34 protein-coding genes are annotated in these 43793 nt (G+C 59.4%); 23 read left to right on the top strand and 11 right to left on the bottom strand.

Features of this window, described 5'->3' with window-relative positions; all coding sequences use genetic code 11:
• Window positions 1-890 precede the first annotated feature (890 nt).
• Both G3N59_RS34870 and citF read left to right on the top strand, forming a co-directional pair.
• A complete protein-coding gene (locus G3N59_RS34870) occupies window positions 891-1073 on the top strand; it encodes a hypothetical protein (protein WP_205987461.1) in 183 nt (60 codons plus the stop codon).
• A gap of 225 nt (window positions 1074-1298) precedes the next feature.
• The gene (gene citF, locus G3N59_RS34875) at window positions 1299-2687 is read left to right on the top strand and encodes a citrate lyase subunit alpha (protein WP_346777980.1); all 1389 of its coding nucleotides are present in this window, start codon (window positions 1299-1301) and stop codon (window positions 2685-2687) included.
• A gap of 96 nt (window positions 2688-2783) precedes the next feature.
• Here citF and panB read toward each other — a convergent pair whose 3' ends face one another.
• The 4 genes from panB to G3N59_RS34895 all read right to left on the bottom strand — a co-directional run bounded on the left by panB (window position 2784) and on the right by G3N59_RS34895 (window position 7215).
• Window positions 2784-3602 (bottom strand): 3-methyl-2-oxobutanoate hydroxymethyltransferase, encoded by an 819-nt coding sequence (gene panB, locus G3N59_RS34880; RefSeq protein WP_205987465.1) that lies wholly within the window; start codon window positions 3600-3602, stop codon window positions 2784-2786.
• 203 nt (window positions 3603-3805) lie between these two features.
• Window positions 3806-4939, bottom strand: a complete 1134-nt coding sequence (locus G3N59_RS34885; protein WP_205987466.1) for a porin — start codon at window positions 4937-4939, stop codon at window positions 3806-3808.
• 98 nt (window positions 4940-5037) lie between these two features.
• On the bottom strand, window positions 5038-6378 hold the full coding sequence (locus G3N59_RS34890) for an APC family permease (protein ID WP_205987467.1): 1341 nt from the start codon (window positions 6376-6378) through the stop codon (window positions 5038-5040).
• Window positions 6379-6435: 57 nt separating this feature from the next.
• On the bottom strand, window positions 6436-7215 hold the full coding sequence (locus G3N59_RS34895) for a cyclase family protein (RefSeq protein ID WP_205987468.1): 780 nt from the start codon (window positions 7213-7215) through the stop codon (window positions 6436-6438).
• Between the two features lie 139 nt (window positions 7216-7354).
• Between G3N59_RS34895 and G3N59_RS34900 the strand changes: the two genes are divergently transcribed.
• Both G3N59_RS34900 and G3N59_RS34905 read left to right on the top strand, forming a co-directional pair.
• Window positions 7355-7549 (top strand): hypothetical protein, encoded by a 195-nt coding sequence (locus G3N59_RS34900; protein ID WP_205987469.1) that lies wholly within the window; start codon window positions 7355-7357, stop codon window positions 7547-7549.
• 242 nt (window positions 7550-7791) lie between these two features.
• Window positions 7792-8700, top strand: coding sequence for an AraC family transcriptional regulator (locus tag G3N59_RS34905; RefSeq protein WP_205987471.1), 909 nt, complete (start codon window positions 7792-7794; stop codon window positions 8698-8700).
• An 11-nt stretch (window positions 8701-8711) separates the two neighbouring features.
• Here the strand turns inward: G3N59_RS34905 and G3N59_RS34910 are convergent, their stop codons facing one another.
• Window positions 8712-9599 (bottom strand): LysR family transcriptional regulator, encoded by an 888-nt coding sequence (locus tag G3N59_RS34910; protein ID WP_205987473.1) that lies wholly within the window; start codon window positions 9597-9599, stop codon window positions 8712-8714.
• A gap of 345 nt (window positions 9600-9944) precedes the next feature.
• Here G3N59_RS34910 and G3N59_RS34915 point away from each other — a divergent pair, with 345 nt between their 5' ends.
• From G3N59_RS34915 to G3N59_RS34960, 10 genes are all read left to right on the top strand, one after another.
• A complete protein-coding gene (locus G3N59_RS34915) occupies window positions 9945-11576 on the top strand; it encodes a GMC family oxidoreductase N-terminal domain-containing protein (protein ID WP_205987474.1) in 1632 nt (543 codons plus the stop codon).
• Window positions 11577-11611: 35 nt separating this feature from the next.
• Window positions 11612-13051 carry an aldehyde dehydrogenase family protein gene (locus tag G3N59_RS34920; protein ID WP_205987475.1) on the top strand — a complete coding sequence of 480 codons (1440 nt, stop codon included), beginning with the start codon at window positions 11612-11614 and terminating at the stop codon, window positions 13049-13051.
• 45 nt (window positions 13052-13096) lie between these two features.
• Window positions 13097-14347, top strand: coding sequence for a methylaspartate ammonia-lyase (locus G3N59_RS34925; RefSeq protein WP_205987477.1), 1251 nt, complete (start codon window positions 13097-13099; stop codon window positions 14345-14347).
• A gap of 307 nt (window positions 14348-14654) precedes the next feature.
• Window positions 14655-15833 carry a CaiB/BaiF CoA-transferase family protein gene (locus G3N59_RS34930; protein ID WP_205987478.1) on the top strand — a complete coding sequence of 393 codons (1179 nt, stop codon included), beginning with the start codon at window positions 14655-14657 and terminating at the stop codon, window positions 15831-15833.
• Between the two features lie 14 nt (window positions 15834-15847).
• Entirely contained in the window at window positions 15848-16705 is an 858-nt protein-coding gene (locus G3N59_RS34935) for a CoA ester lyase (RefSeq protein ID WP_205987479.1), read from the top strand.
• Window positions 16706-16840: 135 nt separating this feature from the next.
• Window positions 16841-18256, top strand: coding sequence for an amino acid permease (locus tag G3N59_RS34940; protein WP_205987480.1), 1416 nt, complete (start codon window positions 16841-16843; stop codon window positions 18254-18256).
• Between the two features lie 210 nt (window positions 18257-18466).
• Window positions 18467-18805 (top strand): EthD family reductase, encoded by a 339-nt coding sequence (locus G3N59_RS34945; protein ID WP_205987481.1) that lies wholly within the window; start codon window positions 18467-18469, stop codon window positions 18803-18805.
• Between the two features lie 247 nt (window positions 18806-19052).
• Window positions 19053-20369 carry an MFS transporter gene (locus G3N59_RS34950; RefSeq protein ID WP_205987482.1) on the top strand — a complete coding sequence of 439 codons (1317 nt, stop codon included), beginning with the start codon at window positions 19053-19055 and terminating at the stop codon, window positions 20367-20369.
• 1 nt (window position 20370) lies between these two features.
• Entirely contained in the window at window positions 20371-21789 is a 1419-nt protein-coding gene (locus tag G3N59_RS34955) for an aldehyde dehydrogenase family protein (protein ID WP_346777981.1), read from the top strand.
• Window positions 21790-21900: 111 nt separating this feature from the next.
• On the top strand, window positions 21901-22782 hold the full coding sequence (locus G3N59_RS34960) for an NAD(P)-dependent oxidoreductase (protein ID WP_205987483.1): 882 nt from the start codon (window positions 21901-21903) through the stop codon (window positions 22780-22782).
• A 148-nt stretch (window positions 22783-22930) separates the two neighbouring features.
• Here the strand turns inward: G3N59_RS34960 and G3N59_RS34965 are convergent, their stop codons facing one another.
• The 3 genes from G3N59_RS34965 to G3N59_RS34975 form a co-directional block, all read right to left on the bottom strand.
• Window positions 22931-23650: an HAD-IA family hydrolase gene (locus G3N59_RS34965; RefSeq protein WP_205987484.1), complete on the bottom strand. Its 720-nt coding sequence runs from the start codon at window positions 23648-23650 to the stop codon at window positions 22931-22933.
• Between the two features lie 286 nt (window positions 23651-23936).
• Window positions 23937-24566, bottom strand: coding sequence for an ureidoglycolate lyase (locus tag G3N59_RS34970; protein ID WP_205987489.1), 630 nt, complete (start codon window positions 24564-24566; stop codon window positions 23937-23939).
• Between the two features lie 99 nt (window positions 24567-24665).
• Window positions 24666-25805 (bottom strand): branched-chain amino acid ABC transporter substrate-binding protein, encoded by a 1140-nt coding sequence (locus G3N59_RS34975; protein ID WP_205987490.1) that lies wholly within the window; start codon window positions 25803-25805, stop codon window positions 24666-24668.
• 895 nt (window positions 25806-26700) lie between these two features.
• Here G3N59_RS34975 and G3N59_RS34980 point away from each other — a divergent pair.
• The 3 genes from G3N59_RS34980 to G3N59_RS34990 all read left to right on the top strand — a co-directional run bounded on the left by G3N59_RS34980 (window position 26701) and on the right by G3N59_RS34990 (window position 32253).
• Entirely contained in the window at window positions 26701-30213 is a 3513-nt protein-coding gene (locus G3N59_RS34980) for a pyruvate carboxylase (protein ID WP_205987492.1), read from the top strand.
• A gap of 113 nt (window positions 30214-30326) precedes the next feature.
• Window positions 30327-31868 (top strand): fumarate hydratase, encoded by a 1542-nt coding sequence (locus tag G3N59_RS34985; protein ID WP_205987495.1) that lies wholly within the window; start codon window positions 30327-30329, stop codon window positions 31866-31868.
• 94 nt (window positions 31869-31962) lie between these two features.
• A complete protein-coding gene (locus G3N59_RS34990) occupies window positions 31963-32253 on the top strand; it encodes a DUF1330 domain-containing protein (RefSeq protein ID WP_205987497.1) in 291 nt (96 codons plus the stop codon).
• 652 nt (window positions 32254-32905) lie between these two features.
• Here the strand turns inward: G3N59_RS34990 and G3N59_RS34995 are convergent.
• Complete coding sequence (locus tag G3N59_RS34995; protein WP_205987498.1) at window positions 32906-34084, bottom strand: pyridoxal phosphate-dependent aminotransferase; 1179 nt, start codon at window positions 34082-34084, stop codon at window positions 32906-32908.
• 296 nt (window positions 34085-34380) lie between these two features.
• Here G3N59_RS34995 and G3N59_RS35000 point away from each other — a divergent pair, with 296 nt between their 5' ends.
• The 3 genes from G3N59_RS35000 to G3N59_RS35010 all read left to right on the top strand — a co-directional run bounded on the left by G3N59_RS35000 (window position 34381) and on the right by G3N59_RS35010 (window position 38102).
• Complete coding sequence (locus G3N59_RS35000; RefSeq protein ID WP_205987499.1) at window positions 34381-35190, top strand: AraC family transcriptional regulator; 810 nt, start codon at window positions 34381-34383, stop codon at window positions 35188-35190.
• A 614-nt stretch (window positions 35191-35804) separates the two neighbouring features.
• Window positions 35805-36398 carry an alanyl-tRNA editing protein gene (locus G3N59_RS35005; RefSeq protein ID WP_241024796.1) on the top strand — a complete coding sequence of 198 codons (594 nt, stop codon included), beginning with the start codon at window positions 35805-35807 and terminating at the stop codon, window positions 36396-36398.
• A gap of 264 nt (window positions 36399-36662) precedes the next feature.
• Complete coding sequence (locus G3N59_RS35010; RefSeq protein ID WP_205987502.1) at window positions 36663-38102, top strand: amino acid permease; 1440 nt, start codon at window positions 36663-36665, stop codon at window positions 38100-38102.
• Window positions 38103-38235: 133 nt separating this feature from the next.
• Here the strand turns inward: G3N59_RS35010 and G3N59_RS35015 are convergent, their stop codons facing one another.
• Window positions 38236-39186 (bottom strand): LysR family transcriptional regulator, encoded by a 951-nt coding sequence (locus tag G3N59_RS35015; protein ID WP_205987503.1) that lies wholly within the window; start codon window positions 39184-39186, stop codon window positions 38236-38238.
• Window positions 39187-39270: 84 nt separating this feature from the next.
• On the opposite strand from G3N59_RS35015, the gene G3N59_RS35020 reads away from it, so the two are divergent.
• From G3N59_RS35020 to G3N59_RS35030, 3 genes are all read left to right on the top strand, one after another.
• Complete coding sequence (locus G3N59_RS35020) at window positions 39271-40236, top strand: DMT family transporter (RefSeq protein ID WP_205987504.1); 966 nt, start codon at window positions 39271-39273, stop codon at window positions 40234-40236.
• Window positions 40237-40298: 62 nt separating this feature from the next.
• Window positions 40299-41246, top strand: a complete 948-nt coding sequence (locus tag G3N59_RS35025; protein WP_205987505.1) for a pyridoxal-phosphate dependent enzyme — start codon at window positions 40299-40301, stop codon at window positions 41244-41246.
• A gap of 298 nt (window positions 41247-41544) precedes the next feature.
• Window positions 41545-42018, top strand: a complete 474-nt coding sequence (locus tag G3N59_RS35030; RefSeq protein ID WP_205987507.1) for a transposase — start codon at window positions 41545-41547, stop codon at window positions 42016-42018.
• Here the strand turns inward: G3N59_RS35030 and G3N59_RS35035 are convergent.
• Entirely contained in the window at window positions 41966-43534 is a 1569-nt protein-coding gene (locus tag G3N59_RS35035) for an IS66 family transposase (RefSeq protein WP_205987510.1), read from the bottom strand. The two genes, G3N59_RS35030 and G3N59_RS35035, sit on opposite strands and share 53 nt — an antisense overlap.
• Window positions 43535-43793 lie beyond the last annotated feature (259 nt).

Genomic DNA, 43793 nt, shown 5'->3' on the forward strand with positions numbered 1-43793 from the left:
TTCGAGCAATACAATGAGCGCCACCCGCACAAAGCACTGAAATACCGCTCGCCTCGCGAGTTCAGGCGCGCTGCGGTCTCATCAACCTAGCAGTGTCCGAATGTCCTGGGTTGCAGGGGCAACTACACGGGCCGTGACAACTAGCCCATTGAACCAATGAGATTGACCCGCGCGGAATCCCAGCCGCGCTGATGTGGAACCACGATGCAGCGCGCGGCTAGCCAGGGTGCACCGCCCACGGCTATGACTGGATACTCTCCTGAATTCAACCTGCCTGAAAAATGATGAATCGTCCGATGCCTACGGCGACAACGATCAGTGTCTTCGATATGTTCAAGATCGGCATTGGCCAAGCCAAACAGGTGAGATCCTGCTGCTCCTATCACGTTGACGGAGGTGGTAGTTTGCAACGATCCGTGCCTGAATAAAGTGTTTCGTCTGTCGTAGTCGTCAGACTACGGACATTGTCCGATCGCAACGGCATGCGGCCTTTTTACCAGCGATCGCTGAGCATCATTCGCTCGGAACAGTTTGCCGGCGCGGCCAATTCGGCCATTGCGATATTGGGACGGCATGTGGTTTGGTGATGGCGCCCGCAGAGATCCTTCGCGAAGCGCGAAGGCGACTTGCCCAAATGTCGCTACCTACGCTACTCGCACGCACATAAAATTGATCGCAATACCTTGAGGCGCGGGCCTCCCTTTCAGGCGTCTGTCGCCTGACGCCCCGAGTGTCTTGCTATCTAACAGCGTGCGCAGCGCGATGGCGTGAAGCGGCGCAGACGATAGGTACGTCCCTCTCTCTTCGAAAGTGAGCAGGAACCCTGTTGTGCACTCAAGAGGCAAGTGCCCAAACTCCTTTGTACGTCCATTTTCGGTGGAGTTGGTCCTATGACAAGCCAGACGTCCATATCCGGCGTGGTGCCCGCGCGCATCGGCCTGCAACCTGAAGTTGCAGAGCATCCTTCCCGATCGTCAAACGGCAGTACCTTTGAGGCGCTGAACGCACAGGTGCATGCGAATACATACGATTGGATGTCGTACCACGCACCATTCGAGTATGTCGACTGGTGAGTGTGCGGCTCTATGTTCGTCACCTCGCCAGCGCCGAAGCGATAGCTCTAATTCTGCCCCGTCCTTATTCCCAGCATTTGCATGGCTACTTCGAGTCAACGTCAAATCCCGGCCTATATACCTGGTTACGGGGAGGTGAGTCCATACTCAGGCCCGTCACTAACGCCTGCCTGGGTTGAGCGACGACCGTGTCCGATCCGTCCAGTGAGAGACGGCGGGTCGAAAGTGCTACCAGATGTCGAGTCTTCACTCGATGCCTGCGACCTGAAAAGCGGTGACACGATTTCGTTTCATCATCATCTCCGGAACGGTGACGGGGTCCTGAATCAGGTCCTTGCTGCGGCAGCGAGAAAAGGCATCCGCAATTTGACCGTTGCGGCCAGCTCGTTGTTTCCTGTTCATGCGCCGCTCGTCGACCATATGCGCAGCGGCGTTGTGTCGCGAATCTATACATCCTACATGTCGGGGCCGGTGGCAGAGTTTGTCTCGTCTGGCGAGTTCCCAACGCCTGTGGTGTTTCAGACCCACGGTGGCCGGGCACGTGCGATCGAGTCCGGTGATCTGCCAATCGACGTGGCGTTCGTGGCGGCGCCGACTGCCGATGAGTACGGGAATCTCAACGGTGTCGACGGCCCCGCCGCGTGTGGGACCCTTGGCTACGCGGTGGTGGACGCGCAGCATGCACACCGTGTTGTCGCAGTAACGGACCACCTGCAGCCCTATCCTCTATGTCCTATCGACATCCATCAAGACCACGTCGATTTTGTTGTCGCTGTGGACTCAATTGGGGATCCCACAGGGATTCTCTCGGGCACGACCAAGCCTACATGTGATCCCGTCGGATTGAGGATCGCCGAGACCGCCTCGAGGTTGATTGAAGCCTCTGGTCTGCTCAAGGATGGCTTTTCGTTTCAGACCGGTGCAGGTGGAGTGTCGATTGCGGTCGCGCAGTACGTGAAGGTCTTGATGGAGCGAGACAGGATACAAGGTGGTTTCGCGGCCGGTGGCGTGACAGGTGAACTGGTCGACATGCTTGAGAGAGGACTATTTCGAACGCTATTCGACGTCCAGTGCTTCGATCTGCGTGCCGTGGAATCGTATCGGTCGAACCGTCGGCACCAGGCGATGTCTGCGTCGCTGTACGCGAATCCGCACTGCCGGGGAGCCATGGTCAATCGATTGGACGTCATGGTCCTTGGTGCCTCCGAGGTCGACCTTGATTTCAACGTCAACGTGACGACAGGCGCCGACGGCTCCATACTTGGAGGTTCAGGAGGTCATTCTGATACGGCAGCGGGCTCGAAGCTGGCGATCGTGACGACTCGGCTCGCCTCGAGGGTCGGTCCGAAGATCGTTGGCCGGGTCGGTTGTCTCACCACTCCGGGAGAGACGGTGGACGCGGTTGTGACGGAGATCGGCGCCGCAGTGAATTCGCAACGCTCTGATTTACTGCAACTCTTCCAGCGCGCAGGGGTCAAGGTTATGAGCATCAACGAACTGTGCGATGCAGCGCGTGCGCTCACCGACACCGCACCGCCACCACGTCGCGACGGTCGCATCGTCGGGGTCGTGGAGTACCGCGACGGCAACGTCATTGACGTCATACGCTCTTGACGCTGAGGTCGAGCGACGTCATTTCTATCGCGTGGCCGGCGAAGCATTCAGTGCGCTCGTTGGCCGGGCGTAACTGCGGATATGGCCGTCTGCCCCCTATTGATAGCTATGATCCGAACCGGGAAACACTCCTTCCTTCACCTCTCGCACGAATTTTTCTAGACCGGCGAGGATGCTCGACTCGCCCTCCATGAAGTCCTTAACGAAGCGAGGGCGTTTCCCTGGGGAGATGCCGAGCATGTCGTGAAGCACGAGAACCTGACCAGAACAGTAAGGCCCCGCGCCGATGCCTATTGTAGGGATGCTGAGTTGACCGGTGACCTCTGCGGCGAGGTGTGAGGGAATTGCCTCAATTACGAGGAGTTGAGCTCCGGCAGCTTCACACGCAGCCGCATCGTTCAAGAGGACGGTTGCGGATGCTGCAGATTTCCCCTGCACCTTGAAGCCTCCGAATGCATGCACTGACTGTGGCGTCAGCCCAATGTGTGCGCAAACGGGTATTCCTCGCTCAACGAGGAATCGTATCGTTGACGACAACCAGTGCCCGCCTTCGATTTTGACCATACTTGCGCCCGCACGCATCAGTTCGACGGCCGCATCGTAGGTTTGTTCGACGGAGCCGAGGCAACCAAAAGGAATATCGGAGATGACCATTGCCCGCCGCACACCGCGCGTAACTGCGGCCGTATGGTAGGCGATGTCGGCCACGCTTACGGGTAAGGTTGTCGTGTGCCCCTGAACGACGTTGCCGAGTGAGTCGCCGATGAACGCGATATCTACTCCAGCACGATCCATCAAGGCTGCAAACGTGGCGTCATAGCACGTCAGCATTGCAATTTTTTCATCCGCTTCCCGCATGCTTTGCAACCGGGTGACGGTAACCTGCGGATGTGCTGGGTCGTGGAGATACTGCATTGATGAGAGTCCCTGGCTATTCGACAAGCGCCGAATTTTAAGTCGCTGACGAGGGGGGCGGTATTCTAAATATGCGAATGAGGTTTCGCATTGTTTAGACAAGCCGCAAAAAAAGGCACACGCAGCAAACTCGAGTTTGCTACGTGTGCAAACGCCTCTCGAAGGCAGACTGGAGCTTAGGTTTTCGGTTCTGGTTGCAAACCTTAGAACGTATGTCGTAAGCCGACAACCGCAATTGCCTGGGAAGAGCTACCCGAATTGATGTCGAACGAGCCGACGACTGCTTCCGCGGCGCCGAGACCATTCTCACCGGAAGCGTGCGTGTAGCCGGCGATTGCGTAGACGTCCGTGCGTTTACTCAGGTTGTAGTCGGCGCCTAGGCTGAACATGTTGTATTTGGCCGAGGAGTCGCCGCTGGTCTTCGTATAGTTGTAGCCGGCTCCGAGCGAGAAAGTCGGCAGCACTTGCCAGATGCCGAACACGGAGGCGTTCTGATATTTCTGCGACGTCGAGAACGACGACATGGCATCGGGGTTGTACTGGGTGAAGCTATAAGCTGCCCCGAGCGTTACGCTGGAAATGACGTATTGTCCCGCGACGCGCGCACTGTTCACCGAGCGCGCCGAGGAGTACGCGCTGTTCACTGCACTATTGAAAAGCGAGTCGGCTGACCCAGACGGCCGGGTCGTCAGTCGTGCGTTCCCGTAGTCGATGTGCATGTAGCCGGCGGCGGCGCTGAACGAACCGCTACTGTATCCAGCGGAGGCACTGTACGTTTGACCGGAACCGACCGAGCCAGCAAGTCCACCAAACGCGTACAGTGCCTCGAGAGTGACCCCACCCCAGGACGGGCTTACCCATTTGACGGCGTTATTGATGCGAATGCTGTTGTCATAGTTGTCGAAGTCACCCGGCGGGGCGAAGATTGCGCCGAAGTAATTGTCACCAGTCAGTGGCTGTACCTGGTCCACGATAGGGTCATACTGACGTCCGAGGGTCACGGTGCCGAACTTGTCGCTACTGATGCCGACGAATGCCTGGCGCCCAAACAGCCGGTTGTTCTGGCCGAGCGTGCCGTTCGTCGGGTCGAACCCGTTCTCGAGTTGGAACACGGTCTTGAGGCCACCACCGAGGTCCTCGCTACCCTTGAGACCCCATCGTGACCCGGCGAGGCTCCCCGACATTGTTGTGATTTGGGTGCTGTGTCCGCCGGAGTTGTGAACATAGGCCAGGCCCGTATCGATGATGCCGTACAACGTCACCGAACTCTGGGCGTGTGCAGCCGAGCTGATAGCGACGATGCACAGAGCGGACGACTGAAGTGCAATTTTCTTCACGACTCGAATCTCCAAACTGATTGTTGAATTTGTTTATTGATTTGCGTACGGGCTCGCGCTCGCCAGAGTCGGAGTTCCGACGAGCGCGACGTTAGCTACTAGACTTCGAGGCTGATGTCACGACGCATGACACGCGTGAGAACGAGGTAGTACACGACGCCGACGCAGAACCAGCCGATTCCCAGTTCCCAGGTAGCCGCGCCCATCGAATACAAGACGTAACCGAGGATGCAGAAGCCGATTGCAGGCGAAACCAGATGCTTGAAGAGTGCGCGTGAGTGCTTGCGGCCGATGTAATGCACGACAACCGTGACGTGGAGAATCATGAAACCCGTGAGCGCGCCGAAGTTGACGAAGTTCGTGAGCGTGTCGAGGTGGTCAAGGAAGCCCAGCGAAATTGCCAGCGAGACGATTGCAACGAGTACTAGAGCAACGTTCGGCGTCTTGTACTTCGGATGCACAGAGGCGAGGAGCGACGGCATCTTGCGGTCGCGGGCCATCGAGTAGAGGAGACGGGCGATTGCTGCTTGCGACACGATGGAGCACGACAAGCCGAAGGTGATGGCCGTCGACCAGGCGGTGAGCAAGGCAAGAGGTTTGCCGCCCGCGAGTTCGGCAATCTCGTAGAAGGCGGTGTCGGCCGATTTAAACTTCATGCCGTTCGCGAGGTCACCGGCAATCCAGGTTTGCGCGACGAAGAGGCCGCCGGCGAGAAGGAGTGCCGCGATAGTCGCATTGCCGACGGTCTTTTTGCTATCGCCCTTCACCTCTTCCGCGAGCGTGGAAATCGCGTCGAATCCGAGGAAGGACAGGGCGCAAACGGATACCGCAGAGAAGATGAGCTCGCTCTTGAAGACTTCCGGCTGGAAGAGCGGGTTCAGCGTGAGGCGGCCAGCGCCGACGCCGTGGTAGAGCGCATACAGGCCAACCGCGGCAAAGATGGCGAGAACCAGCATCTGTGCATACATGAAGAACTTGTTGACCGCTGCGGTCGCCTGAACGCCGAAGTAGTTCGTCGCAGTGCCGACTCCAAGGAATACGACGACCCACACCCAGCGAGGCACGAGCGGAAAGAGCTGCGAAAGTGCCGCCGCTGCGACTACGTAGGTCAGCGCTGGAATGAGGAGATAGTCCAGGATAAGCATCCAGCCGGCGATAAAGCCCGCCGTATCGCCGATACCACGTTGTGCGTATGCGTACGCAGAACCGGCGATGGGGAAGTCTGCGGAGAGCACCTTGTAACTGAGCGCGGTGAAGAACATCGCGACCATGCCAATGATGTAGGCGAGGGGGACCATCCCGCCCGAGGCATCGGAAACGTAGCCGTAAATTGCGAACGGCGCGATGGGAATCATGAAGACGATGCCGTATATCACGAGGTCGGCGAACGTCAGGCTACGCTTTAGCTCTTGCTTGTAGCCGAAAGAATCAGTGGACATGGTGCAATTCCTTCCTAGATAGCGACGGAGTCGGAGAATTTGCGGAGACGGTCGGATTTAGACCGGCGCGATAGCAAAGACACGGGCGGGAAAGCCAGTGGCACCGCCGATTTTCGGGAAGGCCACCACCACGAGCGCGCCGACCTCGGGGACTTCGCTGAGATTTGCGAGCAGCTCGATTTGGTAGCGGTCCTTGGACAGGACGAGACCTTCGAGCGAGAAGTCCGAGCGCGACGTCGCAGAGCCTGGGTCCGTATCGAGCGTCTCGTGGCCGCACGCGGTCGCCGCGCGCTCGTCGAAGAGGTAGTCAATGACTTCGCGGCTCCAACCCGGCGTGTGTGATATGCCCGCAGCGTCGCTGTTGACCATGCTGGCGTGGTCCGGCCAACGCTTGGACCAATCCGTGCGAAGCGCGACGAACGCACCGCGAGGAATGGCACCGTGTCTTTGCTCCCAGTCGATGACGTCATCCATCGACACGGTGTAGTCGGGATTCGCTGCGACCTTCGCGTGGATGTCGAGAACCACGAGAGGAAGTAGCTGTTCCCTCACTCCAAGTTGGTCGAGTGGGCGCAGGCCGCCGTGGAAGTGGGAGGGCGGGTCAACGTGCGTGCCCCATTGCCCGACGTGCGTGAAGACATGCGCCTGGAAGCCGTGCTGGTCGAGATTGAAGAGCGCATCGCGGCTCATCTTGGTGAAGCCCGACCAGAGCGGCGTCGTTTCGTCTGCGGTGTGCGTGAGGTCGACCCAGCGGCCGGTTTTCAGAATTTCGTGAAGTGTCCACAGTGGGTTATTTCCCAGCAATGCGAGCACTTCTGTAGCAGTGGTATGTCCCATCGATGTCTCCGAGAGTTCAGTTGTAAAAACGCGTCGTGAGTCCTTGAAGACTCTGCCCTGTATATGTATTTAAATAGGAATACTTATGAACATGTCGTCATGTCGTGTGTCTATTTCCTCGTGTTCCGGCGCGGGTCGAGTGCTTCAACTGCCGACTCGCAAGAACACCAGCGTCACACGTGCCCTGTCTGAATTCACACTGCCGGTTGGCTTTCAGATTGCCGACGCCGCGGTTGCTGATCCAGTGGACTGGAAGTTAGTCGATGGGTACAAAGAGCGTCAATGCTACAAAATGCATTTCAACGGTTTGAAATTCGCGATGGCCGACGCGTGAAAACGACGTCCGTTCTATGTCAAAAGAGGCTACCGGAATACCATTAATTGCCTGTACAAATCAGACAGAGGCTTGTAAGGTCGCGCGGCGAAGATGCGTAGAGCATTTAAGCCCTCGCTTAAACCGGCGTATGAAGCATGCGCGGCCTCCGGGGTTAGTGGTGCCTGGTTGACAGCGCCTTTTGAGTGTGCTTCGATTCAGAAACGGGGCGTGTTTGTACAGTGCCGCATAGGAATGGCGTCATGAGGCAATTGAACGACTGGGTAAGATATGCGGACTTCTATCGGAAGTCTCCGTATTCGATCTTCCCGCAAGAACATCGCGACTCCCCTGGTCGCCTCAACTTCCACATGATTACGGTGGAGCAGGGCGACCACGAATTCGTGGACCCGAGCGTTCCTGAAACGGTGGTCGCGCTGCCGCTCGCCGCTTCGCCGGACAACACATGGTCTTGGGATATGGGGAGCGGTTGGCACAGCGATGCTGCCGCGCCGGGCCGCATGCTCGTCTTGCCCGCGGATAACGCCAGTCGCTGGAAGGTCAGAGGGAACCGTCGCCTACTGTTGCTGACCATTCCTTCCTCGACCGTTCGCCGAATCCTCGGCCCGACCGCCCCCGACGGTTTGACCGAAGCGTTTTTGCCACTTGCTCAGGCGACATGGGAAGACGAATTTATTGCTCAGTTGATGACGCGCTTGTGGGAAGCATCAGCGCGGGGGCATGCGACCGACCGATTGCTTGTCGACGGGGCGGTGACCACGGTCGTTGCCCATCTCCTGCAACGCGCTGGTTCACTCGACCGGCCGGAGAAGTACGTCGCACTTCCGCCTTGGAGGCTCAAGCGTATCGTCGAGTATGCTGACTCGTGTTTGCATGAGGAAATCGACATAGTGACACTCGCCGAGATGGCCGGGCTGAGCGTCCGCCACTTTTCACGCGCTTTCAAGGAGGAGGTAGGGGAGACGCCGCATCGCTGGCTAATGGCGCAACGGGCCGAACGCGCGATGTCGATGCTGAAGGCGGGGAATATGCCGCTTGCCGAAATCGCTAGCGCATGCGGGTTTGCCAGCCAGAGTCACTTCACCCGGGTCTTTCGGCAAGTCACCGGCGAAACGCCGCGGCGCTGGTTCCACTCGACAAAGTGGGAATGAGTGTCCTCGTCCTATGCAGCGCGTTTGGACCACGCTCCCACGGACGCGACGATGTGCTCATGCATGGCCTTTGCGGCGGGAGCCAGAGCCTCCCGGCTCAAGGACGCGAGAGCGATCGCTCGGCTTTCAGCGGGATAGAACGGGAAGACCTGGACCGAGCTTTGGTAGTGATGCAGGGCTAGCTGGGGCATTACGGCGACGCCCAACCCACTCTCCACAATCGCGATAATCGCGGCGTCGTCGATTGCCCGTGCGCTTGATTTGACCGAAATCTTGTGGCTTGCCAGCAACTGCTGCGTTTCCTTGCCATACCCTTCGCCTTGCAGAACGACATTGTGTTCTGCCAACTCTTCGACAGTCATGTACGCCGCGCTTTTCGGCGCAAAGCCCGGTGGGGCGATGCAGACAAGTGGGTCAGCATAGAGCGGCGTCACATCCAGCCCAGGCGCCGCAGGCAAAGTAATGAAGCCCAAATCGACCTGGCTCTTCGCTATCCATTCGGCGACGTCGTCGTAGCCCCCCTGCTCAATGATGACGTCGATTTTGGGGTAGAGGTCGGCAAACGAGCGAATGATATTCGGAAGCCACGCGACGCTGACGCTGCTGAATGCGCCAATGCGGACGGTACCAGCTTCAAGCCCCAGAAGCTTTGACGCCTGTTGCCCCAACTTCTCATTGCTCTGCAGGACTTCCCGCACGGTCGGCAAGAGCGCTTCGCCTCCGGCGGTTAAACGCACGCCACTGCGGTTGCGCATGAAGAGCGTAAAGCCAAGTTCCTGCTCGAACGAAGCCAGGGCATGGCTCACCGCAGATGGCGAAAGGTTCAGCTGATGGGCCGCAGCCGCAAAGGTGCCCCGTTCGGCGATGGCGACGAAAACCTCGTAGGCGTTCAGTGACACGGGAAACCTTTACATGAAATATTTGCACTCATAGATGCAATAAATCGAATCATTGCATGCCCCCGTCATGTCATCCAGCCCCCCTGATTCGACGCGCTTCCTTCGTGGTTCTGGATGCCGAGGGCGTTTCCATACGAGACGCAGATTAGGGTTTGTCTGTAGCTGTCCGTTAGATGAATAATTTGCATCTAAAGGTAAATATAAATCTCTTTTTCCGTGGTGTCGACTTCCCTACCATCTCGTCATGGCAGATGAGTTTCAGCCACTGCTGTGCCGGTGGCCGCTGGCCAAAACGCGGTGTCGCGTAGTTGTCGGCGGCAGGACGATGGAAAGAGAGGAAGAAGAGTGAACGCAAATAGTGAAAACGCCACCTACGACTACGTGATCGTAGGCGCTGGCTCGGCCGGTTCGGTTCTCGCCGCCCGTTTGTCTGAGGACCCAAGTGTGAAGGTCTGTGTCCTCGAGGCTGGTCGCAGTGACCTGCGCCCTTACGTTCGCATTCCCTCTGGCTTCGTCAAAACGCTCACCCAACCGGAGATTACCTGGCAATTCAAAACGGAGCCTTCAGAGGGCAGCGGCGGCCGCAAGATCTCGACGACTCAGGGTCGCGTCATCGGCGGCTCCAGCTCCATCAATGGCATGATGATTGTGCGCGGGCAGCCGGGCGACTTCGACCACTGGGCGTCCCTCGGGAATCGCGGTTGGGGCTACGACGATGTGCTGCCGTACTTCGCGCGTTCGGAACGGTACACGGGAAATGGAAACGGTAGCGTCCGCGGTCGTACGGGTGAAATTCCCGTCACGCCCATGGACTGGTTTCACCCGGTTTCAGAAACGTTTATCGAGGCGGCCGTAGCTGCGGGCCACAAGCGGAACCCCGACTACAACTCGGGCGACCAGGAAGGTGTCGGCTATTTCCAGCGCACCATTGAAAATGGTTTCCGGGTCAGCGCGTCAGTCGCATTTCTGGCGCCCGCGCTCAAGCGCGGCAATGTCGAGTTGATTTCGGGTGTCCGCGCGAAGCGCATCCTTTTCAACGGGAAGCGAGCTGTCGGCGTCGCATTCGTGCACAGCGAAGGTGGCGAAGAGTCGGTGGTGCGTGCGCGCCGCGAGGTTATCGTGTCCGCCGGCACCGCGAACACCGCGCGACTGCTACAGATTTCCGGCGTCGGCCCCGCGAACCTGCTGCAGTCGCTCGGAGTACAAGTTGTGCATGCGCTGCCGGGCGTCGGCGAGAACCTTGGTGACCACTACTCCGCGCGCATGGTGATGCGTGCGAAGCCCGGCACCGTCACGCTGAACCAGATGGCGCGAGGCGTGAGTCTGGGCTGGCAAGTCATGCGTTGGCTCGTAAAGAAGCCCAGCGTACTCACACTTACGCCCTCCCAGGCGCACTTGTTCTGCAAGTCGGCGCCGAACGTTGAGACTCCGGACTTGCAGTGTGTGTTCGTGCCCGGAAGCTACCGGGAAGGCAAGCACTACGTGCTGGATGAGTACCCTGGCGTGACTGGTGGTTGGTGGCAACACCGTCCGCTGAGCCGTGGCTACGTACGTGCGCGTTCGACAAACGTGTTCGAAGACCCGGTGATTCAGCCGAACTATCTCGCGCATACGGTGGACCAGGAAGTCATGGTGGCGGGTATGAAAATCATCCGCGACCTGCTGCACTCACCGACGCTTTCGAAATATCTCGTTGAGGAAACCGTCCCCGGGACCAGCATTCGTACCGATGAGCAGATGCTCGATTTCTGCAGGGCTCACGGGTCGACCGGTTTCCACCTCGTCGGCACTGCGCGTATGGGCCCGAAGGGCGACCCCATGTCTGTTGTCGACGATTCGCTGCGCGTGCATGGCCTCGAAGGCCTCCGTGTAATTGACGCATCAGTCATGCCGGCAATTACTTCGGGGAATACCTACGCGGCAACGCTGATGATTGCCGAAAAGGGTGCTGACCTTGTCCGCGGCCTGCGCGCATAAGCCGAATCAACTCAATCTTTTTGCAGGAGACGGCCATGGCCGCACAGAATCTTGACGCACATTTGTTCATTGACGGTCGCTGGGAAGAAGGGAAGTCGGGCTCGCAGCCCAATATAGACCCCGGCACCGGCGACGCAATCGGACTTGTCACCCTTGCTGATGTAACTCAGGTGCAAGCCGCACTCGACGCAGCGCAACGCGCATTTCCCGCTTGGAGCGCGCTGACCGGTCAAGCTCGTGGCGCCATCCTCAAGAAAGCGTCAGCACTGCTTGCCGAGCGCCTGGAAGAGGTCGCCGCCGGACTGCTGCTGGAGTCGGGCAAGACGAAAGCGGATGCAACTGGCGAGCTTCGTCGTACCGTCGAGACGCTTGCTTGGAATGGCGAAGAAGCCAGCCGTATCAGCGGCAAGGTTCATCAGGGCATCGTCGCCGGCAGCACGCGCTTGTCGGTGCCGACGCCTCTCGGTGTCGTCGTCGCAATCACCCCGTGGAATTTCCCCGCAGTGCTCGTCGGCCGCAAGCTCGGTGCGGCCTTGGCCGCGGGGTGCACGGTGGTGCTCAAAGCGTCGGAATTCACGCCGTACAGCGCGCGTGCCATCGTGCAGACGCTGGTCGACGCAGGTTTGCCGGATGGCGTTGTAAACCTCGTCTACGGTGACCCGGCTGCAGTGAGCGAACAGCTGCTTGCATCGCCTGTCGTGAAGGCTGTGTCCTTTACGGGCTCGACGCAAGTCGGAAAGCGTCTGGCAGCCCTCGCAGCGCCGAACCTGATTCGACCGATTTTCGAACTCGGCGGGCACGCTCCGGTCATCGTCTGGAGCGACGCAGACATCGAAAAGGTCATTCAGGTGACTGCGCCTGCCAAGTTCGGCTCGGCTGGGCAGTCGTGTGTAGCGCCGACGCGCTATCTCGCACACCATTCGGTTCATGACGCACTCGTCGAGGCCCTCGCGGCAAAAGCGCAGACCTACAAGCTTGGTCACGGCAACGAAGAGGGCACGACGCTGGGCTCCGTTGCGCATGCTGGCCGCGTGGCATCGTTCCTTCAGCTGGTTGACGATGCAGTCGCCAAGGGCGCTGTAATCCGCACTGGCGGAAAGAAAGTTGACCGTCGCGGCTTTTTCGTCGAACCGACCGTCCTCTCGTCCGTGACGAGCGACGCGGAGATTCTGGTCGAAGAGCCATTCGGGCCGGTCGCAACCGTTCAATCCATCAACTCGGTGGACGAAGCCATCCAGTTGGCGAATGCCGGCCCGTACGCCTTCGCAGCGTATGTATTTACCGATTCCATCGCCGTGCGCGACAAGCTCGTGGCAGGTCTCAATGCCTCGAATATCGGTGTGAACCAGACGGCTCCGTCGCTGCCTGACGTAGCGCTTGGAGGCCTCGGAAACAGCGGTTACGGATACGAAGGCGGGACCGAAGGCGTACTCGCGTACATGCATCTTCGCTTGGTCAGCCAGTCGGCGGCCTAAGAAGCTACGGCGCATTCACAACTCTTTCGACGGTCAGAAATCACTATGTCTAGCGTTACCATCCAGAAGGTTCTCGCGAGCCCCGGTGTCGGCTCGTTCTTCTTCGACGACCAGGCGGCCATCAAGGCTGGCGCCAAGCGCGACGGCGCCGCATACATCGGCAAGGCGCAAACCCCGGGCTTCAAGGCTGTCCGTGAGCCGTCCGAGTCCGTTTCGGTCATGTTCCTGCTCAGCGACGGCTACATCGCCAAGGGCGACTGCGCGAGTGTCCAGTACACCGGTGTCGGAGGTCGCGAGCCGCGCTTCCACGCAGAACAGCTTGCTGTGCAGATTGAACAGGAACTCGCTCCGAAGCTCGTCGGTCTCGACGTTCGTTCGTTTCGCGAGACCGCAGTCTTCGCCGAGAACGCCATCGACCAGGTGTTCGCTGCCAAGCGGGCCGCCGCCTATGGGGTCTCTCAGGCACTCCTCGACGCGGCCGCACATGCTGCTGGCCACCATCTGATGGCGCAGGTCATCAAGGACGAGTGGAAAATCGAGCGACCGCTCGCCGCTGTGCCTATCTATGGCCAGTCGGGCGACGAACGCTACACGAACGTCGACAAGATGATTCTGAAGCGCGTGCCGGTCATGCCGCATGGTTTGATTAACACGCCCGACCTCGTCGGTGCGGACGGCGCGGCGTTGGAGACGTATATCAACTGGCTGCGTGCTCGCATCGAACAGCTGCGCGCGTCCGAGGACTACCAGCCGGTCATTCATATCGACGTCTATGGACTTATCGGTGCAGTTGCGGGCGGCTCGGTCGAAACCACGGCTGACATCATCCAGCGCCTCGAGCGTGCAGCCGGTCCGCACGAACTTCGTATCGAGCATCCCATGGATGCAGGCGGTCGCGACGCCCAGATTGAGACGCTCGGGAGCCTGCGTCGCCTACTCAAATCGCGTGGCAGCAAGGCGGCAATCATGGCTGACGAGTGGGCAAACACCGCCGAAGACATCCATCTGTTTGCAACAACGGGTGCCGTAGACATGATTCAAATCAAGACGCCGGACCTCGGCTCGCTGCATAACTCCATCGACGCAATCCTCGACTGCCACAAGCATGGCGTTGGCCCTGTGCTCGGCGGAACGTGCGCCGAAACGGATGTCTCGGCACGAGCCACGACCAACATCGGCGTGGCGACCGGCGTAACGCAGATGCTGGCGAAGCCGGGGATGGGTTTCGACGAAGGCTTCAACATCGTCTTCAACGAGATGAATCGCGCACTTCGCATCGCAGAACTGCTTCGCTGAGATCGCCACGCGCTTGGTCGGCGCCAGTGCGTGCGGACCCGCGGACTTGCCGGGTCACGTGGCTTCCATTGGGCCCGGTCTATCGGCCGGTCCGACTTCGAATTTCGCGAATGGTGATTGCCGAAGTTGTGATTCCGATGATGTTGCGTGCTTCCTAGAATACGTTTGACTTCTGCCGCCCGCAGCCGCGAGTGACGCGCAACTTGCGCCGCTACGCCGGTAGACCCAAGTCGTTGGCGACACCTTAAGGTCCGAGCGCCGTTCGCGACTCTCACGTAAATTGCGCAAAAAAGTAGGAAGATTGAAAATGACAGGTCCGCTCGCCGGTATCACGGTCGTCTCGCTGGAGCAGGCAATTGCAGCTCCCTTTGCAACGCGGCAGTTAGCGGACCTTGGCGCCCGCATCATTAAAATTGAGCGTCCGGGAGTGGGTGATTTTGCGCGAGCATACGACGATAGGGCTAATGGCATATCGTCGCACTTTGCGTGGACGAATCGTTCGAAGGAAAGTCTCACGCTTAACACGAAGCACGGTGGCGCTGACGCAATCCTCCACGCGCTGCTCGCCAAAGCCGACGTCTTCGTTCAGAACCTCGCGCCCGGTGCGACCGGTCGTATCGGCCTCGACTATGCGTCGTTGCAGGACCGTTACCCGGGACTGATTGTGTGCGATATCTCTGGATACGGCAGCAACGGACCATATACGAACAAAAAGGCATACGACCTGCTCGTGCAGGCAGAAGCCGGTTTTCTTTCGGTGACCGGCACACCGGACGATATGGTTAAGGCGGGCTGTTCCATTGCGGACATCGCTGCAGGGATGTACGCCTATACTAATATTCTTGCCGCGCTCATTCAGCGAGGCAAGACAGGCCGCGGTTGCCGTATCGACGTCTCGATGCTGGAGGCCATGGCCGAGTGGATGAGTTTCCCCCTTTATTACGCTTTCGACGGCGCGACTCCTCCTCCTCGTGCCGGCGCTTCCCACGCTACCATTTATCCCTACGGCCCCTTCGAGGCGAACGATGGCAAGACGGTTATTCTCGGGCTGCAGAACGAGCGTGAATGGGCCAAGTTCTGCGAGTTTGTCCTTGAGTCGCCTGACCTTGCGACGGATGAGCGCTTCGCGACGAACGCGAAACGGAGCCAGAACCGCGCGGAGTTGCGTGCCATCATCGATCAGGTATTCACTGGTATGAATAGCGACGAGCTGGTTGCCCGGCTCGAGGCTGCAGACATCGCAAACGCTCTTGTGAATGACATGGCGGGTCTCTGGGAGCACCCCCAGCTCAAGGCTCGCGAGCGCTGGCGCACTGTCGATTCGCCTGTCGGCAAGATTCCGGCGCTGATTCCACCAGGCGGTGTCTCCCCTGATCCGCGCATGGACCCGATCCCTGCAGTTGGCGAACACACGGCAAGCATCCTTTCCGAACTTGGCTTTACGCAAACGCGCATTGACGAACTCCAGTCATCGGGCTGCGTTTGAACGAGGGGACAGAAATGAACGAACTAAATAATGCGATCAGCTATCTGTTCGTGCCGGGCGACCGCCCCGAGCGCTTTGAGAAAGCCGTTCGCTCCGGCGCGGACGTCGTCATCGTTGACCTCGAAGACGCGGTTGCGCAGGCAAACAAAGGCGCTGCGAGGAGCGCGGTGCTGGAAGAATGGAAGGCGTTGAGCGCAGTCGCCAACGAGACGAACGTAACGCTGTGCATTCGGATAAATGCGCTGCGTGAAGATGCCTCCCGACATGATGTTGCGCTATGCAACCTCTTGCGACCGTCGCTCATTATGGTGCCGAAGGTCGAATCGCGAAATGACTTGAGCGTTGTGGCGCGCGAGGTTCCGGACGCACGCGTGCTGGCGCTAATCGAAACGGCGACAGGCGTTCTCGAGGCCAGGGAGATTGCGACGGCACCTAATGTTGCAAGACTCGTGTTGGGGTCCGTGGATCTAATGCTGAACCTTGGTGTTACGAATGACCGCGAGCCACTTGACGCGAGTCGCTCAATGCTTGTACTCGCATCGGCATCCGCGGGCATCGCTGCACCGGTCGATGGTGTGTGCACCTCGATCACGGACCTCGACCTCGTGAAAGCCGACACGGAACGTGCGCGCTCCTTCGGCTTTGCTGCGAAGCTGTGCATCCATCCGAAGCAGATCGCAGCGATCACCGCCGCGTTCAGCGTATCGGACGATGAGTTCGCGTGGGCATCGCAAGTCGTTGCTGCTTCAAAGGCCAGTGCAGGAGCGGCTACGACAGTCAACGGCGCAATGATTGACTTGCCGGTTCTGATGCGCGCTCTTCGCATTGTCGCCCAAAGGAACGAGGCGACACTCGCAGCCACATCGCGCTAACAGGTTAGCCGGCGCTCACGCGCGCCGCCTCGCGGCGCCTGACTAAATTCCGAGGCAATACTGATTGTCCGAAAGGGCAGGGGCGTCTGTTGCCCGGAATGCACTACGAAGACATAAACTGGAGACAACTCTGCCATGGAAAGCTCTCAAAAAGGGGCGACCGATGGGCTTCATCGCGGGCTCGGGAATCGCCAGATTCAACTGATGTCGATCGGTGGAGCAATCGGTACTGGCCTGTTCATGGGCTCAGGGAAGACGATCAGTGTTTCGGGAACGTCGATCCTCCTCACGTACATGACGATCGGATTCGTCCTGTTCCTCACGATGAGAGCGATGGGCGAGATTCTACTTTCGAACCTTAAGTTCAAATCGTTCTCGGACTTCTGTAGCTACTATATCGGCCCGTGGGCGGGGTACTTCATCAGCTGGTCCTACTGGCTCACCTGGATTGTTGTTGCAGTGGCAGACTGTACAGTCATCGGGGGCTATCTTCGTTTCTGGTTTCCGACCTTGCCGCTTTGGATACCTGCGATAGCTGTTCTAACGACACTTCTGCTTCTAAATCTCGTCGCTGTCCAGATATTTGGTGAACTCGAATTTTGGTTCGCCTTGGTGAAGGTGGTTGCAATCGGTGCTCTTGTCGTCGTCGGGCTGTTGATGATTTTCGGCGGCTATATGTCACCCACTGGCGTTCGGGCTTCCTTCAGCCATCTTGTCGAACGTGGGGTCATGTTCCCGTTTGGCGTCTCCGGATTCTTTGCGGGCTTCCAGATTGCAATCTTTTCGTTCGGTGGTATAGAACTCATCGGAACGACGGCCGCGGAGACTCGTGATCCCCATCGGAATCTGCCACGTGCAATCAATGCGGCGCCGGCACGCGTGCTCCTGTTTTACGTGCTGGCGCTCGCCTGCATCATCTCGGTTTCGTCGTGGCCGGAGATTGCGGCCAACAAAAGTCCGTTCGTCCAGCTGTTCGTGCTGGCCGGATTTCCTGCCGCAGCCGGCGCCATCAATTTTGTTGTCATCACGTCGGCTATGTCCGCGGCGAACAGCGGGGTATTCGCCACGAGTCGGATGTTGTTTGGCCTTGCATCGAGCGGACACGGCTCGAAATTCTTCCTGAAGCTCTCGCGCTCTGCTGTGCCTATGCGTGGTCTCCTGTTTTCGAGCGGCTGTATGTTCGCGGGCCTTTCGGTGCTGCATTTCATACCTGAAGTGATGGGCGCCTTCACAATTTTGACGACGGTGTCGGCAATCCTTTACATCTTCGTGTGGGGGATGATTCTCGTCGCGTATCTGCGGTATCGCCGGCGCGACCCCGAACTTCACCGGAAGTCGGCCTATAAAATGCCTGGAGGGTGGTTGGCCGCCTGGGTGGGTCTCGCGTTCTTCATCGCGATGATTTGGCTTCTGGCGCTTCAACCTGACACCGCACAGGCGCTTCGCGTCATGCCGGCTTGGTTCCTGGGGCTCGCAGTCATGTACCGTGTCAGGAAAGCTCGACGGGGCAAGTCTTCGGCGAGCGCGAGCGCGCAGCTTAGTGTCGACTAGCCTTCAGTGCGGGCGCTGATCCATCATAGCCAAATGGACAAGGGCGCCGCGACCACCTCCCTTGGCGCCGCTCGGCCCCCGCTGCCGTCGAGTGTTCGAATTCTGCGAAGACACCTTGAGTTCTTTGTAACTTGCAAGGTTCGGATTGGCAATAGAATGGAGTGGCGGCTTAAATCGCAAGTCGCCACCGAAAAGAACCACGGAGCACACATGTCCAAGATCTTCGCAAAGCGCATCGGATTCCTCCAGAAGCGCGCAGACCTCTCGTCCGAGCAATTTGCAGCACACTGGCGCGGCGTTCACGCCGTGCTTTGCCAACGCATCCCAGGGCTGAAGCGGTACGCGATCAATATCATCGACCGCGAAGCCAATCCGTCGGTGCCGTACGACGGTTTCTCCGAGCTTTGGTTCGATAGCAAGGAAGCTCATGACGCGGCCTTCTCTAGTCCCGAAGGTGTCGAACTGTTGGCGGACATCCCGAACTTCGTTGAGAAGTTGACCGGCGTGATGGTCATCGAGGAACGCTTCATCTGGCCGACGGGCGAATAAGCCCCAAAAGAATATTCAGCTCACTATCACGAGCGTCCATTCGTTGCCACTCGTGATAGCTGCGGCTAGGAGAAACCGGACGTGCCGGTCATGTGGTTGCTGGCTGCCGAGCCGACACGGCGAAGGCGCCCCCGCCCATGGCTGTGCCAGAGTCAGCGGAAACGCCCAGCGAATAGACCTCCTCGAAGAACTAAAGAAACGAGGCGCTGTGGTAAGAGCAAGGCAACGCGATTGCCTGGAGAGAGACATGACGGACGCGGCACCTATTACACCCTCGGCGACGCAGGAAAGCGGGTTCGAAGCACGAACGTACGCAAAGGCAGCATGGCGGATTGTCCCGCTCTTGTTTGTCTGCTACGTAGTCTCGTACCTGGACCGTGTCAACGTCGGCTTCGCGAAGCTGCAGATGCTCAGCGACCTGAAGTTCAGCGAGAGCGTCTACGGACTTGGGGCCGGTATATTCTTCCTCGGGTACTTCATCTTCGAGGTCCCAAGCAATCTCATACTGCACCGGGTCGGAGCACGTAAGTGGATTGCACGCATCATGATTACGTGGGGTGTTATCTCCGCTGCGATGTCATTTGTTACAACGCCCGGTGCTTTTTACGTAATGCGCTTGCTGCTGGGTATTGCTGAGGCGGGCTTTTTCCCGGGGATAATTCTCTACCTTACGTACTGGTTTCCGGACGAGCGTCGGGGAGCGATAACTGCGCTGTTCATGACCGGTATCCCGATTGCCGGGGTGGTGGGTGGGCCGCTCTCGGGCTGGATTCTCCAGTCTATGTCGGGCGCCAGGGGCTTGGCGGGTTGGCAGTGGCTGTTTGTCCTCGAAGGGATTCCTTCTGTCGTAATCGGATTCCTGGTCCTTGCGCTATTGGATGACCGCATCGCGGACGCACGATGGCTCACCGCAGACGAAAAGGCATTGCTGCAGGAGCGAATTAGTGGCGACTCGTCCGACACGGGGAAGCACGAATCCGCACTTCACGCGTTTCGGAGCGGTCGCGTCTGGCTGCTCGCTCTCATCTACTTTTGCCTGATTATGGGCCTGTATGGCGTCAGCTTCTGGCTTCCATCCATCATCAAGTCGCTTGGCATCGATTCTTCCTCCAGCGTTGGCTTGATTTACGCGATTCCGTACGCCACGGGTACCGTGGCAATGATTCTCGTCGGTCGCAGCGCCGACGCGCGAAGAGAACGTCGCTGGCACATCGCCGTGCCTTGCTTGCTCGGGGCGGCGGGTCTTATTGCGAGTGTGGTATTCGGCTCCTCTGCGGTCGCCGCGATTGCGTCGCTGTGTCTGGCAACGATGGGCATTCTTTCCGCTATTCCGCTCTTCTGGAGTTGCCCGACAGCCTTCCTTGGAGGAGCGGCCGCGGCGGGCGGCCTGGCACTAATCAATTCGCTTGGAAACCTGGCTGGGTTCGTCAGCCCGTACATGGTGGGGTTCATCAAGGATGTCACGCGAAGCACCGATATTGGCATGTATGCACTGGCGGCGTTTCTGTGCGCGGCCGCAATCTTGGTCGTGACGGGTTTGCCGGCACGTCTCGTGAACAAATGATTTGAAGGTACTGAAAATGAATTCGTCTCGACTGGCAGGTCTACAGCCGCAGGGTGCTGCGGTTTCTCTCAATCCAACGACCGGTGAGGTGGTCGCGACTTTTCCATTTCAGAACGCGGACGAACTCAACCGGTCGCTTGAGCGCTCGTTCAATGGCTACCGGAAATGGGCGGAAACACCAGTAAGTGGCCGGCTTTCCGCCATCGCCGATATCGGGCGTGCGTTACGACGAGATAAGGACAGCCTTGCGCGGATGGCCGCAGTCGAAATGGGCAAGCCGGTTACACAGGCGCGTGCGGAAGTGGAGAAGTGCGCTGTGTTATGTGATTGGTATGCTGAGCACGGCGGGGCACTTCTCGCTGACGAGAAAACAAAGATTGGTGAAGACGCCTACGTGTCTTACCTTCCGATCGGCCCCATTTTGGCCGTGATGCCATGGAATTTTCCGTACTGGCAAGTGATTCGCGGTGCGATCCCGATTCTTCTCGGTGGCAACGCGTATGTGCTGAAGCACGCTCCCAACGTAATGGGCTGCGCTTATTTGCTCGAACGGCTTCTGGCGGGCGTGGGTCTCCCCGATGGGGTTTTCACGGTCATCAACGTCACGAATGACCTCGTTTCACAGGCAATCGCGGACGCTCGCATTGCCGCAGTTACTGTCACAGGTAGCGTTCGTGCCGGTTCCGCTATCGCCGCACAGGCAGGAGCAGCGCTCAAGAAATCGGTGCTCGAGCTGGGTGGCTCCGACCCATTCATCGTGCTCGCAGACGCAGATATCGACAGGGCAGTTGAAGCTGCGACGGTGGGGCGGTTTCAGAATACCGGGCAAATCTGCATCGCAGCGAAGCGAATCATTCTCGAGGAACCCATCGCACGCGCGTTCACCGAGCGGTTCGTTGCTGCAGTTGGCGCTCTGAAGATGGGTGACCCGCTCGACGAGGCAACCTACCTTGGCCCGATGGCTCGTTTCGATCTACGCGATGAACTGGCGCGTCAGGTGGAAATGACAGTCGAACAGGGGGCTAGCGTTCTGGCCGGCGGTGACAAAGTCCCCGGCGTCGGTAACTTCTACGCGCCGACGATACTGGCCAATGTGCGCCCGGGAATGACGGCATTCGAGCAGGAAACCTTTGGTCCCGTGGCGTCACTCATCGTGAGTCGGGACGCCGAGCATGCCATCGAACTTGCGAACCTCAGCGAATTCGGCCTGAGCGGGGCGCTCTGGACCGAGGACAAAGACAAGGCAAGGCAACTCGCACGACGCGTTGAAACAGGCGGAATGTTCATCAACGGGTACTCTGCGTCGGACCCTCGGGTGCCGATTGGTGGCGTAAAGAAGAGCGGGTACGGACGCGAGCTTTCGCACTTTGGTGTACATGAGTTTATGAACGCCCAAACCGTCTGGTTCGACCGAGCGTAGGGTCCGGGCGTCAGCGGGCAAGGCGTGGCTTGTCTCAGTTATACAAAGCGCAGCAAGCGTTGACGTTTGCTGTTCCAGCATCGAGAACACAGTTGAGTGAGGCGTAGAGTTATGAAGGTTGGCATGGTTGGGATCGGTCTGATGGGGCATGGTATTGCCAGCAATATCGTCAAGCACGGGCACTCGATGGTTCTTTTTGAACATCCGGGTAACCAGTCGCTGGATGTGCTCAAGCGAGCGGGGGCGCAGTCGACGGATAGTCTGAAAGAGCTTGCCCAACTGTCCGACGTCATCATCCTGTGCGTGACAGGAACCCCGGAAGTGGAGGATGTCCTGTTTCGTGATGACGGCCTGCTGGACGGCGTCAAGCCGGGGACAGTCATCGTGGACTGCTCTACCGCTATCCCGTCGTCAACGGAGCGAGTTGCTGTCGAGGTGACAAAGCGTGGAGCATCATTCCTTGATGCCCCGATGACGCGTACGCCAAAAGAAGCGGCGGAAGGGCGACTCAATCTTACGGTTGGAGGCGACAAAGAATTGTTCGAGTCGGTGAAGCCGCTGCTGCAGTGTTACGCCGAAAACATCGTCTATGCTGGTCCGGTCGGTTCCGGACATCGTCTCAAGCTACTCCATAACTTCGTCTCGCTCGGCTTCTCGGCTGTTCTCGCGGAAGCCGCCGCATGTGCGTCGCGCGCGAACATTTCGGCCGACGTTTTCCTTGAAGTTGTTGGCAAAGGCGGTGGCGACAGCGTTGTCCTTAACCGCTTCAAGCCCTATCTTGAGTCCGGCGACGGTACAGGCTTCCGGTTCTATCTCACGAATGCGCTGAAGGACATGAACTACTACACGGCGATGGCCGAGGAGTCGGGTTCTGTCCACGATACCGCGGAAAGTATCCGCCGCACATTCGAAAAGGGGACGCAGGTTGGAACGCCCCAGGCAACCGTGCTTGAACTCGTGGATATCCTCTCGAAAGGATACGGTTCAAACTGATTCAAGCCGCCGCACTCAGGCGGCTTGGATGACCGGTGCGGACCGATTGAACGCCGACCCGTAAGGAATCTGAGCCGTCTGAACCCTCTGACCCCTCGCCGGGAACCTGGTTCGGAGGCGAGGGCAAATATCCCCAGCGGGTGCGCCGTCAGAATGTGTCGGGTCCTCCGAGGGCACGACACAGCATCGACAAATTATTAATGACCAGATGCGGCGCGCGTGCACTTGTCGGAGACGGTGCATTAAATATGTGGTCCTCCCGCTGCAGCCATGCTGCCTGGAGGCCGGCGTTTAAGGCTCCTACAACATCCAGGTCGTAGTCGTCGCCAACGTGCAGCATCTCGGCCGCCGATACATCTGCCGCGCGTGCTGCCGCATGAAATATCCCAGCGGCAGGCTTCGCGATTCCTAGCGAACTCGCGCTCAAAGCAAGTCGGAAGAATTCGCTTCCGCCCGTCATGCGTAGGTCAGCGTTGCCGTTGGTTACGGCAATCAAGGGAAACCGGGGGCTGAGCCATTGGAGGGCTGGCATAACGTCGTCGTAGAACTCAACCTCGTGCCGCGCATCGACGAAGACTCCATATGCCTGCTCGGTCAGCGAAGCATCTTCGCCTGACATTTCCAGGGCCAGTCGAATCGAGCCGATTCTCAAGACCCGGAAGTCGCCAGCAAGGTCTGGGTGTGAGTGCTCGTAGTGATCTCTCAAATGGCCAAGTGCTGCAGGCGTTGGCAACACAGTCGCGACTCTCGGCGCGTGCTCAAGGAGCCAGGAATGCAGTGTCGCCTGCGCCCGCTCAACGACAGTTCTGAAGGACCACAGGGTGTCGTCAAGGTCGAACGAGATAGCGGACACTCCGATCAAATACATACGAAGGATCCGAACGTTTGTATCAACCTCTGCATTTGCAATCTCGCAAGCAAGCTACTGGGAGGTCCATTCTATGCGAAACATGACGGGGCGCTATCACTTCACATCGACGACAAAGGCTCGCTAGTTGAACAATCCTCTCGATAGCGTCGTGTGGTTCTGGCTCAGCAAGCCGTATGGATGATGCCGTGTTTGGTTTCGAGAGTCGTCGCTGAGGGTGAAGCGGAGTGATGTATACGATGTAGCGGCCGTGCCGTGCGATCGGCAGATTGACTAGCGCGGCGCATCACGCGGCATGCTCTCCCTCGGTGCCAACAGGTAGCCGCCACTCGCTACCCGTACCAGCGTCGGGTACGCTATTTGCCGGGAGCGAAGTCAAGTTTGAACTGTGAACGACCCTGCGCGGACAGACCGGTACCCGTGTGCTTTCGCTCAGCGGCGAGCCCGTCTGCAGATGGACAATCAGGTCAAAAGAAGTCGACCGCCTGGAAAGCATGAGGGCCGTTGCTGTGCCGCCAAACGCGCGTGTTGTGTGCCAGCACCATGGGCGAATGCAGATTCCCATTCCTACTGGAATCTCGAATGCCCTAAGTGAATTCATGTTTGGATGCCCTGTGGGCTCCGAAGCCGCGACGATCTGGATCAGCGGCGCTGTCAGCGGTACGATCGCCTGTTGCGTCAAGTGCCGCGCCTCGAGTTGTTGGACCAGATCGCTTGGGTCACCAAACCAGGTCCACAGAATCTCCGTTTCATTTGCCATGCCGGCGTCGAAGAGATGTTCACGCCATATCGACAGCGATTGACTTTGGAAATACGGATCTTCACCCGACGTTGTGGATTGCTTTCCGAGCACCCAGCCATAGGGAGCGAAAGCTTCCGGCGTTAGCGGTTCGACATAAAGCAGAGGAATGGACATTGTAGGGATCGCGAGGCTGCATTCGACGGGCGTCGATTTCCTGTGGACCAACGATGGCCGGGCGACTCCGAAGTCTTTTCGAGAGTTGCCCGGCCGCGCTCACATCTTGACTTCGTCGATGAACGTCTTCGCGCCATTACGATAGCTGTATATCGAAATCACGCCATGCTTCAGGTCACCCTTTGCGTCGAAGGTTGTCTCTCCGGTGACGCCCTGATAATCTGTGGTGGGCATGGCCGCGAGGATCTTGGCCGGATCTGTGGAGTTCGCGCGACGCATCGCGTCGACCAGGATATAAACGGCGTCATAGGTGAACGGCGCGTAAATCTCCATGTTCTGGCTGAAGCGCTTCTGGTACTTCGCCTTGAACGCACTTCCCCCCGGCATTTTTTCTGGCGCGGTTCCGGGCTGAGAGCATACGACGCGTTCCGCTCCCGCGCCCGCGAGATCAGGCAGCTTGTCCGAGCATACGCCGTCGCCCGCAAGGATTTTTGAACGCAACCCGAGCTGTACCGCCTGCTTGCTGAACGGTCCACCGGTCGCATCTTCGCCGCTGTACATGATCGCGTCAGGGTTCTCGCCCTTGATTTTCGTTAGAATCGCGCGGAAGTCGACTGCCTTATCGTTTGTGGCGTTCCGGGATGTCACGTTAACACCCAGACTCTTGACCGTTTTCTCGAACTCATTTGCGAGACCCTGGCCGTAGGCTGTCGAGTCATCGACAATTGCCACTGACTTGATGTGCAGTTGCTTAACTGCGTACGTAGCCAGAGCCGGACCTTGTTGCGCATCGGTCGCAACCACTCGATACGTCGTTTTGAACCCCTGTTGCGTGAAAACGGGATTCGTGGACGATGGGGAAATTTGCGTGATCCCAGCGTCGCTGTAAATGCGGGAGGCCGGTATCGATGTTCCGGAGTTAAGGTGTCCCACGACCGCAACGACCTTGTCGTCGACGAGCTTCTGTGCCACTTGCGTCGCAGTCTTCGGGTCCGCCGCGTCGTCCTGTGCGTCAAGTCTCAGACTGACTTTCTGGCCGGCAATCACCAGGCCCTTCGCGTTGATCTCTTCGACCGCAAGCCGAGCGCCGTTTTCGTTATCTTTGCCGAGGTGTGCAATCGCACCGGTAAGTGGCGCGACGTGGCCAATCGTTACAATTTCATCGGCGTAAGCGCACTGCATCAATGCTGCGACCGCCGCAGCGGAAATTGACGTTGCCGTCAGAACCCCTGATTTCATCCTGCATCTCCTCCGTTGTTTAACCTTTAGCCGACAGCATTTAAGCCAATTCGGATGCCTGAACTGCTCGCCGTGCAATGGTCCAGATGTTGTCTGGGTGAGTTTCGCCTCGTCTATGCCATCGCTGGGATCCATGATTGCCGAATCATTATTTGTCGAACACTGCTTCTCGCGACTGCGAGCAACGCGGAGGCCGATCTAGACAAAAAGCGTCCTTTTAGGACAAGCAAGCCTTCGGACCGCAGACAGACTTCGATTCAACGACCGCCGGCAGTTCTCATCACAGCCGCGTTGCTCATTTTCCTCGCCGGAAGTTTGTGAGTTACCTTTCAGAAGGGCCATCGGAAAGGGATCAACATAGCGTTGGCGTGTGCCTGACGCAGAAGGGCGGCTTATCTGACCCACTGTATCCTTCCGCATCACATCGCTAACTAGCAGGACGTGTCGAAGTCGTTGAACGGGCTAGTGCCGGGGGCGCGCGATCATCTGCTTGATAAACCTTGTCTAGGGGGACGAGGTGTTAATTTCAACAGGCGCTCGCAGCCCCGCGGCGCTTGGACGCGTCGTCGCTATCGTTACTGGGACGCTTACGTCGTCGGCCGGGCACGCATAAAAGCAGCCCGGTGTCCGATTGCGGCGCCAGGCATATTGCGCTCATTGAGAGAGCGGCATTCGAATTGTTCGAAGTGCGCTTGCCGAGGTTGTCATTCCTTAGAGCCCTCGTCTTTTTGTAAAATTTCTGCGACAGCTGTCCGCGTGCGTTCATTGCCACCCTGTTGAGCATCGAGCGCCGTGTGGCTTTGTCCTTTAGATGCTGTTATCGGACGTTTTCCGGCTGGGTGCACGCGCGAGCCGAAAAGACAGCCGACAAGACGAACAGGAGACCTCGCCCACTATGAACCGTCCGTCGATCGGATCCTTGCTGATTGCCAACCGCTCCGAAATTGCGATCCGTGTGATGCGCGCTGCAGCGGAGATGGACATCCGCACGGTCGCAATCTACTCGAAGGAAGACCGTCTCGCGCTACATCGCTTCAAGTCCGACGAAAGCTACCTGGTTGGCGAGGGCAAGAAGCCGCTTGCTGCCTATCTCGATATCGACGACGTATTGCGCATCGCAAGACAGTCTAACGTCGACGCAATCCATCCCGGCTATGGTTTCCTCTCCGAGAATCCGGATTTCGCCCAAGCGGTAATCGATGCCGGCATGCGCTGGATCGGCCCGACACCCGAAGTCATGCGCATGCTCGGCAACAAGGTCGCGGCGCGCAACGCGGCGATCGCTGCGGGCGTGCCGGTGATGCCTGCTTCCGATCCTTTGCCGCACGATCCCGAGCAGTGCAAGCGCCTTGCAGCGCAAATCGGCTACCCGTTGATGCTCAAGGCAAGCTGGGGCGGTGGCGGCCGCGGCATGCGCGTGCTGGAAAGCGAGCAGGATCTCGAAACGTCGATCGCGGCTGCGCGCCGCGAAGCGCTCGCGGCATTCGGCAACGACGAAGTCTACGTCGAGAAGCTCGTGCGCAACGCGCGCCACGTCGAGGTGCAGGTGCTCGGCGACACGCACGGCAATCTCGTGCATCTGCACGAACGCGACTGCACGGTGCAGCGCCGCAACCAGAAAGTTGTCGAGCGCGCACCGGCGCCGTACCTCGATGCCGCGGGCCGGGCTGAGCTCTGCGAAGCGGCGCTGCGCCTGATGCGCGCGGTCGGCTACACGCATGCGGGCACGGTGGAATTCCTCATGGACGCCGACACCGGCCGGTTCTACTTCATCGAGGTGAATCCGCGCATTCAGGTCGAGCATACGGTGACAGAGATGATCACCGGCGTCGATATCGTCAAGGCCCAGATCCGCATCACGGAAGGCGGGCGTATTGGCCTCATCGAAGATTGTGTGCGTGAAGACGGTGCGGTCGCCGAACGCGCCGCAGGCGTGCCCGCACAGGCCGACATTCCGTTGACCGGCCATGCGCTGCAGTGCCGGATCACAACCGAGGACCCCGATAATGGCTTCCTGCCCGACTACGGGCGGCTGTCGGCGTACCGCAGCGCTTCGGGTTTCGGCGTGCGGCTCGACGCAGGGACGGCCTATGGTGGCGCGGAAATTACGCCGTACTACGATTCCTTGCTGGTGAAGGTGACCACGTGGGCGCCGACGGCTGTCGAATCGATTCGACGCATGGATCGTGCGCTTCGCGAGTTTCGCATTCGCGGCGTCGCGTCGAACCTGCAGTTCCTGGAGAACGTCATCAACCATCCGGCCTTCGGGCGAGGGGAGGTGACGACGCGCTTCATCGACCGTACGCCCGAGTTGCTGGCCTTCGCGAAACGACGTGACCGCGCCACAAAGCTGCTGCGCTATCTCGGTGAAACCAGCGTGAACGGCCATCCGGAGATGGCGGGGCGCTCGTTGCCTGCGCTGCCGCTGTCGAAGCCGGTGCTGCCTTGCGTGGACACGGGCGGGACCCTGCCGACGGGCACACGGGACCGCCTGCGCGAACTCGGCGCCGAACGGTTCGCACAGTGGATGCTGGACCAGAAGCAGGTGCTGCTGACCGATACCACAATGCGCGATGCGCACCAGTCGCTGTTCGCCACGCGCATGCGTACTGCCGACATGCTGCCGATCGCGCCGTTCTACGCGCGCGAACTTCCGCAGCTCTTTTCGATGGAGTGCTGGGGCGGTGCGACGTTCGATGTGGCACTTCGCTTCCTCAAGGAAGACCCGTGGCAACGCCTCGCGCAATTGCGCGAACGGGTGCCCAATATTCTCTTCCAGATGCTGCTGCGCGGATCGAACGCCGTCGGTTACACGAACTACGCGGACAATGTCGTGCGCTTCTTCGTGCAGCAGGCGGCGAGTGCGGGCGTCGACGTATTCCGCGTGTTCGATTCGCTGAACTGGGTGCGCAACATGCGGGTCGCTATCGACGCCGTGCGCGAAAGCGGCGCGCTGTGCGAAGGCGCAATCTGCTATACGGGCGATCTGTTAGACCCGGCTCGCTCGAAGTATGACCTGAAGTACTACGTGGGCATCGCGCGCGAACTCCAGCAGGCCGGGGTGCACATTCTCAGCATCAAGGACATGGCGGGCATCTGCCGTCCGCAGGCCGCCGCGGCGCTCGTGAAGGCGCTCAAGGAGGAGACCGGCTTGCCGGTGCACTTCCATACGCACGACACGAGCGGCATCTCGGCGGCTTCGGCGCTCGCCGCGATCCATGCGGGCTGCGACGCGGTGGACGGTGCGCTCGATGCCATGAGCGGGTTGACGTCCCAGCCGAATCTCTCGAGCATCGCGGCTGCGTTGGCCGGGAGCGCACGCGATCCGGGGCTCAGCCTCGATAGGCTGCATGAGGCGTCGATGTATTGGGAAGGGGTGCGTCGCTACTACGCACCGTTCGAATCGGACATCCGCGCCGGCACCGCAGACGTCTATCGTCACGAGATGCCGGGCGGACAATACACGAACCTGCGCGAACAGGCGCGCTCGCTTGGCATCGAGCATCGCTGGACCGAGGTGTCGCGTGCGTACGCGGATGTCAACCGCATGTTCGGCGATATCGTCAAGGTGACGCCGACCTCCAAGGTGGTGGGCGACATGGCGCTCATGATGGTGGCGAACGACATGAGCGCTGCCGACGTGTGCGACCCCGCAAAGGACGTTGCATTCCCGGAATCGGTCGTTTCGCTCTTCAAGGGCGAACTCGGTTTCCCGCCCGACGGCTTCCCGGCGGAACTGTCGCGCAAGGTCCTGCGCAGCGAACCGCCTGCGCCTTACCGGCCGGGCGATCAGCTTCCACCGGTCGATCTCAATGCGGCGCGCGTGAAAGGCGAGGCGGCGTGCGAGCACCCGCTCGACGACCGGCAACTGGCTTCGTATCTGATGTACCCGAAGCAGACTGCGGACTACCATGCGCACCTGCGCGCGTACAGCGATACGTCGGTATTGCCTACGCCAGCGTTCCTCTACGGTCTGCGACAGCAGGAAGAAGTCGCCGTCGACATTGACGCTGGCAAGACGCTGCTGGTCTCGCTCCTGGGGCAGCATGCCGACGGTAACGAGGGCATGGTGAAGGTCCAGTTCGAACTGAATGGCCAATCGCGCACGGCTGTTGTCGAGCAACGCAGCACCGCGCAGGCATCGGCGGTGCGCAAAGGCCGCGCCCTGGCCGATCCTGAAAATCCGCTGCATGTGGCCGCGCCCATGCCGGGCTCGGTGGTGGCGGTGGCGGTCCAGCCCGGGCAGCGCGTGTCAGCGGGCAACACGTTGATTGCACTGGAAGCGATGAAGATGGAGACACATATTGCGGCTGACCACGATTGTGTGATCGCCGCCGTGCACGTACAGGCGGGCGATCGTGTTGCCGCGAAGGATCTACTAATCGAGCTTCGTCAGGTAGCAGATTGAAATTTTCAACCTGACACATCGGGGCTACGGCTCGCAACCGGCAGTCATGCCGGTGCCCCGCAGACGGTAAGGCGGCCGCAGCCGGGCCAACATTCCCTCGAGAAAAATCTGCTATGGCCGTCATCAAACAGGAAGACCTGATCCAGAGCATTGCGGACTCGCTGCAGTACATCAGCTACTACCATCCGCAGGATTACATCGAAGCGCTCGGCCGCGCGTACGAGCTCGAAGAGAGCCCGGCCGCGAAGGATGCGATCGCGCAGATCCTCACGAACAGCCGCATGTGCGCCGAAGGCAAGCGCCCGATCTGCCAGGACACCGGCATCGTCACGATCTTCGTGAAGGTCGGCATGGACGTGCGTTGGGACGGCGCCACGATGGGCGTGACCGACATGATCAACGAAGGCGTGCGCCGCGGTTACCTGAACCCGGACAACGTGCTGCGCGCCTCGATCGTGAGCCCGCCCGAAGGCGGCCGCAAGAACACGAAGGACAACACGCCGGCCGTGATCCACTACGAGATCGTGCCGGGTGACAAGGTCGACGTTCAAGTGGCGGCCAAGGGCGGCGGCTCGGAAAACAAGTCGAAGTTCGTGATGCTGAACCCGTCCGACTCGATCGGCGACTGGGTGCTCAAGACCGTGCCGACGATGGGCGCAGGCTGGTGCCCGCCGGGCATGCTCGGTATCGGCATCGGCGGCACCGCTGAAAAGGCGATGCTGATGGCGAAGGAATCGTTGATGGAATCCATCGACATCCAGGACATCATCAAGCGCGGTCCGAAGGACTGGATCGAAGAGCTGCGTGTCGAGCTGCACGAGAAGGTCAACGCGCTCGGCATCGGCGCGCAAGGCCTGGGCGGTCTCGCCACCGTGCTCGACGTGAAGATTCACGCGGCACCGACGCACGCGGCTTCGAAGCCCGTCGCGATGATCCCGAACTGCGCCGCCACGCGCCACGCGCACTTCGTGCTGGACGGCTCGGGCCCGGCGAAGCTCGAAGCGCCCTCGCTCGACGCATGGCCGAAGGTCAACTGGGAACCGAACACGGAAACGAGCAAGCGCGTTGACCTCAACACGCTCACGCCGGAAGAAGTCGCCTCGTGGAAGCCGGGCCAGACGCTGCTGCTCTCGGGCAAGATGCTCACGGGCCGCGACGCCGCACACAAGCGCATCGCCGACATGCTCGCCAAGGGCGAGAAGCTGCCGGTCGACTTCAAGAACCGCGTGATTTACTACGTCGGCCCGGTCGATCCGGTGCGCGACGAAGTGGTCGGCCCGGCAGGTCCCACGACCGCCACCCGCATGGACAAGTTTACCGACCTGATGCTCTCGCAAACGGGCCTGATCTCGATGGTAGGCAAGGCCGAGCGCGGTCCGGTCGCGATCGATGCGATCAAGAAGCACAAGGCCGCGTACCTGATGGCCGTGGGCGGCGCAGCGTACCTCGTCTCGAAGGCGATCCGCGGCTCGAAGGTCATCGCATTCGAAGACCTCGGCATGGAAGCCATCTACGAGTTCGACGTGCAGGACATGCCGGTGACGGTGGCCGTCGATTCGTCGGGCACCTCGGTCCACAAGACCGGCCCCGCCGAATGGCAGGCAAAGATCGGCAGGATTCCTGTCGTGCGGGAGACGACAATTGCTCCCTCGTAGGAACTGGCGATTGTTGGCGAAGCAGAAGGAACACAGGAAGCGCGATCTGTGGGTCTTTCATGCTACTGTCTGAGCGTTTTCGAGGAGCGAAAAAATGGCAAAAGGTTATTGGGTTAGTGTATATCGTCGCGTCAACGATCCAGAAAAATTAGCCGCCTACGCGAGACTTGCAAGTGAAGCTGTGCTGGCAGCTGGGGGGCGTTTCATTGCGCGCGGAGTTGCTGTGAGAGCATACGACTCCGGAGCGATGGAGCGGACAACTATCGTGGAGTTCGATAGCGTTGAAGCGGCGATCCAGTGTCGAGAGGGGGAAAAATATATGCGGGCCGTTGAGGCACTCGGTGACGCCGTTGAACGAGATTTCCGGATTGTTGAAGGGTGTTAGCGCATTGCTGTAAATGATAGATGTTGCAACGACGGAAGACATAGAGGCAGGATGTCCGCCGCCGCGCCGGCGAGCACCGTCGCGCACGCAGCGCGCCTCCGGCGGGAGAATCGTGCCGGTCGGCAGTATCCCGAGGCGCAACAGCTGGGCTAGGTAGCGTGCATCGGTCTCGTCGCCACTGTGCTTGAGACCATCGTACCTCTTGATCGCCGGTGTTTTTGGCGAGGTGGACGATGAATCCCGCGGCCTTTAGTCCGTCGACCAGCCAGTACCAGTTGTAGGTTGACTCGACGACAACGCCAGCAAGCTCTGCCTGCCATGGGGCCAGGAAAGCCAGAATTTTCGTGAGGTCGTTGGGTAGGCGCCTTTCTGCCATCACCCGGTCAGCTTCGTCAATCACCGTGACCACGCTGTTGTTCGAATGCAAGTCGATGCCGCTATAGTTCATATCGGCCTCCGTCTGGTGAAAGCGATTTCGCAAACTCACTTTAACCCCGCTGCCCGGCAGGGCGGCGGGCGGAGGCCCGCTAGATGATTTTCAATTTTGCTTGCAACGGGAATTGGCACGACGGCCTTACCTAGAGGCGTGGAACGGGAGTTATTGCGTTGCAGAACGGTAGATACAACTTTGCTTTTGTGAACGCCGCAGGAATCAAGCGGTCGTCGGCGCTAGAAAGCGCTCAAGGCGGGCTAAACCTTCAGCCAGCTCGGGGATCGACGCGGCGAACGAAAGTCGAACATACTGTGTCGCGCCTTGCTCACCGAAGTCATTGCCCGGTGTCAATGCAATGTGTGTTTCCTCGAGCGCACGTTTGCAGAACTCCATCGCGCTCATGCCCGTACCTTCTACGCTGAAGTAGACATAGAAGGCACCATCGGGCGCGACAGGAACCGGCAGTCCGATGCGCTCCAGTCCGTCAAGGACAAGTGAGCGTCGGGTTTCAAGTTCGCGTCGACGTGATTCGCAGATCGCAATTGTCTCTGGTCGGAAGGCGGCCAGTGCAGCGTGTTGTGCCGGGGTAGATGGACAGATGTAGTAGTTTTGCGCGAGGCGCTCCATAACGGGTGTCATCTCCGACGGCACGATGCACCATCCGAGCCTCCATCCGGTCATCCCGAAGTATTTGGAGAAGCTGTTGATGACGATCGCGTCGGGGTCAACAGACAGGGCGCTTTGAGCGGGAGCGCCTGTGCGGGTCGGGAAGGTCAATCCAAGATAGATCTCGTCGACAATCCTCCATGCATCATGCGCACGTGCGTGTGCGCAGATCTCCGAAAGCTCACCAATCGGAACGGAAGTCCCGGTCGGATTGCTTGGTGTCGCGATCATCAGGCCACGGACATCGCTTGTCCAATGCTTCCTGACAAGGTCCGCGTCGAGCTGAAAGCGCGTTTCGGCACTCGTGGGCACGAGTTTAACCTCGGCACCAAAGCTTGAAAGGAACTGCCGATTGCACGGATACGACGGGTCAGAGACGAGAACACGATCTCCCGGGTTGACCAGGGCCGCCGTGACCAGAAGTAGCGCAGCTGAGGCGCCCGCCGTCACCACGACTCGCGATGGATCGATATCCAGGCCGTACGTTGTTTCGTAATACCGAGCGATGGCCTGTCGAAGGTCGTACAGGCCGAGCGCCGAGGTGTACGTCATCGGTGTGCTCGTCAGGACTTCCTGCATTGCCCGGACTACTGGCGCCGGCGCACCGAAATCCGGCTCGCCGATGTTGAGTTTGATGACTCGATGGCCCTGGGCTTCCAGAGCTGCTGCCCGTTTACCAAATTCCATCGCGATGAACGGCGAGATAGATCGTGCTCGGTTGGAGAATTTCATGGTCGAGGTCTGCTGACTGCTAGGAGGCGGTGTGATATCGACGCGGCGGATCCTGCGAGTCAGCTCCGGCCACTTGCAGAGTGCGGGGACGTGACCCACAGCGCCATCTACCCAAAAAATCATGCTGCGGGCGGACGGGCCGCGGAGCAACCCGAAATGGCGAAAAGTATATTTACGTAAAACGTAACAACGACGCGATAAATGCGCTCATCGTTGTGCTAGTCTAAGTCCATGCCCAACAGCGACGCCGCCGATGTTCGATCGCTAATTCTTCACGCGCGGCACAGCGCTTTGCCATGAAAGATCTCGTCCAGTACCAGCGTGTTGCCGCAGTGCCAGGGCTGGTGCTGGGTTCGGCGCGACTCTCAAAATTCAGCTTCGACCGTCACTTCCACATCGACTATCACATCGGCCTGGTTACCGATGGTGTGCAGCGTCAGACCTTCAGAGGTAAGTCAGTACTGCTTGGTCCCGGTTGTATCTCCCTTATGCCTCCTGGCGAGATCCACGACGGAATCAACGAAGGCGACGACGCGTACACGCTCAGAACCTTTCGGCTCTCCTACGATCTTCTTGCCAGCATCGCCGACGAGTTCGGGGGAAGGCGAGGTGACCTTGAACTCGGTGGGACCATGCTTGAGGATCCTGTGCTGGCCGCCCAGCTGTTGCGGCTGCACGATGCGATGGCGGCGAGCAACGGCTCCATGAACCTTTCGGTCGAGTCTCAGTGGCTGACTCTGCTCCAGATTCTGCTCGCGCAGTCGAGAGCGGTTCTACCGCAAGAGGACATGAGAGCGCTCTCGCCGATGCAGTGGCAGCGCGTCAGGGACTACTGTTTTGCCCATTTGGGCGAAAAGATCCGACTCGAGGAACTAGCCGCAGTATGCGGGGTGGGCCGGTTTCATTTCCTGAGGCTGTTCAAGCAGACCGTCGGCATGACACCGCACGCGTGGCTCGTGCGACTTCGTCTGGAGCAGGCGTGCTCGCAACTCGCGCGCAGCGTTGGAACAATTGCTGAAGTCGCGCAAGGCTTGGGGTTTTACGATCAAAGCCACTTCAACCGGGCATTTCGACAGGCGTTCGGCGTGGCTCCGTCGAACTACTGACGCTGTTGCGACGGCCGCGCCCCCCCAGCGATGAAAGATGCCCTCTTGCGGGGTGGGCGGCCATGTGCATGGCCGGCCTCTCGGCGCAGATCAGGGCGGCAGTGGAACTTGCAGACGCGGCCGCTGCTCAGTGCGGTGAGGACGGGGGCGAACGAAGGGCGAGATCGAAGAGTCAATTTTATACAATGCGCGGCGGACTGAACCCGGTACCCTTCTATAACCTACCGGGCGTTCAACCAACAGCGTGGAGGAGACAGGCGCGCCGCGCTCATTTGGTCGCTGTCGGGCAAGCGGGGGCATCGGCGTCATATCGAACCCTGCTGAAGAGATGTTGACCGCGGTGCCGTACAACCATCGCTACACAGAGTCTTTCGCCGCCTGCGCTCAGATTCCGGAGATGCCACGAGCTGTTCGAACCTGCGATTGTCTTGACGACTACTTCTCTTCTTTCCACGACGATCGAAGGTCAGTGCCATCGGGCGTAACGTCGCGTTCGAGGGCGCACGGTGGCGGCGATACAGCATGCTACGCGTTGCTCACGCGTAGCGATGAATTATTGAGAAAGGGTATTTGAAATGACACAGCGTCACTATCTCACAAGCGACGACCTCAGCATGAACGCTCAGGTCCTGAGTTGCTCCAGAACTGAAGACGGTCGATTTGAAGTCGTGCTCGCTGCGACGCTGTTTCATCCGCAGGGCGGCGGCCAGCCTTCCGACCAGGGGACGATCGGTGACGCGAGTGTCCTTCGTGTAAGCCAGGTCGAAGATCAGGTCATCCATGTGTGCGATCGGGACGTGCCTCTGGGCGAAGCACGCATCGACGTTTCGTCTGCCGCGCGTTCGCTGCATGCGAGACTGCATTCCGCAGGGCATCTCATTGGCTTTTGTGGAGAGGAATTCGGGTGGCGGGCCGTCAAGGGGCATCACTGGCCCGGCGAAGCGCGCGTGATCTTCGAACACGATGTGGATCCGAGGGAGATGACCGGGGAGATCATCGAGCAGCAGGCCAATGCCCATGTTGCTGCAGGTCTCAGTCGCAACATGACGCTGGACGGCGACAAGCGCTCTATCGGGTTCGGGTCGCTTCCAGCCTACAGTTGCGGTGGTACGCACGTAGGGTCGACGGCAGAAATCGGCAAGATCAAAATTTCAAAAGTGAAGGAAAAGAAGGGGCAGGTTTGGGTCTACTACGACCTGGAGCAATAACCGAGGACAGAAGCCGGATACGGCAGCTTCCCGCGGCTTGACGCCGCGGGATTCAATGGGCTAGGGAGATTCATCACAGTTATTTAGCATACCGAACATACTGTAAATGATTGGGCCGAGACCGTGAGTTTCACGGCAGGCTGTATTCGTCCTGGGAGAGCGACAGCGAAGTCGTCAACCATGGAGGTACCAGGCAGAAGCGAAAACAGTCATGCAGTAGGCGTCGGCCGAGTCGCGATGCAAAACTAGAGACGGAGACAGACAATGAATCTTTTCAGGACGAAGAGCATCGACGCGATGATTGCTTCGAGCCAAAAGCCCAACGGTTTGAAGAAGGTACTTGGGCCGCTCGATCTCATCTTGATGGGGATTGGCGCAATCATCGGCACAGGGATCTTTGTGATCACAGGGACGGGCGCGGTAACGGCAGGACCTGCGCTGATGCTTTCGTTTGTCGTTGCGGCCGTGGCATGCGGGTTTGCGGCGCTCTGTTACGCGGAGTTTTCTTCAACGGTCCCCGTCGCAGGGTCGATCTATGCGTACAGTTACGCCACACTTGGAGAATTCGTTGCCTGGATGATCGGCTGGGACCTCATGCTCGAGTACGGGCTCGCGACCTCTGCTGTCTCGGCAGGCTGGTCCGGCTACTTCCAGTCGCTCATGGCGGGATTCGGTCTGAACCTCCCGGTCGCTCTAACGGCAGCCCCTGGTGCCGTCCCCGGTGCGGTGACGTACTGCAATCTGCCGGCGTTAGTCATCATGCTCGCAATTGCGGCGATGCTCTCGATTGGTGTCCGGGAGACGAAGCGGATCAACAATCTGATGGTGGCGATCAAGGTGACAGTCGTCATCCTCTTCATTGTCGTTGGGATGCGTCATGTCCAGCCGGCGAACTGGCATCCATTCGCACCGTTTGGCTACGGTGGTGTGCTGAGTGCCGCGTCACTCGTCTTTTTCGCGTTCATCGGGTTCGACGCAGTGTCCTCTGCCGCTGAAGAGGTAAAACGTCCGGGGCGCGATCTTCCCATCGGAATCATTGGCTCACTCGCTTTCTGCACCATTCTTTATATCGTCGTGTCGGCCATCATAACGGGCATCGTGCCGTACCAGCAGTTTCTTGGTGTCGACCACCCTGTCTCGCTGGCTTTGCAGTACGCAAAAGAACCCTGGTTCGCGGGATTTGTTGATCTCGGCGCTATCCTCGGTATGACAACCGTCATTCTCGTGATGTGCTACGGCCAGACGCGTATCGTTTTCGCGATGTCGAGGGACGGGTTATTGCCGAAAAAGTTTTCGAGGATCCATCCGAAGTTCGGCACACCATTTCTCACCACCTGGACCGTCGGCATCCTGTTTTCGATGATCGGCGCTGTGGTTCCGCTCAGTGTGCTTGCTGAACTGGTCAACATTGGCACGCTCGCAGCGTTCTGCCTCGTCGCTGTCGCCGTGATTGTGCTTCGAAAGAAGCGACCGGACCTGCCTAGGGCTTTCCGTTGCCCGGGCGTGCCAGCGGTGCCCGCGCTTGCAATCGCGTTCTGTCTCGTCCTGATGGCCTACCTGAAGCCCATCACCTGGATCGCATTCGGAACGTGGCTCGCCTTGGGGGCTTTTATTTACTTCGCGTATGCGCGGCGTAAATCAGTGTTGCAGACCGAGGCGACTGGGCGGGGCTATGAAGTCGGGGAGCGTGCCTGGAGAAACTGACAGTCGTGGCTTTCGACAGCCGTCGATATGCAGCGGTGAAGCCGGAATGACCGCTGCAATGCGAGACGGTACCGGGAGGATGGGCGGCAGTAAGCACAGCCTTTTCGGTACCCGTTCGATGGTGGGAGGAGCGTCAGCGCGTTTTCTGGGAGAAATAGTTGGCGTCTGCTTTGAGTTGCGGCGTGATTCGCTGCTCCACCCATTCGAGCCACGCTCTCGTTTTCGCGTTCAGGTAATGGCGCGATGGCAGAAGTGCGTAGATGCCAATGTCTGGTGATCGCCACGTGGGCAGGACGCGTTTCAGGCGGCCCGCGCGAACGTCATCGATTACCGTAAAAAGTGGCAGTAACGTAATACCCGCACCTCGCAGCGCGACATCCAGCACCATGTCGGGCGTATCCGCAATCAGTTTTCCGCGCGGGCTAAGTTGCTGTGTGGTGCCATTCCCGTCAGTCAGGTTCCACTCTGGACGAATGGACGGATTGACCAGTCGCAGAGCGGTATGCTGGTTCAGGTCGTCGGGCGTGTGCGGCTCGCCATGGCGCTTGATGTAGTCAGGCGAAGCGCAGAGGATGGAAAACGTCGTACCCAGTCGCCGCGCGACAATTCCTGAGTCGGCCAATGATTCGGCCAGGTACAGACTGACGTCGACGCCGCGGGCAAGCAGGTCGGGCACGTATTGCGATGTGCTGTATTCGACGCTCAGTTGCGGATAGCTGGCGCAGAAGTCCGCCATCATCGGTGCCACATAGTGCTGTCCGAAATTGACCATGCACTGGACCCGAAGACGCCCCTGCGGCGACATGTTCGTGCCAGATGCGTGTGCCTCGGCCTCGTCGACGAGGGCAATCACCTCGCGACAGCGTTCAGCGTAGTCGGCGCCGACGTCCGTGAGCACGCGCTGGCGCGTCGATCGTTGAAGGAGCTTGGCGCCCAGACGGTTTTCGAGTTCGGTGACAAGGCGGGAGATTTGCGCTGTCGTCAGGTCCATCTGCTCGGCCGCGGCGGTGAAGCTGCCGCTGTCGATGACCCGGAGAAATGCGCGCATTGCGTGGAGAAGACCGCCGTCGAGAGCTTTACGCATAACGTAAATATCATTTACATTGCATCCGATTGTTACATGAAACCGCTGTATTCACAATGTGAAGCCTGTATATGGAGGTTTCACATGCCCACCAACCGCGACTTCGCTACAACCACACGCCATCTGGGGGCCTGGGTGGCCCTGGCATTGCCCCCTCTGCTCTGGGCCGGCAACTTCGTGGTCGGACGGGCACTTCGGACCGATGTGCCGCCCATGACGCTCGCCTTCGTTCGCCATTTGATTGCGTTGGTCTGCCTGTCACCTTTCGCCTGGCCTGCTATCCGTCGGGACGCGAGGCGCTACTGGCATCTTCGGTGGCAACTGGTGCGAACCGCGCTTACAGGGTTGGCGGGTTTCAATCTCCTGGTGTATGCCGGTCTCCATTCCACGACCGCCTCTAACGCGCTGCTGCTGAATTCGATCATTCCCGTGCTGATCGTGCTGTTTGGAGGACTCATTTACAAACAGCGCTTCACCGGAAACCAGGTGGTGGGGATGGCACTCTCCTGCACCGGCGTGCTCGTCATCATTCTGCACGGGGAACTCAGCCGGCTCATCGCCCTGCAGTTCTCGGCGGGCGACGCGATCGTATTTCTCGGCATGGTGTGCTTCGCGCTGTATTCACTCTGGCTCAGGGCGTTGCCAGACGACCTCAATCCAGCGGGCCTCCTTGGTGCGCAGCTTTTGATTGCAGTGCTTTTTCTGTTCCCGTGCTTCATGTGGGAGTACTGCGCGGGTCATCGAGCAGTATGGACACATTCGTCTCTGCTGGGAATTTGCTACGTCGCGCTTGTGGCGTCGTTGCTGGCGACTTTCCTGTACATGGCGGGTGTTGCCAGGGTGGGGCCGTCCCGTGCAGGGCTGTTTATCCACCTCATCCCGGTCTACGGAGCATTGCTGTCCAGCCTGTTGCTCGGCGAGACGATTCGCATCTATCACTTCGTGGGTTTCACGGTGATATTGGCGGGACTCGTCTTCTCGAATCTCGAGTCGAGACGCGGTGCGCGGATGAATCAAGGAGCGTATCAGGCAGCTAAAGCGGAAGGCTGAAGTCGCGCCTGCCACATCGTTTTTACCGGCAATTTGCCATTTTTTTGCAGAAGAGGTCTTACATGCCGCTCCACATCGAAACGCCACTGTTCCAGTCCCGTCCGCTGAGCATCCTGAGCGGGAAGTCTGTGTGGTTGAAGTTTGAGGCGCTCCAACCGAGCGGGTCGTTCAAGATCCGCGGAATTGGCGCCCTTTGCGAGGAATATGCGCGTCAAGGGAAAACGCGGTTCATTTCGTCCTCGGGCGGGAACGCGGGAATTGCGGCGGCCTACGCCGGGCGCAAGTTGTCGATCCCCGTTACCGTTGTTGTACCGGAGACCACAACCATGAAGGCCAAGGCGCTTATCGAGCAGGAGGGCGCCACTGTGATCGTTCATGGCGCATCGTGGATGGAGGCGAATGCGCTTGCTCAGTCCATGCTGGATGCCTCGTCGGCCTTCGTGCACCCGTTCGACAATCCGACGATGTGGCCGGGGCATGCGACCATGATTGATGAGGTGGTCAGAGCGGAGGCGTCGTTCGATTCTGTCATCGTGTCGGTGGGAGGGGGCGGTCTTCTCTCAGGCGTGGTCGAAGGGCTCCGACGCAATGGTCTCGGGCATATCCCCGTTGTTGCCATCGAGACGGAAGGAGCGGACTCGCTCGCCCGATCGGTTCAGGCAGGCGTCCAGATCGAACTCGACGCGATCACGAGCGTCGCGACGTCGCTCGGCGCAAAGAGAGTATGTACAAACGCGTTCGAGGTAAGCCGCTCACATGACGTGCGGTGCCACGTTGTGTCCGATCTCGAGGCGCTGGAGGCCTGCGAAAATTTCCTCCACGACCATCGGGTATTGGTCGAGCCCGCGTGCGGTGCGACGCTGGCAGCCATCTATAGCCGGAACCAGAGCATCATCGCAGATTTCAAGGCCCCCCTCGCCATTGTATGCGGCGGGGCGACAGCGACTCACGAGCAGATTCAGGAATGGCGAGCCAAGGCTGCCGCTGCGCAGTCGGAACGGTCTCACTGATTGCAGCACCAGTAGGATCGCGCGGAACAGGACTCTCTGCGGGTCAATGTTGTCGCAGCACGCTTCGACGACCCAAAGGACATGTGGCGCCTTGCTTTGAGCTGGTTGTCCCTTGGGCCAGGCAAGCGGCGTTGCTGCCCTGGATGCTGATCATGCGTGGGGCGATGTTCGTCCGAGATGGTTGGGAAATGGCCGCCTTCCGTGAGAAGACCAGATGCGTTGAAGCCTGGGCAACCGGAGGGCGTTAATGCGCCAATGTGGAGGTTCGCCCCAGCCACCTGAGCAACCGAGGCCCGAAATGCCTGCTACAACATACGGGCTCCATATTTCGAAGCGCGTGTTCCAGATCTACTGGGCCGACGCGGAGAACAGCGACGGCGCCAATCGCAGGTTCAGCAGAGCGGACCTGATGACCTTTCTTTCGCAGCGGCCTGCTGGCCGCATTGCACTCGAAGCCTGCGCGAACGCCGATTGGTGGGGTCGCAGGCTCCGCACACTGGGGCACGAGGTCGTTCTGTTGCGTTGCGAGTTTATTCACGCATTAGTAGACCTAAATGGAACCGGCGCCGCGACTGCCCGTGCGATCTGGACTGCAGCACAGCAGCCAGGCAAGAACACCGTCGCGGCCATGACGGAGGATCAGCAAGCCATTCTCGGTCTGAATCGCATGCGCTCGTCGCTCGTCAAGTTCCGGGCCATGCAGATCAATCGTAAGCGGTCTATTGACCACGCCCCTCAGAGGTTAGGGTGGCAGGCGGCGCCCACGGCATGAGCGCCGCATAGTCGTCAGCGGTTGCGGCAAGGGGCAACTTCGCGAACAGCGAGACGAGATAGCGGTAAGGATCGATGCCATTCGCCTTGCAGGTTTCAACCAGTGAGTAGAGATTGGCGCTCGCCTGCGCGCCGGCAACGGTGCCGGCAAACAGCCATCCTTTCCTTCCGATGACGAACGGCCTGATGGCGTTCTCGCACAGGTTGTTCGATATGGGCCAGTTCCCGTTCTCGACATAGCGGGCCAGCTTGGGCCACTGTCCATGCATGTACTGGAGAGCCTTGCCAAGCAAACTCGACGGCACGATCGTCGGCAGTTGCTTGACCATCATGTGCTCGATGACGGCGAGCACGCGACTACTGTAGCGAGCACGCAGCCGCTGCCGACGTTGCGCTGTCCACTTCGCTGCGCGCGCCTCGACAGCGAACAGCTTTCCAATCAGCCCGACGAACCGTGTAGCCAGCAGGTCCGGCGTGCGCGCGGCCTTCGGCACGGTCTCTTCCGCCTTGATGAATCCGCGACGCACGTGCGCCCAGCAACCGAGATGCACGAGCCGGTGATCACGAGCGATGCCGTTGTATAGCTCATAGCCGTCGGTCATCAACACGGTACCAGGCTTCACGCCCGCATAGAGCCGCTGCGCATGCTGGGCGCCACGCCCCGGCGAGTACGAGAACATCCTAACGGGCGGTCCCGAGCCGTTGACTTGCGCCCACAGATAGCTCTTCGATTGCGGTCGCCGTCCTGGCTCCTTCAACACCTGGAAGGTTGTCTCGTCGCCGTAGATGAGTTCCGAGTCGAGCAGCACATCGCGCATCAGGTTGATCACGGGCTGCGCGGCAAGACCAACGCGAACAACGCTGGCCGCCAGAGTGTTCGACGAGATGTCGCCGCCGAAGCGGCGCAGCAGGGTTGCCTGGCGATACAGCGGCATGCCGTACTGGTACTTGCCGGTGATGATCCATGCGAGCGCCGATTCCGTGAGCAGCCCGCGAGGGATAATTCTTGCCGGTGCTGGCGTGACCTTGATGCCGAGGTCACAGCAGGGACACGCGTACTTCACCCGTTGATGCTGGACGACGCGTACCTGTTCGGGAATCACGTCGAGCTGCTCGCTGGTCTCCACACCGATCTCAACCAGCGCATGGCCGTCGTGCGCGCAGAAGCGCTCCGACTCGGGCAATTCGTGCCGCACGATCTCGCGCGGCAGATGCGGATCGAGCGGTTTGCGTCCGCGCTTGCCGCGCGTGTGCCCGGCAACCTGCGTGGCGGGTTCATCCTCACGTGCGGGCGCGGCGTCAGTACCGAGTGCTTCGGCCTCGTTAAACAGGCCGAGTTGATCAGTCGCGCGAGCCTCGCTCGACGCGCCGAACAACTCGTGTTTATAGGCACGTAGGCTCTCCTCTGCCAGGTCGCGCTCAGCCTTCGCCAGCCGAAGCTCGCCACGCAGTGCGTCGCGCTCGGCGAGTAGCGCCTGATACTCTTCGGCACTGAGTGTGACGATGTCGTTCGGCATGGCCAGTTAGACCGTCCAGATGCGCCGGGCGTTCAGCCGATCCGTTCGTAAAACCGGCGTGGGTGCTTCTGGATAAGAGCCAGATCGATGCCGTCGAGCAACCAGTGCAATTGCTCGACCGTCAGAGAGATATGTCGCGCGCAGTTGTAAATTGATACAGCAACGCAGTTAGGAATTGATACACCTCGTTGTAGGGTTGCTCCTTTTGGGCGGCCCGTGATCAGCTACGAGGAGTACATGGAAATCGAGATTCTGCGTC

This window comes from Paraburkholderia sp. Ac-20340 (genome assembly GCF_017104965.1).
GTDB lineage: Bacteria > Pseudomonadota > Gammaproteobacteria > Burkholderiales > Burkholderiaceae > Paraburkholderia.

Coding starts and splice junctions, on each gene's coding strand:
- G3N59_RS34895 (WP_205987468.1), bottom strand. CDS start 7,215: ATGGGACATACCACTGCTACAGAAGTGCTCGCATTGCTGGGAAATAAC.
- G3N59_RS34980 (WP_205987492.1), top strand. CDS start 26,701: ATGAACCGTCCGTCGATCGGATCCTTGCTGATTGCCAACCGCTCCGAA.
- panB (WP_205987465.1), bottom strand. CDS start 3,602: ATGCAGTATCTCCACGACCCAGCACATCCGCAGGTTACCGTCACCCGG.
- G3N59_RS35005 (WP_241024796.1), top strand. CDS start 35,805: ATGAACGCTCAGGTCCTGAGTTGCTCCAGAACTGAAGACGGTCGATTT.
- G3N59_RS35020 (WP_205987504.1), top strand. CDS start 39,271: ATGCCCACCAACCGCGACTTCGCTACAACCACACGCCATCTGGGGGCC.
- G3N59_RS34925 (WP_205987477.1), top strand. CDS start 13,097: ATGTCTAGCGTTACCATCCAGAAGGTTCTCGCGAGCCCCGGTGTCGGC.
- G3N59_RS34870 (WP_205987461.1), top strand. CDS start 891: ATGACAAGCCAGACGTCCATATCCGGCGTGGTGCCCGCGCGCATCGGC.
- G3N59_RS34965 (WP_205987484.1), bottom strand. CDS start 23,650: ATGTATTTGATCGGAGTGTCCGCTATCTCGTTCGACCTTGACGACACC.
- G3N59_RS34905 (WP_205987471.1), top strand. CDS start 7,792: ATGAGGCAATTGAACGACTGGGTAAGATATGCGGACTTCTATCGGAAG.
- G3N59_RS35035 (WP_205987510.1), bottom strand. CDS start 43,534: ATGCCGAACGACATCGTCACACTCAGTGCCGAAGAGTATCAGGCGCTA.
- G3N59_RS34940 (WP_205987480.1), top strand. CDS start 16,841: ATGGAAAGCTCTCAAAAAGGGGCGACCGATGGGCTTCATCGCGGGCTC.
- G3N59_RS34990 (WP_205987497.1), top strand. CDS start 31,963: ATGGCAAAAGGTTATTGGGTTAGTGTATATCGTCGCGTCAACGATCCA.
- G3N59_RS34950 (WP_205987482.1), top strand. CDS start 19,053: ATGACGGACGCGGCACCTATTACACCCTCGGCGACGCAGGAAAGCGGG.
- G3N59_RS34985 (WP_205987495.1), top strand. CDS start 30,327: ATGGCCGTCATCAAACAGGAAGACCTGATCCAGAGCATTGCGGACTCG.
- G3N59_RS34890 (WP_205987467.1), bottom strand. CDS start 6,378: ATGTCCACTGATTCTTTCGGCTACAAGCAAGAGCTAAAGCGTAGCCTG.
- G3N59_RS34945 (WP_205987481.1), top strand. CDS start 18,467: ATGTCCAAGATCTTCGCAAAGCGCATCGGATTCCTCCAGAAGCGCGCA.
- G3N59_RS34935 (WP_205987479.1), top strand. CDS start 15,848: ATGAACGAACTAAATAATGCGATCAGCTATCTGTTCGTGCCGGGCGAC.
- G3N59_RS35015 (WP_205987503.1), bottom strand. CDS start 39,186: ATGCGTAAAGCTCTCGACGGCGGTCTTCTCCACGCAATGCGCGCATTT.
- G3N59_RS34995 (WP_205987498.1), bottom strand. CDS start 34,084: ATGAAATTCTCCAACCGAGCACGATCTATCTCGCCGTTCATCGCGATG.
- G3N59_RS34920 (WP_205987475.1), top strand. CDS start 11,612: ATGGCCGCACAGAATCTTGACGCACATTTGTTCATTGACGGTCGCTGG.
- G3N59_RS34960 (WP_205987483.1), top strand. CDS start 21,901: ATGAAGGTTGGCATGGTTGGGATCGGTCTGATGGGGCATGGTATTGCC.
- G3N59_RS34970 (WP_205987489.1), bottom strand. CDS start 24,566: ATGTCCATTCCTCTGCTTTATGTCGAACCGCTAACGCCGGAAGCTTTC.
- G3N59_RS35030 (WP_205987507.1), top strand. CDS start 41,545: ATGCCTGCTACAACATACGGGCTCCATATTTCGAAGCGCGTGTTCCAG.
- G3N59_RS35010 (WP_205987502.1), top strand. CDS start 36,663: ATGAATCTTTTCAGGACGAAGAGCATCGACGCGATGATTGCTTCGAGC.
- G3N59_RS35000 (WP_205987499.1), top strand. CDS start 34,381: ATGAAAGATCTCGTCCAGTACCAGCGTGTTGCCGCAGTGCCAGGGCTG.
- G3N59_RS35025 (WP_205987505.1), top strand. CDS start 40,299: ATGCCGCTCCACATCGAAACGCCACTGTTCCAGTCCCGTCCGCTGAGC.
- G3N59_RS34975 (WP_205987490.1), bottom strand. CDS start 25,805: ATGAAATCAGGGGTTCTGACGGCAACGTCAATTTCCGCTGCGGCGGTC.
- G3N59_RS34930 (WP_205987478.1), top strand. CDS start 14,655: ATGACAGGTCCGCTCGCCGGTATCACGGTCGTCTCGCTGGAGCAGGCA.